Raw genomic sequence first — 57,671 nt, forward strand, 5'->3', positions numbered from 1 at the left:
CTAATTGGCGCGACGACCCGGGCCGGCTCGCTGACTTCACCGCTGCGGGATCGTTTCGGGATCACCCAGCGTCTGGAGTATTACAAGGTGGACGATCTGAAAGATATCGTCAATCGGAGTGCCAACTGTCTGGGCCTGTCGATGGAAGAAGCCGGGGCGATGGAAGTGGCGATGCGTGCGCGGGGCACCCCGCGGATTGCCAACCGCCTGCTGCGTCGGGTTCGGGATTACGCCGAAGTTAAAGGGGACGGCCATATCTCACCGGATATCGCGGCAAAAGCCCTGGATATGCTGGACGTCGACAGCAGCGGATTCGATTATATGGACCGCAAGTTGCTGATGGCGATTATCGACAAGTTTATGGGCGGGCCGGTTGGTCTGGACAACCTGGCCGCGGCGATTGGCGAAGAAAAAGATACCATTGAAGATGTACTGGAGCCGTATCTGATCCAGCAGGGTTATTTGCAGCGCACCCCGCGGGGCCGGATTGCGACCCATCGCGCCTATCTCCACTTTGGGCTTGATCTGCCGGAATCCTGACAAAGCCGCCGCGAATGCCGTGCGGTGGGGGCATGAATTATCTACCCCGTACCGAAAATACGAAATTTAAAAACGCCCGGAGCGATGATCGCCCCGGGCGTTTTGTTTGGGTCGGTGGCTGTTTTAGTTTCCGTGTTCGTTGCCGTTGCAGGTTGCCACACGAGGTAGCCGCACTTAGAACTCGGGAGGTATGTCTGGATCCGGGCGGGGCACATCAAAGGAAAACACCACGGTGCTGATCATCCGGTACATGCCGCAGGCCACCACCAGATCCAGTAAACCTTCTACGCCGATGTTATGGATCAGGGCATCCTGGGTTTTGTGGGCAATGCTGCGCTGGTGGACTACATCTTGCGCAACTTGCCAAGTATAGCGGTAGCGCGGCGCCATGTCGGCGGTTGCGAGATCGCCGGTCAGTACCTGTTCGACCACCGATGCGGGCAGGCCCGCCCGTTCGGCCGGGCGCAGGTGCTTTTCCCAGATAAACGGTGCGCCCAACTCGCGGGCGGTAGCGAGAATCCCCAGCTCTCTCAGGTCGCCGGCAAGGCGGCTTTCGTAGCGGACATAGGTGCCCAGTTGGCCGACATGCTGGGCCAGAATGGGGTGGTTCATCAGGGTGCGGTACATGCCGGACAATCCGTCGCGCGGGCCGATTAAGGTGTCGTAGATCTGCTGGCCCTGAGCATCCAGATCGCTGCGTTCAATTAACGGAAGACTTGCCATGATGGATTCCTTGTCGTGATTCAAAGGGGCATCGGCCCGGATTAATCTTCAGCCCAGTTCGGGTGTTCGATTTCTGTGCGCCACGGGTTAATCGGGGTCGGGAAAGACGGATCACACCGGGCATCAATCACAAAAGGGCCTTTGGCGGCAAAGGCGCGATCCAGCGCCGGGCCCAGATCGGCCGGATCATCGACTACGACACCGTCGCCCCCCAGGGCGCGGGCAAACTCGGCCCAGTTGTGGGTGGTGAGTGTGGTCAGTGTTTTGGCGATCGGGGTCTGGGCCCGGAGAAAGACATTGCCGAGGGCGCTGTTGTTGATCACCACCACAATCAGCGGGAGCTGGTGGCGGGCAGCAGTTTGGATCTCGATGCCGTTCATCAGCATGCATCCGTCGCCGGTCACGATCACGCAGGGACTGTCGGGATTCGCAACTTTGGCGCCGATCCCGGCCGGAATGGCCCAGCCCATCGGTGCCAGTGCGGTGGCGGTTAAATACTGGCGCGGCCCCTGGCTCTGCCAGTAATGGCCGAGAAACGCCCGGTGCGCGCCGGAATCGCCGATCACCACGGTTTCAGGTGGGGCGATTTGCTGTAACTCACGGATCACCCGGGCCGGATGCATGGGTGAGGCATCGCTTCGCCGGTTGGCCTCGTCATAAAACCGCGGCTGCCGGGTGATGCTGTCGAGCCAGGCTTGCCGGTTGGCATTGGAGGCCAGCAAGGGGGTGAGCTGCTGTTGTTGACCGGTGGCCAGGAGCCACTCCAGCACAGTGGTGATATCGCCGTTGATGGCCACTTCGATTGGATAGTTGCGTGAAAACGCGGTCGGTTCTATATCGACCTGCACAATGCCGCATTTCGGCGTCAGGTGACCATCCCAGCGCATGGTGTCGCGCTGATTGAGACTGGAGCCGAGTACCAGCAACAGGTGGTTGTCGGCAATGGCCTGATCCGGCGCGGTTGCTTCATCCGGCGCATCGTTGAGCAGGGCCAGGGTGGCGTGGCGGGTGCCGGCATAGCCGAAGACGCCGAGCGAGAGCGGGTGGTTTTCCGGAAAAACGCCTTTGGCTTTCAGCGTGGTCGCAACCGGGATCTGATACCGCTCAGCAAAGCGGATTAGTGACTGCGTCGCGCCGGAGCGCAGGGCGCCGCTACCGGCCAGGATTGTGACATGCGGAGCTCCTTGTTCGCAGGCCTGTACCAAGCGTTGGCATAAGCTTTGTGTGGCCCCGGGATCCAGGGTTCGTGGACACTGGGTTGATACCAGTGATTGTGGTTGATGGAACCTGGGTTGCGAGTTGACGGTCACGGGCTGGGTCTGAATTTGTTTCGGCAGGCTGAGACTGACCGGACGCGGGGTGCGGCCGAGCATGGTACGCAGGGACATATCCAGCAGGTGGGGCACCATCCGGGCTTCGGGAATGGTTTGGGCTGAGGCGGTGACCGATGCGAGAAATCCGATATCGTTGATCCCGGCCGCGCTGGCATCCTGGAAGCCGCCTCTGCCCATCCATTCGGTGGGGATTTCACCGGCCAGTACCAGCAGCGGGGACTCATCGCTGTAGGCCGCGGCCAGCGGGCCGACCATGTTGGCGATGCCGGGGCCGCCAATCCCCATACACACGCCGAACTTACCGCTGGCCCGGGCATAGCCGTCTGCCATATAGGCGGCTCCGGCTTCATTGGCTGCGACGATGGCTTTCATTTGTTGCTCATCTTCACCGAATTCGTCGAGAAACGGATCGACAACGCCACCCGGTACCATAAACAGATGCGCAACGCCGTGCCGGAGCAGGGTATCGAGGATGTAGCGGGCCGCTGTCGGACCGGATTGATGCTCAGGTTGGATGGTCATATCACGCTCCTTGCGGGGGGGCGAGCTGGCGCAGGAAATCCAGGCTCGGCATAAAGAAGTATTCACCGCCGCGATTTCTGACAAAGCCGGCGAATGAGAACTCGGTGGTATCGGCGTTCGGATTGCTCCACTTGGCGCGCCATTGCTGGGGCGCAGGTGCGGTATCGGCCGGGGACTGGCCGACCAGCGGGTCGATGCCGGTTCCCTGGCGGACGAATCCGGCATTGTTACACCAGGTGTGCTGCATAAAGATAAACTGATCGACAATGCTGGCTTGCAGGCACAGGAACAGCAGGCCGGCATCGGTCCATTCCTGCGTCGGATTGAGCTCGGTATCGCCGTAGCTGATCCCGCGCCGGACAATCCGGCGGCTGCGCTCAATGGTGGGCGGCGAGTTAAACTGGCGTACGGTGTCGCCGCGCGGGTTGGTTTTGCGGGTGTGGGCGTGGAGCGGGCAGCGCAGGCCATCGACGTCCTCGTCGTAGTTGAAGTTGTTAAACAGGTTGCTCCAGCCATCATTACCCTGCTCGGAAATCGGGGTACCGTCTTTGAAGCGGCCGACACACAGGGCGCCGGCATATTCGGCGTCCACTTGAGTCGGGCTGGTTTCTGATAGGTGATTAGCCAGCAGGGTCAGGTGATCCCAGAATCCCTTGATGTTCTGTTGCAGCTTGCGGTAGACCACATAGCTGCCGTAGCTGTCGGCATCGCCCCCCGGATCTTTGGTCAGCACCAGGTTCAGCGGCGCACTGGGATCATTGCGGCTGTAGCCGCCGTTGCGAAATTCTTCGTTGAGATCACTGAACAGGAACTTCGGGTTGCTGACACCGTCCACAAATCCGAAATGTTCAATCACCTGGCCTTTGTCGTTGCGCATCACATGGCCCCGCTGGATCAGCACGATGTCCAGCGTGTCGCCACAGGTGTGTTGTAACGCTTGGATTTCTGCCTCCAGCACCTGTTCGGCATGCTCGGCATCCACGCCACCGAGCGCTAGCAGGAGCATCCCGTCGATACGGCCCTGAAAGCCGGTTTCCCACTGGCGGATATCGTCATTGAGCGGATTGGCTGTCGGCGTGTGATCGCCGCGAGGCAAGGTATCGAACGGGGTTTGCAGATCTTTCATCCCGGCCCGGAAAGCCGGATCGTCCGGCCAGTCTTGTGGGTCAATATCTAACTGCTGGTAACCGCCGGCGCTGAGCATCAGGTTGACAAACAGGTGGGCCTGGCCGGTTTGTTTGAATGACATTTGTTGCTGGTGCTGATCCAGGGCCGAGGTGACTTTCTCCGCCAGTTGGCGGATCGCTTGCCGGTTCTGGCGGGCGTCGCCCCGGAGCGCAAAAAACAGATGGCGCGAATGCTCCCGGCCATGGCCTTTGAGAATGTTGCCTTGCAGGTTGTGAAACACGGCCCGGAAGTTGGGGTCATCAATTTCAATATTGGTTTGATTGAGGTTGGCCGACATTGCGTGTCTCCTGATGAATTTTTTGTGTTGGCAAACAGGTGAAGCATGGGTTCGGATGGTCCCGGATTCGCCGGTGCCCGGCACCGGCGATACGGATCACTCCGTCAGGGTCCGGTTGCTGGGGGAAGCGTGGCGATCCGGTTCCGGCAGATGCGGCCGGTTTGCCGGGGCGGCCAGCTCGGCAGCGTTCAAGATGCATGACACCATGGCGTAATAGCCAGCCAGGGCAACAATGTCGGTGATCTCGCGGGCGCTAAAATCTGCCGTCAGTGCGCGGTAGCTGGCATCGCTGATCCGTTTCTGCTCAATCAGTTCCCGAATGCTGTGGATCAGGACCGCGGCATTGACTCCGGCAAGCTGCCCCGGGGCGATCGGCGCTTTGGCTTTGATCTGCTCAATCAGTGAGACGGGGATCCCGGCAGTTCGGGCTGCTGTTTCGTGGGCTGCCCATTCAAACTGGCACAGGTGTTCGCGCAGCGTGGTCAGGATCACCAGCTCTTTGACGGGTGGGGGTAACTGAGTTTCAAAGCGTAAGTAGCCGCCCAGCTGCGCCGTATATTCAGCCAACGATGGGCTGTTGAGCAGCAGGGCAAAAACGCCGACCACATGGCCGCGGCTCTGGTGGATCTGGTCGTAGACCCGGCAGCCTTCTGGGTCAAGTCCTTCGGGCTGGTCGAAATAGGGTAAGCGTGGGCTCATGCGTTCACCCCCGGGGTCAGTGTCGGGAGCGGATCTTCATTGACCAGCAGCGCGGCATTGACCGCTGATTCAATAGCACCTTCAATCCAGGCGTGTTTCAGCGAGGCATGTTCGCCGGCAAAGTGCAGGATTGGGCGCTGAGTCTGGGGATCGGCCCATTCGGAACGGATGATGGCGTGGTGCAGGAGTTCCAGTTGTCCCGGATAGAAGATGGCGGCTTCGCCGAAGGCATGGGGGTTGTTCATCCAGCTAACGGTCGCGGCGCCGACAATCCGGTCCTGATCATGGCGATAGCGCTCGGGCTGAAAGACACAGAGATCCCGGATTTTCTGCTGGGCTTTGCGCCGGGTGGCGTAATCGGCATCCGGCTCATGAATGGCGTGGGTGATGGCGACATTTTCCAGTGCATAGCAGAAGCGTTCGTACTCTGTCATGGAATCCCATTTCCGGGCATCGTCGGCCCAGGAGTAGCTGGCCAGCATTACGCCACCTTTGCCGGAGCCCATGCGCTCACTCGGGTAGTACATGAATCGGTTCGGCAGATCCGTGACTGAACCGCCGCCGTAAATCTGGTTTTCTGTTTCCCAGAAACGCTCGCGAAACTCTAGCAGCACTTTGGTCGCAGCATCATAGTGCAGCTCCCGGATCGCCTTGTGCTTTTCCTGGCTCATTTGCGGCCAGATGTGCACCATCCGCAAACTGGAAAACGGGATCGTCACAATGGCTTCATCCCAGCTGCGGTTTGCCAGCATTTTCGCGATTTCTTGATCGCGCGTGGTTTGCTCGTTCACTTCCGAAGATACTTCGGTCGTAATTTTGACCTTGCCGGTTTGCTCGCAGCGATAAAGGTTGGTCAGGGTCTGGTTGAGAAAGGTGATGTCGTCCAGACGGTGTTTTTCAAAGTAGGCCTGGGTGAATTTGTCCGTCCCACCCTTAATGAGCCAGAAGGGGGTATCGGGGGTAATGATGGCCAGCTCGATAAAGCTCTGAATGAAGGAGTAGGACATCCGTGATTCGAGGTTCTCCAGCACCCCGATCATCTCAATGGCATTTTCCGAAAGATCCGGCAGTTTCTCTTTCAGGAAGCGGCGCATGGAATACTCGCCATAGCGCTGGATAATTCTCGGCCAGGCCGATTTGGGGTCTTCGGCCACTTCCCGACGCAGCTCGCCGATCGCGGCCTCCAGTAATTGGCTGGCTTGCCGGTTTTCCTCGTCCTTGAGTGCGTAGTTCAGCAGTTGGCTGACATCTTCGCTGTGCTCGTACTCGGCCCGGGTGGTATGGGCGTAGTTGACATGAATGAGGTTATTGCCGGTCGCCGGCAGGTTGCTTAAATCGACATTGCCGTCGTTGTCACGCAGCGGATGGGTGAGTTTGTCTGAGGTGGCATCGATTTTGGATATGGCGCGATTGAGAAACAGCTGCTTGTCGACGCCGGTATCTTCTATCAGAAATTGCACCAGTTTGTGCATATCCGGAATGCGCATGGCGCCGGCTTCACCCGTCAGGTTGTCATCCTCAAAGTAGCGTTTTTCCGGCGTATTGCGGAAGGTTTTGATCCGTCCGCCGACGCGGTTGGCTGCTTCGACAATGGTGACGTTGTGTCCGGCCTGTTTCAGTAGCGTGGCGGACACCATGCCGGCGATGCCGCATCCGACGATCAGGATATTTTTCGGCACCACCTGGGTGCCGGGTAAGCCATGTTGCAAGTAGTGCATGTAGGCCTGGCTGATCTCATCCTGTTCATAGGGGAGCAGGCCGTGGAGTTCATCTGCAAGGGAAGTGACGTCAGTCATAGGAAGTCCTTTTATCGATCTCGGTCATTGCGACTGACGCTCGGGCAAGGCCGGGTGGTGCTGTTGGATATCGGCCGGAAACCAAAGCAACAGCCACGGAAAAGACGGCTGAACACAACGCACGTATGGTTTGTAGTGTTACGGAGCGAATGTCCGTCAAACTAGACTTTGGTGACGGACTTGACTCTTCATTGACCCTAGAACAGATGTCGGGTGCGACAAGCCGGGGTGCTGGTTTATCACGCCGGACTTAAAAAACTTGGAACCGAGGTTAGATAAATATGTAATTGAGGTGAAGAAAAGTTACGGCAGGGCGTGGCATGGTCGCGGTGATGGCGGCCAAACAGGAAAGATTGCCCGGGCGGTGACGGACCCGGGCGTTTGGCGTTTTTTGGCTCGCTGAGGTTAGAGCGGCAAACCGATCAGCTTTTGAGCATCTGCCAGTATTTCTGGTAGATCTGGATGGCATCACCGACTTCGTTGGTGAATTCCCCTTTATTGATGTCTTCCTCGGGTGGGAAAATCGTCGGGTTGTCCTGCACAGCCTGCGGCAGGAATTGCTTGGCTTTTTTGTTCGGGGCCGGGAAGCCGTACTCTTCGACGAGTTTTGCTTGATTTTCAGGCTGATAGATAAAGTTGATGAACTCGTGTGCCAGATCCTGATTCTCGCTGCCGGCCGGAATGATGAAATTGTCCATCCACAGGATCGAACCCTCGGTCGGATAGATAAACTCCAGTTCCGGCATTTCCTGCTTGGCGAGATAGGCGTTGCCGTTCCACTGCATGCCGACGTTGGCTTCGCCGGTCACGTAAGGGACATGCGGGGCATCGGAGTTGTAGACGATAATGTTCGGGCGTAGTTGCAGCAGGGACTCGTAGGCTTGCTTAATTTCTGACTCGTCACGGGTATTGATGCTGTGCCCCTGGGCTTTCAGCGCCATGCCGAAGACATCCCGGACGTCATCGAGCAGCATCACCTGCAGGGCAAAGTCCTTGGCCCACAAATCACGCCAGCCTTTCACTTGGCCGGCTTTGACCATGTCGGTGTTATACGCAATGCCCGTCACGCCCCAGACATACGGCAGGGAATAGTCATTGCTTGGGTCAAATTCCTGTTTCAGCAGGCCGGGGTAGACATCCGCCAGGTTCGGGATCTTGGATTTGTCGATTGTTGCCAGCATCCCTTCGCGGGCCATTTTTTCAATAAAATAGGTCGACGCGAACACCACATCATAGCCTTTGTTATCCAGCAACTTCAGCTTGGTGTACATCCCTTCGTTGTTTTCAAAGGTCGAATAGTTCACGGTGACCTGGTATTGCTTCTCGAATGCTTCCAACACCTCGGTCGGCATATACTCCGCCCAGTTGTAAACGTTCAGCACCTTATCTGCGGCCGAGAGAGGAAATGCGGATAATGCAAGTGTAAGTGCGGTCACCCCTTTGAGATAATTTGTCATGGTTGGTCATCCTGTGACGGGTAGTCAGAAATGGATTGCGGATCATAGGAAAGGGCGGGTCGCTGTCAAAACAATCATTTCATAAATTTGACTCGAGTCTCGATAATAAATTGCTTGTCTCCGATATGCACCCGTGACAACATTCGCGCGTTTTTTTTCAGGTTATTGGTAAGAGCAACTCGGCATGTTCAAAGACAGTGATTATATCCAGAGCTATTATCAGGCGACGGTGAACCCGTTTCCCGAGCAACCTTCGCTTGATCAGAGCGTTGAAGCGGATGTGTGTATTATCGGCGGTGGCATGACCGGCCTGAGTGCGGCGATTGAATTGCGTCAGAAAGGGTATTCGGTAGTGGTGCTGGAGTCCCGCCGTCTGGCCTGGGGCGGCTCGGGCCGCAATGGCGGGCAGTGCCTGGTCGGCTATTGCCTGGGGCTGCGTGAGGTGGATGAGACCTACGGCCCGGCGTGGGGCAAGCAGTTGTGGGATCTGTCCTGTGAAGCGGTGGATATTGCCCGCGAGCGGATAGAACGTTTCAATATTGATTGTGATTTCCGCCAAGGCTATATCGAGCTGGCGCTGAACTCTGGCCAGGAAACCGAGCTTCAATCCTGGCTCGAGTTGAAACAGAGTCGTTATGACTATCCGAGTGCCAGTTGGTGGGATCAGTCAAAAATTCATCAAGTGGCGCACACCGAACGCTATCTGGGCGGGTTGTACGATGCCAACAGTGCTCATTTGCATCCGCTGAACTACACGCTGGGACTGGCGCAGGCCGCGAAAGACCTCGGGGCCTCGCTTTATGAGCACAGCGCGGCGGTCAAGATTGAACAAGGCCAGCCCCATGTGGTCCATACCGCCAAGGGGCAAGTGAAAGCCCGGCAGGTCCTGCTGGCGTGTAATGCTTATCTCGACGGTCTGGATCGCAAAGCGCAGAGTGTGGTGTTGCCGGTGGCTTCTTATATTGCGGTGACTGAGCCGCTGGGTGAGCGCCAGCCGATCAGCAATCAGATGGCGATGTCGGACTTGAATAACTGTCTGGACTATTACCGCCCGACGGCGGATGGCCGTATTCTGTTTGGCGGGGTAAATCATCCGTTTAACGGCGAATATGCAGACTCGATGGAGCGCTTGCGCCAACGGTTGATCACTGTGTTCCCGCAGTTGTCGGATGTCAAAATGGACTATCACTGGGGCGGCCTGTTTGCCGTGACCCGCTCTTACATGCCGCACATTGCGCATCTGGGGAAAGATATCTACGTTGCACACGGCTATACCGGGCATGGCGTCGGGCTGACCAATATTGCCGGGAAAGTTGTGGCGGAAGCGATGGCGGGTCAGTCAGAGCGCTTTGATGTATTTGCTCGGATCAAGCAAGGTTGGATCCCAACCCCGCAAGTGCTGCGGACACCGGCGTTGGCGCTGGCGATCTGGAAAGCCAAACTGGAAGATGCGCTGGGCTGAATGGCCCCCTGCATTGATAGGATGAAAAACGGGTCTGACCGAAAGGGCAGACCCGTTTTGTTTTTTGGTGCGCCGTCAGCAGCAAGTTTTTTAGGCTTTGCGACCGCCAACGGCTGGAATCCATTCACAATTTGTTGACAAATTACACAGGCTTAGCCGGGTTCATGCCGGGCATCTGAAACCGGACGAACCGCGTTTGAACACAAAATAACCGTGTTTCAGCAGTTATTTTTTGCCAGTTCGGCAAAAGCAGGTTGGTAAATTGCAATTATTTTTTTCAGCAAACGGCTCATTGCGGGTGACTCACTCATTTTGGAACGGAAACAGAAAATTCATCGAAAGTGTGAGTTTTACCGACTCGGCGTCTCACTCAACTTTTCGGGTGAATTATAGATAATCTTTGTCATGGATGAAGCGATATAAATTGTCAGTTCGGATTAGTTTTACTAATCAGATTTCGGTCGGGTGACATTATTTTGGCAGGGATTTCATCCGGGCAGCAGTGAGTTGGGGACTATCAACCCTATTCCCATCATGGGCAAGCAAACGGGTTTTTCTAACGCAAGAGACAACACCATGTTCAAAAGAAAAACAACATTCCGTGATGGGGGAATGAGTCAATAAAATGCATTGAGACAGTGTTTTTTTTAGCTTTTTCGGCGGGAATCACGAATTTCGTTAAATTTGATCTATGTCAACCCAAAAGCGGCTGATTAAAAAATGAGCAGGGTTTGTTGATATTTATCAAGGCAAATTGTGCGATAAATCGATTGAGCACGGCGAATATTATCAGTAATATTAGCAATGACTTTATTAGCTGTAGCTTAACAATAAGTTAACCGGATTGGTACACAACTGCAACATGAAGAACGCCATTGATTATAAAAATAAATGGCTGCCAGGACGGTGACTGAATTTGCGGTTTTGTTGGCTACGATTTGCTAAGCCCAACCATCGGTACACTGTGTCGTACTGTCGTCAGTCAGCCTGGCGAAAAAAGGAGTTCTCAATGTTCACTGATATCGTCGAACTATCGCGGTTACAGTTCGCATTAACTGCGATGTATCACTTTTTGTTCGTCCCATTGACTCTGGGGATGGCGTTCCTGCTTGCCATCATGGAGTCGGTCTATGTTATGACCGGAAAGCAAATCTACAAGGACATGACCAAGTTCTGGGGTAAGCTTTTTGCCATTAACTTTGCTCTGGGTGTGGCCACCGGCCTGACCATGGAGTTCCAGTTTGGTACAAACTGGGCATACTATTCCCACTATGTCGGGGATATCTTCGGCGCGCCGCTGGCGATCGAAGCCCTGGTTGCCTTCTTCCTTGAATCCACTCTGGTCGGCCTGTTCTTCTTTGGCTGGGACCGCCTGTCTAAACGTCAGCACCTTGCGGTGACTTGGCTGGTGGCGCTTGGCTCTAACTTCTCGGCCTTGTGGATCCTGATCGCGAATGGTTGGATGCAAAACCCGGTGGGCGCAGAGTTCAACTTTGAAACCATGCGTATGGAAATGGTGAGCTTTGCCGAAGTGGTCTTCAACCCGGTTGCCCAGGTGAAATTCGTTCACACCGTGGCTTCCGGTTATGTGTGTGGCGCGATGTTCATCATGGGGATCAGTGCTTACTACATGCTGAAAGGTCGTGATATCCCGTTTGCCCGCCGCTCTTTCGCGATTGCGGCATCTTTCGGGATGGCCTCGATCCTGTCTGTGATCGTGCTGGGTGACGAATCTGGCTACGAGCTGGGCGACGTGCAGAAAGCCAAACTGGCGGCGATTGAAGCTGAGTGGCACACCGAAGAAGCGCCGGCGGCATTTACCCTGTTTGGCCTGCCAAACCAGGAAGCCATGCACACCGATTACGCGATTAAGATCCCATACGTGATGGGGATTATTGCGACGCGTTCTTTCGATACCGAAGTGACCGGCCTGCGCGATCTGAAAGCGGAGCACGAAGTGCGTATCCGCAACGGGATGGTCGCTTACGGCCTGCTGGAAAAATTGCGTGCCGGTGAGAAAACGCCGGAAAACATCGCAGCCTTCGACGCGGTGAAGAAAGATCTGGGTTACGGCCTGTTGGTGAAGCCTTATGCTGATAACGTGGTTGATGCAACAGAAGCCGATATTGCTCAGGCTGCGGATGACTCAATCCCAACGGTTTGGCCGCTGTTCTGGAGCTTCCGGATCATGGTCGCCTGTGGCTTCCTGATGCTGGGTATTTTTGCTGCGGCGTTCGTCCAGACCTGCCGTCACAAAATCACCGAGAAGCCATGGGTTCTCAAAGCAGCGCTGTACGGTATTCCACTGCCTTGGATCGCGATCGAATCTGGTTGGTTTGTTGCCGAGTACGGCCGTCAGCCATGGGCTGTGGGTGAGATCCTGCCGGTATCTATGGCGGCATCGAATCTGGCTGCGTCTGACATCATTACCTCAATGGTGGCGATTATTGCACTGTACACCGTTTTCCTGATTGCTGAGCTGTACCTGATGATCAAATTCGCTCGTCTGGGTCCAAGCAGCCTGAAAACCGGCCGCTACCACTTTGAAACCACTGATGCCCCACACAATGTGGTGACGCGTCAGGTCGAAGCATAAATCAGGGAGATTACGGCAATGTTTGAATATGAAGTATTGCGATTCATCTGGTGGTTACTGATCGGTGTGCTTTGCATCGGTTTCGCCATCACCGATGGATTTGATATGGGTGTGGGTGTGCTGTCTAAAATTATTGGTAAGACAGATACCGAGCGCCGCGTGATGATTAACTCGATCGCCCCGCACTGGGACGGGAACCAGGTATGGCTGATCACCGCCGGTGGTGCCCTGTTTGCAGCCTGGCCGCTGGTATACGCGACAGCGTTCTCCGGCTTCTACCTGGCGATGATTGTGACCCTGGCTGCGCTGTGGCTGCGTCCGATCGGTTTTGACTACCGCTCAAAAATTGAAAACCCGCAGTGGCGTGAAATGTGGGACAAAGCGATCTTTGTCGGCAGTTTTGTACCACCGGTGATCTTCGGGGTAGCCTTCGGTAACCTGCTGCAAGGCGTGCCGTTTGAACTGAGCGATCTGTTGATCCCGACCTATAAAGGCACCTTCTTCGGTCTGCTGAACCCGTTTGCCCTGCTGTGTGGCGTGATCAGCCTGCTGATGATTGTGACCCAAGGCGCCGCGTACCTGCAGATGAAAACGACGGCTGAGATCCGTGGGCGTGCGCGTCGCGTGGCGATGCTGACCTCGCTGGCGATGGCGGCCTGTTTCGTGGTGGCTGGTTTCATGGCGCAAAGCATCGAGGGGTACATCATTACTTCTGAGATCGTGACCAATGCACCGTCGAACCCACTGACCAAAGAAGTGATGCGTCAGACCGGGGCACTGTTTGCCAACTATGATGCGTACCCGCTGCTGTGGATTGCCCCGGCACTGGCTGTGTTCATGCCGCTGCTGACGGTACTGGCGTCTCGTGCCAACCGAGGCGCGCTGGCATTCATTACTTCCAGCCTGACCATGGCGGGTGTGGTGCTGACCTTCGGTTTCGCACTGTTCCCGTTCATCATGCCGTCAAGCCTGGTGCCAAACCACAGCCTGACCATGTGGGATGCGACGTCTTCTGAGCTGACGCTGAATATTATGACAGCGGTTGCGGCCGTGATGGTGCCCATTATCCTGGCGTACACCTCCTGGTGTTATTACAAGATGTTTGGTCGCCTGGATACGCAATACATCGAAGACAACAAGAACTCACTGTACTAAGGAGACAGACTATGTGGTATTTCGCTTGGATCCTGGGTGTGCTGCTGGCCTGCTCATTCGGCATCATCAATGCGCTGTGGTTGGAAACAACCGAAAACATGGATGCCGACAGTGAGTAATCTCGATCACTGGGTGAAGCTGGTGCACCGGCCGTTGAATTTCAGCGTGTTGCGGATGCTCGGGCTGTTGATGTCGGTTGTCACTGCGGCGTTGGTCGTGTGGGAGCCGACACTGTTCGCCCAGGCGATTGGCGGGTTCGGGCCGGTTATTTCACCGGCCCTGATTTGGGCAACGTGCGCTGCCATGGTTTACGGTGTCGGCTTTGTGCCGGTCCGTTGGTACTGGCAGCTGTTCTTCACTCCATATGCCGCACTGCCGATATTGGCTTATATCCTCTGGCTCCGGTTGCTCTGATCTGACAGAGCCTATCGAGCGCCTGGCGCGAAGCGCTGAATCTCACAGCCCGTTACTTCGGTAACGGGCTGTTTTTTATGGTCCGTTTTTTGAATTGGCAAAAAAATCTGACGATTTGTGACGGTTGGTAAATGCGCCATTTCATAATGACAGGCAACTTAGGTATAGTAAGCGACTAGTGAAACGAGGTCAGGACAGACACTGGCCGAGGTGTGATTGCATGGGATACCGATGACAGAAGAAAATGCCTTTGAATGGCCAATCACCATTTATTACGAAGATACCGATCTGGGTGGCATCGTTTACCACGCCAATTACTTAAAATTCTTTGAACGTGCCCGCACGGAACTCTTCCGGAGCCACGATGTCAGTTTACAGGCATTGTTTGCGCAGCAAATCAGCTTCGTGGTACGCCATATGGACATTGATTTTCATAAAGGTGCCCGGCTGGACGATCGTCTGGTTGTCCGGACCTGGCCGGTTAAAATCCGCCGCGCCTCCATCGAATTCTGTCAGGTTTTAGTAAACAATACTGGTGAAACCTTGTGTAAAGCATTGGTTCAGGTAGCCTGTGTCCATCCTGAAACGATGAAGCCAACCCAGATCCCAGAATATATTAAGTCGGAGATATCGAAGTGACTGCTGAACTGTCCATTTTAGATCTTTTTTTACAGGCGAGCCTGCTGGTAAAGATCGTGATGCTTATTTTGCTGGGTATGTCGATCGTCTCCTGGGCGATGATCGTGAAGCGCTCCCAGGTGCTGTCCCATGCGGCAGCCAAAGCAGAACGCTTTGAAGATCGCTTCTGGTCGGGTATTGATCTGTCTCAGTTATACCAGGAAGTACAGGCGAGAAAAGACAACCTGACCGGCTCTGAACAGATTTTTTACGCCGGCTTTAAAGAGTTTGCCCGCCTGCACCGTAGCAACGGCAAAGTGCCGGATGCGGTGATGGAAGGGACCGGCCGTGCCATGCGCGTTGCGCTGTCCCGCGAAGTCGATGAAATGGAAACCAACCTGCCGTTTCTGGCCACAGTGGGCTCGATCAGCCCTTACATCGGCCTGTTCGGCACGGTCTGGGGGATCATGCACGCCTTTATCGCCCTGGGGGCGGTGAAGCAAGCGACACTGGCGATGGTTGCCCCGGGGATTGCGGAAGCGCTGGTCGCGACGGCGATGGGTCTGTTTGCCGCGATTCCGGCGGTGATGTTCTACAACCGCTTGACCAACAAGGTGACCAAGCTCGAACATACCTACGCCACCTTTATGGAAGAGTTTTCCAGCATTTTGCACCGCCAGGCTTTTGCTGCACATCAGGAGTAATAAGCCATGGCTTATCAACCAAAAAAGCGCAAAATGACCGCGGAAATCAACGTGGTGCCATATATTGACGTCATGCTGGTACTGCTGATCATCTTCATGGTCACGGCACCATTCGTGACGCAGGGCGTAGATGTCGAATTGCCGGCCACCCAGAGTGCGAAAACTGCAGCGGAGCTGATGGGCGATGACAACAGCGGCTCGCCGATCATTGTCGAGGTAGACCGTGACGGCAATCTGGGCCTGAGTGTCAACAATACCGATATGGTGCGTGGTTTACCGCTCAACGATCTGCTGACCCGGATCCGGGCTGAGCTACAGCTGAATCCGGGCTCACCGGTGCTGGTCGGCGGGGATGGCCGTGTGCCGTATTCGTTTATCGTCGAGACCCTGGATGCCCTGAATCAGGCCGGGGTCGGTTCGGTGGGTCTGATGACGGAACCTTTGGAGCAGTAGGCGAGCAGGATGAAAGATAACAATTACAGTGCTGCCGTCATTATTTCGTTACTTCTTCATGGTTTACTGATAGCGGCGCTGTTATGGGGAACGGATTTCTCCATGAGCAAGCCCCAGCCGCAAGGCAACACGATTAAGGCGGTGGTGGTGGACCCGGCGTTGGTCAACCAGCAGGCGCAGCAGATTCGTCAGCAGCGTGAAGCGGCCAAGAAAGCTGAACAAGATCGTCTGAAGCGACTGGAGCAACAGGCGGAAGCTCTGGAGCAGCAGCGACTGGCGGAAGAAAAGCGTCTGCGTGAGCTCAAAGCTAATAAGCTGAAAGCGGAAAAAGCGGCCCGTGAAGCGGAGGCCGAGCAGAAGCGGATCGCCGAAGCCAAGCGTCAGGCAGAGCAGGAAAAGCGTCGTGCCCAAGAAGAAGCCCGCCAGGCAGAGCAGGAACGACAAGCCAAGCTGGCAGCCAAGCGTCAGGCTGAAGAAGAAGCGCGTCAGGCCGAGGTTGCCCGTCAGGCAAAACTGGCCGAGAAGCGTAAAGCCGAAGAAGAAGCCCGCAAGGCCGAACAAGAACGTCAGGCGAAGCTGGCAGCGAAACGCAAAGCGGAAGAAGAAGCACGTTTGGCGGAAGAGCAACGCAAGGCTGAGCTGGCGGCGAAGAAAAAGGCCGAACAAGAGCGGCGTAAAGCAGAAGCGGCCCGAAAGGAAGCGGAGCGTAAAGCGGCGGAAGCCCGCGAACTTCAGCGCCAGCAGGAAGCGGCACTCAATGATATGTTTGCCGGCCTGGAAGCGGAAACCGAGCAGCGTGGTGGGGCCCGCGGTCAGTTTATCGAGGATGAAACCCAGCGTTACGCCATGATTTTCCAGGATCTGATCCAGCAGAAGCTCTTGGTGGATGAGAGCTTTTTCGGCAAAGAGTGTGTGATCCGGATGCGACTCGCTGCGAACGGATTACTGCTGGATGCTTCGGAAGTTGGTGGTGACGGCGCTCTGTGCCGGGCGTCAAAAGCTGCGGTGGTGAAAGTCAGCCAGTTCCCGATGCCGGAAGATGCGGCAGTGGTTGAGAAACTGCGTAATATTAGATTAACCGTAAGCCCGCAATGATTGAGGAGTAGTAATGAAACGTTGGATCATGGGCTTGTGTATTGCTCTGTTGAGTTTTAGCCAAATCGCACAAGCTGAATTAGAGCTGGTGATCACTGAAGGGGTTGATTCTGCTCGCCCGATTGGCGTGGTACCGTTCAAGTGGGAAGGCGAGGGCCGGATGCCGACCGATCTGGCGGCGGTGATTGCCTCCGATTTGCGCCGCAGTGGCAAGTTCAGCCCGGTGGCGACCAGCAAGATGCCGCAAACGCCGTACAGCGATGAAGAAGTGGATTACACCGCCTGGACTTCGCTCGGGGTGGATGCCCTGGTGACCGGTCAGGTGACCCTGAATGCCGATGGTAACTATGTCATCAAATACCAATTGGTGGATGTGGTTCGCGGCCAGCTGACCAGCGGCGAAAGCCGGGGGCTGGATAACGGCAAGTTGGTCCTGACCAAAGATCACGTGCTGTTTACCCGCACGGCGACGGTGAAAAAGAGCCGTCTGCGTCAGTACGCGCACCGGATCTCCGATATCGTCTACGAGACGCTCACCGGCGAGAAAGGGGCCTTCCTGACCCGGATTGCGTATGTGGTGATTGACGACAAAGCCAAATATCCGTACCAGCTCCGCATTGCTGATTATGACGGCTACAACGAACAGCTGGTGCTGAAGTCGCAGCAGCCGTTGATGTCACCATCCTGGTCTCCGGATGGCAGCAAGCTCGCTTATGTCAGCTTTGAAAATAAGCAAGCCCAAGTTTTTGTGATGGACATTTACCAGGGCACCCGCGAAATGGTCGCGTCGTTCCCGCGGCATAATGGTTCACCACGTTTTTCACCTGATGGTAAAAAACTTGCATTAGTGCTCTCGAAAAGCGGCAGTTTACAGATTTATGTACTGGATCTGGAAACGAAGAAACTCGCCCAAGTTACGGACGGTCGTGCGAATAACACCGAGGCATTTTGGGATCCAGATGGTCAGTCTATGATCTTTACCTCAGACAGAGGTGGTAAACCCCAGATATATCGAGTAAATTTAGCAGACGGTTCGACTAAGCGTCTTACTTGGCAAGGAAGTCAGAACCTGGGTGGTCAATTGACGCCTGATGGACGGTTCTTGGTAATGGTACACAGATCAGCCTCTGGGTATAACATTGCTAAACAAGATCTGAAAACCGGTGCGGTTCAGATATTGACGAAGACGTTTTTGGATGAGTCGCCAAGTATTGCACCCAACGGCGGCATGGTGATTTACAGCTCGGTGAATGATAAATCGAATGAGTTGTCGCTTGTGTCGATTGACGGGCGCTTTAAAGCACGATTACCTGCGACGAACGGGCGGGTTCGCGCTCCATCCTGGGGGCCGTTCTTATAACGTTCACCTAAAAAAATAGCGATATAAAAGGAAAATAAAATGCAACTGAATAAAGTTTTAAAGGGTTTGGCAATTGCGCTGCCAATGATCACGCTGGCTGCTTGTAGCTCGAACGAAAGTACTGACAGCGCTGCGGCATCAGAAACGACCAATGCCGGTGCGGGCACAGCAGTGACAACACCTGCGGATCAAACTACAGTTGCAACGCCAGTAGAAGCAGGCGATGCAGCCCTGTCTGAGCAAGAAGTGCGTAACCAGCAGCTGCGCCAGGAGCAGACTGTTTACTTCAAGTTTGATAACGCTGAAATTCAGCTGGATTACCAGGATATGCTGACAGCACACGCACAATACCTGCGTGATAACGGTGCGGTGAAAGTGATTGTTGAAGGTCACGCGGATGAGCGTGGTACGCCAGAGTACAACATTGCACTGGGTGAGCGTCGTGCCAATGCGGTTGCGAAATACCTGCAGGCGCTGGGTGTTTCTGCAAGCCAAATCTCGATTGTGAGCTACGGTGAAGAGAAACCACTGGTTCTGGGCCACAGCGATTCAGATTACGCCAAGAACCGTCGTTCGGTTCTGGTTTACTAATCTGTAGGAAACGACTATGAACAGTAACACGATGCGTCGCCTCGCATTTACGTTGCTGGTTGGTGCGGCGACCCAAGTGGTCGCCGCACCTGCACCTGTTACCGAGCTGAATAGCGCTGGTAGCAACAGCCAGCAGCGTGATGACAGCTTGACCCGCCTGGAGCGGATGATTGAGGCGCGAAATCAAATTCAGCTGGAGATGCAGCGCCAGTTGGATCAACTGGGCTCTGAGGTCAGCGAGCTGCGCGGTGCCGTAGAGCGCAATACCTATGAGCTCAACCAGATGCTGGAGCGCCAGCGTGAGCTCTACCGGGAGCTGGATACGCTGAGCCGTCAGCCGCAAGCGCAAGCCAAACCTGAGTCTGATGAGCCAGCCTCTTCGGAGACGTACAGCACCAACGTCAGTGAAAACGATGCCTACGAGAAAGCCGTCAATCTGATCCTCAAAGAGAAGGATTACAACGGGGCCGTGGCAGCGTTTCAATCCTTCCTGAGCACTTACCCGGAATCGGTTTATCTGCCGAACGCCCATTACTGGCTGGGACAGTTGTACTTCACCCAGAATCAACTGCCGAAAGCCACTGAGCAGTTTAAAGCGGTCACCAGCTACAAAGATTCCAACAAACGGGCAGATGCGATGCTGAAGCTGGGTGTGATCGCCGAGCGCAGCAAGCAAGTGGATGAGGCGAAAAAGCTGTATCAGCAAGTGATGGAACTCTATCCGGACTCGACCAGCTCCAGCCAGGCCGAGCGGCAATTGAAAAAGCTTGCCAAGTAAAAAGAAGTTTCGCTAAAGGTCAGTTTTTACTGGCCTTTTTGCTATCTGAGATCCGGGCCTTGTTACAGACTTGTCAGAACTTTGTGGGGCTGTGTATAAATTCAGCGGCGGCGGTGTATAATGCCCGGACGAGTAAGGACGAGCTGATAGAGCAATTCGAAACATGAGCCTGACATTTGATCCCTCTGAAATGGTTTACCCGTTTCCCCCGAAGCCGACGCCGTTGACTGTCGACGAGCAGCTGGCATACAAAGAAAAAATCAAAGCCCTGCTGAAGGAAAAAGATGCGGTTTTGGTTGCCCACTACTACACCGACCCTGAAATTCAGGCCCTGGCAGAAGAGACCGGCGGTTTCGTCGGCGATTCTCTGGAAATGGCCAAGTTCGGGAACCAGCACCCGGCCAAGACCCTGGTGATCTGCGGGGTGCGCTTTATGGGGGAATCAGCCAAAATCCTGACCCCGGAGAAGCGGGTGTTGATGCCGACGCTGGAGGCAGAGTGTTCGTTGGATCTGGGCTGTCCGGCTGATAAATTCTCCGAGTTTTGCGATGCCTATCCGGATCATACCGTGGTGGTGTATGCCAATACCTCGGCGGCGGTGAAAGCGCGTGCCGACTGGGTGGTGACCTCTAGTATCGCGCTGGAAATTGTCGAGCACCTGGATGCGGAAGACAAGCCGATCATCTGGGGGCCGGATCGCCATCTGGGCGCGTATATCCAGAAGCAAACCGGCGCTGACATGCTGCTGTGGCAAGGTGAGTGCGTGGTGCACGATGAGTTCTCGGCCAAAGCCCTGCGGGAGATGAAGCATCTCTACCCGGACGCCGCCGTGCTCGTCCACCCGGAGTCACCGGCCAGCGTGGTCGCGCTGGCCGATGCTGTGGGCTCGACCAGTCAGCTGATCAAGGCCGCGAAAACCTTGCCGCATCAGAAGCTGATTGTCGCGACGGATAAGGGCATCTTCTTTAAGATGCAGCAAATGGTGCCGGAAAAAGAGTTGGTGGAAGCGCCGACCGCCGGGGCCGGCGCAACGTGCCGTAGCTGTGCCCATTGTCCGTGGATGGCAATGAATGGCCTGAAGGCCATCGAAGAAGGTCTACGCGAAGGGGGCGCGCAGCATGAGATTTTCGTCGACCCGGACCTGCGTGAGAAATCGCTGATCCCGCTGAACCGGATGCTCGATTTTGCCGCAGCGCTGCAATTGAAAGTGAAAGGCAACGCCTGACGCACAAGTGCTTTATCGCCGCGATACGCAGGCATCATAAACAAATGGCGGCCATTGGCCGCCATTGTTGTTTCGTTCACTAGCCGTTGCTGCGTTATTGCTGCGCGTCGACCAGCGCCTGGGCGCGTAGTGTGAGGCCGCAGACCATGGTCGGCACGGAGTGAAAGATCTCTTCAAATTGCGCCAGGTTGTCAGCGCCTTCCTGAGACAGGGCTTCCATCGCATTTTCCGGATCGTACAGCAGGCTGAAGCACAGCAGTACGCCGCCAAGCAGGGCATTGTCTTCACTGTCTTCCGGCATCAGGGTTTCCCAATCGTCACGCGCCAGTTGCCAGCCTTGCAACATCCCTTCGGAAAACTCACGGGTCGCTTCGCTGACCAACTCTTTATCGTCCAGGGCGCAATCTTCCGGCCACTGCCAGGTCCCTGTCAGCAGGGCTTCGCGAGTTTGGTTCCAAATCTCAACAATCGCATTGGCATACGTTTCCAGCTCTTCATGGCTGGCAAAAGGTGATGTTTCTTCGCCGCCCCACATAAAGGCCAACCATTCGGACGGGTTGATTAGATGTGGCGCCGCCGCCATGGCGGTGATAAAACCACGAGTTTGTGATTCAGACAGTAGTTGCTCGGCCAGCTGGCGATCTTGCAGTAACTCACTTAGTGGGGATGACATAATACAATCTCGTTGAACAGGATATGTGTACGTCATGGCTGCCGGATGGGTCCGCCGGGCCGCATGACGTCTGTATAAAGTAAAAGTATAAAGCTTGCATTGTAGCAGCCAGGGCCGGGCAACACAGTAGCAACAGGGCCGGATCTATGGTTTTGATTCCGGAACTGCTGCAATATTAAGCATGCACGCCGATTTTTTTTGTTTTTTATTGACCTTGCAGAGAGCGGACACTATAGTTACGCCCCGTTGAGACGACAACCATAAACCGTTGTTGCCAACAACAATCTGATTGGTGAGGTGTCCGAGTGGCTGAAGGAGCACGCCTGGAAAGTGTGTATACGGCAACGTATCGAGGGTTCGAATCCCTCCCTCACCGCCATCTTCCCGAAAAGACCGCCTACAGGGCGGTCTTTTCGTTTCTGCTACCTCTTTCACACCTTTCTATCCATTGCCAGATCTTTCTCGCCAATACAAAAGATTTGCTGTTGTGTTTCGGGACCGGTCGTCTGCGGTGTCTGCAAACCCATGCGCTTGCGTTTGTTCATGGCTTTGCAATCAAACTTGCTGTCGTGACTTAATAGTCATTAACTCTGGTGTAAATAGCTGGTATCGTAAAGAAAAATTGGTTTATTTGGCGCCTTGTCAGGTGTCGATATCGCCTGCCACCATACTGAGTGTCTATAGTTTTCTGTACTCATGCGCGGTGATACCATTTTTCTTTTTGTGTCGTGCCGTGAGAATGACGGGCCATTGATAATGATTCAACCACTGTCATGCCAAGGCTTTCTTGGGCTTTATCTTGAGTTCTCAGAGAATCGGTAGCAAACAGCTCAGAAGACAGCAAACCTATACCGTAGAAATGATTATGAGCCACCTAGAACGTATAAATATCCTCATCATTGAAGATGACTTAAAGCTCGCTGGATTGATACAGAATTATTTGGAACAGCAGGGGTTTACAGTCAGGCATGCTGAAACTGGCCAGCAAGGCTTGCAGATTGCAAGAGAAATGACCCCGCAGTTAATCATCTTGGATCTGATGTTACCCGTGATGAATGGACTGGCGGTGTGTCGTGAGCTTAAATCCTGGTACAAGGAATTGATCTTGGTGCTAACCGCCAGTGATGATGATATGGACCAGGTCGCGTTATTAGAGATGGGGGCGGATGATTTTGTGCATAAGCCTATCCATCCGCGGGTGCTACTGGCTCGCGTCCGGGCCTTACTCCGGCGTTATGAACATCAGCCAGCTTCAGCCACTAACGAGAGAGCAGAACAGTTAAACTTTGGACAATTAACCCTCCATCTCGGCCGACGTCTGGTCCAACTCAACGACAAGCCGGTTAATTTAACCGAGATGGAATTTGAACTCTTATGGTTATTGGCCAGTAACCCCGAAAAGCCGCTCTCTCGGGATGATATCAGCTTGGCTCTGCGGGGGATTGAACATGATGGTCTGGACCGCTCGATTGATAACCGGATCGTGTCGTTACGCCGGAAGCTTGGCGATCATTCGGGTGTGCCACGACGCATTATCACCGTGCGTGGAAAAGGCTATTTATTTGTGACCGATCGGTGGTAAGGCCTGAGATTTTCAATGACAAAAAATGGACAAAATTAAGCTATGAACCGAGCCGCTTTCGCAGCCACACTGACCCGACGTTGGCAAAGGATTTTGAGTCAAGGCATGTTGAAACAAGTTGTGAGCTTAGTTTTGGTGTTAACCACAGTCTATATATTGTATACAAGGGTGGTGGTGCCTTCCATTGGCGTTCTTTATTATCAGGAAGTGGCAGAAGACAAAGCCCGTGATTGGCGCGGTACCTACTTGCTCTTGCAGCGGTTGTACCCAACTCAGACGGCACCACAGTGGCAAGCGTTACTGGAGCAAGTCCGCCAAACATCCAATATTCCGATTGAAGCTCGTCCTTTGGCACAGTGGCAGCTGCCGGAACAGGGGGTCAACATACTGCTAAAAGGTGAGATTTGGGTCGCCGACTGGCAAGAAGATATCACTTATCAGCTCATTGGCGGGGATGTTGTGGCACGTATTGGTCCCATCGGAACCACAGATAGTGCCATGATGATTTATGCTTTCGCGACAAAGTACTTACCCCTGCTGTTCATCGTCACGATCACGCTCGGCTGGGCCCTGTGGTTGCAATATAGATTACAGCGTTTGGAACAGATTTCTGTCTCCTTTAGTCAAGGTGATTTTCATACCCGGGCCCCGGAAGGTGCGCTGGCGTTAGGAGATTTAAACCGTGCCTTTAATCGGATGGCCGAGCGGTTAAAGCGTCTTTTCCTTAGTCAGAAACATCTGACGAATGCTGTGTCTCATGAGCTGCGCTCCCCGATTGCCCGGCTAAGATTTCAACTGGAAATGCTGATCGATGAAAAAGATGAGGCCGCGATACAAAGCTATATTGCCGGCATGTCAGAAGATTTAGATGACATGGACGAGATGATCGATGAAATGTTGACCTATGCCAAGATGGAGCGTACCGAACCTTTGGTCCAGCTTGAGCGGATTGCTATCTGTCAGTGGTTACAGTCCCAGCAGCAGTATTTACTCGGTGAGATAGATATGGCGATGCGCCTCAAGTTACCCACTGCTGAGGTGCAAGTCGCCGCAGATCCGGCACTGTTAAGTCGTTTGTTACGCAACTTGGTGTCGAATGCCGGACATTACGCGGTAGAAACCTTGGTTGTGGGCATCGATGTTACCGATGACAGCTGCTGTTTATGGGTTGACGATGATGGGCCGGGGATCCCGCAAGAACAACGCCAGCAGCTCTTTGAACCTTTTACTCGGCTCGATTCAAGCCGTAATAAAAATAGTGGCGGCTATGGTTTGGGGCTTGCCATTGTCGCGCAAATCGCCCGTTGTCACCGTGGGCAGGTAGAAATACAAGAAAGCGCGTATGGTGGCACACGCATGCTCTTTCGCTGGCCACTGAAATAAAGCATCAGCTATGGCCCATGCCTTCGTCAGAGCGCTGTCCCGCTCCTGGGAGGCTGAAAGTCTAAATCAGGAGATGTATCTCATCACTCAGCGCCGGGATCGGCGCTCACTTCTATTGTTCCCGCTCCCGTAACCGCCATTTCGACATAAAACAGGTGTGAAAGCTGCCGCTTGAGGGGCATACCGGATCGCTGTAACGAATGTCATCAGGCCTGACAAACGACGACAAAGTACGACAAATGTCGACAGGGTTACCACTGAATCACGACATCTCTTGGGGATATTTTCGGGCATATTTTTGGGGTCCGTAATAACCGTCTAGAGAGAAAAAAATGTCCCGTTCATACGTTTTGTTGGTCATGCCCCAGGAGATCGCTAAGTCATGATGGATTTAGTATTCCGTTGGAAAAATAAATTGACCCAAACCACCATGAGTTCGACTCGGCTTACGTTACTGCTCTCGGTGAGCTTGGTCTTGTTTTATAACCTTCCGTTGTGGCAGGAAATATTAAGTTTGCACTATGAGATGAATTTTCGGAATTTGGTGTTCTTTATCTCATTGTTTGTATTTCTTGTCAGTTGTTTTAATGTTGTGTTATTGCTGATTGCTTTGCCATATATTCAAAAGCCGCTGACGATACTCATTTGTATTTCGGCAGCTTTTGCAGCTTATTTTATGGATGCATACGGGATCATGATTGATCGCACGATGATCCAAAATACGCTGGAAACAGATCCCGGCGAAGTTTTCGAATTACTCAGTCTCAAAATGCTGCTCTATTTTCTGGTTTTTGGTTTGATCCCTGCGGTAGTGATTTATTGCCTCAATATTCAAAAGCAGAGCCTCGGCAAAGAAGTTGTGAGTCGACTTGTTAGCGGGACAAGCAGTTTTATCGTGGTAGGTTTGATAGCCTTTACATTTTATCAGGATTACGCATCCTTGTTTCGCAATAATCGTCATTTACGTTATTTGCTTAATCCGTCGAACTATATTTATGCCTCGGTCACTTACCTCTCCAACGTATTGGATTCCGGGAAGATCACGATACAACCGATCGCCCTGGATGCCAGGCGTGAGTCGAGAGTGACATCGGATAGAAAAAGCCTGACCATCCTGGTGGTTGGAGAGACCGCAAGGGCGGCAAACTTTTCATTCAATGGGTATGATAAAAACACCAATCCACAACTGAGCCAGCAGGACATTATTAATTTCAGCAATGTCTCCTCATGTGGTACGTCTACAGCTGTATCATTGCCCTGCATGTTCTCTCATTTTGACCGGACGGACTATAGCCGCTCTGAAGCCAAGCAATATGAAGGGTTGCTGGATGTACTGGCCCGGGTTGGTGTGGATGTGTTATGGCGAGAAAATAATTCCGGCTGTAAAGGGGTCTGTGATCGGGTTTTTACAGAAGAGTTAAGCCAGCAGGCGGTCAGCGAATTTTGTCGGGATCAAGAATGCTTAGATGAGATCTTGCTTCATCGCTTGGAAGAATACATCGACAATTTGACCCATGATGCTTTTATCGTGTTGCACCAAAAGGGAAGTCACGGGCCTGCCTATTATCGAAGATACCCACAAGGTTTCGAAAAATTTATACCTGTGTGTCGAACCAATCAACTGCAGGACTGTACTCGACAGGAAATTACCAATGCGTATGACAACAGTATTTTGTATACGGATCATTTTTTAAATAAGGTTATCGAGTTTCTAAAACAGCGCTCGAAACATTATGATACAGCGATGATCTACTTGTCGGATCACGGGGAATCACTCGGTGAAAACAATATGTATCTGCATGGAACCGGCTTTGTTGACTAAATCGGCGTGAACTTTTCTTGCAGTCAGTGATCTGATCTTGTGACGTTTACTGACAGGCCACCCTCATGGGAAAAAGCACTTACCGAACAGATAACTGGAAAGAGTACAACCAATCACTGATTAACCGCGGCTCGCTGACATTCTGGATCGACGAAGAAGCGATAAGCGGCTGGTTATGCTCTGAACATCACGGTAACCGTGGACGCGGCTATCAATATTCAGACACTGCGATCATGACTGCTCTCATGGTGAAGCGACTATTCAACCTGTCACTTCGTGCTGTTCAAGGTTTCATGAACTCGGTGTTTTCTCTGATGAAAGTACCACTAACATGCCCGAACTACAGCAGCATCAGCAAGCGAGCGAAAACGGTCGATATCCCTATCAAAATGCCTGCTCGGGGTGAAATTCGTCATCTAGCTATTGACGCAACTGGCCTGAAAGTATTCGGCGAAGGTGAGTGGAAAATGAAAAAGCATGGCAAAGAACAACGTCGTGTCTGGCGAAAGCTCCATCTTGCTGTTGATGCTGATACCCACCAAATTATCTGCGCAGAACTCTCGTTATCAACCGTCACCGATGGTGAGGTCATGCCAACATTACTTAACCAAACTTATCGTAAGATCAAATCGATATCAGGTGACGGCGCTTATGATACCAGGCTGTGCTATCAAGCGATTCAACGGAAGAAAGCACAGCCCCTTATCCCTCCCAGAACTGGAGCAGCATACTGGGAGCACGGTCACCCCAGAAATGTTGCGGTTGCAAACCAGCGTATTCACGGTAGCAATGAACACTGGAAAAAGACCAGTGGTTACCACAGTCGCTCAATCTCGGAAACGGCGATGTCGAGATATAAGCGACTGCTTGGTTCAGCTTTAAGCCTGCGTGATTACAACGCTCAGGTCGGAGAAGCGCTTGCTGCCGTCCGTGCGTTGAACAAGTTAACAGGGCTCGGCATGCCCGTAACTCGTAAAGTTAGCTAAAACATGGCTTAAATTGGGTCGATCTGTTGTTTTCCTGATTTGATCAACAAAGCCCATGGAACCCCATATCTGTTTGCACCCCGGGAGCAGAAGCATGTGCCTTTGATGATGTGGCTGTCCGAGAAATACCGTGTTCACCACAGCATCGACCAGGAGTGTTTAAACGACAAGCGGGCGGATGAAATATCGCAAGATTACCTTTTCCACTCGGTACTGGGCTTAATGTCAGTGAAAACGGATATCTACCGTGAAGAGTTAGATCTTTTTGCCAGCTGCCGCAGTCAGAATACAGACGCATAGCCGGTGGCACTTGTTGTAACCCGGGTCAGTGATGACCAACACTCCCGGGTTTTTTATAACCAGGACAGGGGATTCGCGATGACAGAAGTATTGAATAAACCAAATGGTAAAGGTCTGATGCGTTTGCTTAAAGCAATGCGATGTTCAATTGCTGGTTTTAAAGCGGTCTATCGCTACGAGGCAGCCTTTCGGCAGGAGTTATTCTTAGCTGGGTTGTTATTGCCGTGCAGCCTGATACTCGCCGATGACTGGCTGCAATTGATTTTATTGGTTTTCGGAGTTTTGTTGATTTTACTTGTGGAGATCATTAATTCAGCACTGGAGGCTGTTGTGGACCGTATTGGTCTGGAGCAACATGAACTTTCCGGACGGGCCAAGGATATGGGATCCGCTGCGGTTTTTGTTGCATTGCTTATATACATATTGATCTGGGGAAGTGTGATATTCCATAACTTGACCAATATATTTAATCAACTGACTAAATCGATCCTGGTCGGGTAAAATAATCTCGTCATTTATTCTATTTTGTTACCAAATATTTAGGAATATAAAAATGGTTTATAAAATAAGCTACACATTGGTTATCTTATCACTGCTATATTCTGATTTATCGATAGCAGAACTGGCAGAAAATAAAGGTATAAGTGGTGAAGTGTCGATAAACACGGCTTACCTGTCATATAAGTCTAATTTCAATACGGAAGGGAACCGTGTCAAATCAGATGATTTAAACACAGCAGGCAGTTCAGACAATCAAGTGACATTGACGCCTTTAGGAAATTTACAATATACATTTGGTTCCGGGTTAAATAAACAGATCTTCATTGGTACTTCGCGTGAGGATATTTTAGTGGGTGACTTTGCGCTTGAGGTTGGTTATCGCCAAGCGTTTGCAGACGGGACGGTTGTCAGTGTTGCCTATCTTCCCAGTGTCGAATCGGGTGAGACCTGGGCCGATCCATATTTAACAAACGCGGAAAGAAAAACAACGGATACATCGGGTGACACTTACCGTTTCACGCTCAGTACGATTGCGGGGTCTGGTCTATCGATTGATTTGGCTTTTGCGACAACAGAGATTAAGGATGAAAAATCAGGTGCTGATCTTTCCGTCGCTGAGCAGAAATTGCTTGATCGAAACGGGAGCAGTTTTTATATCAGTACCGAGTATCAAGTTGATATTGATCAGACATCAGCATTCGTACCCTCTATTACCTATATTGCTCATGATGCTGATGGAGAGGTTATGGCCTTTTCTTCCTATGCCGGAGAGCTGACCTACTACAAAGCATTAGGTCATCATTTTTTAGCGATCACTATGGGATACGGGGTCAGCGATTATGATAAAGCGAATCCACTGTTTAACAAAACGCGCTCCGATGACAGTTACAGTTTATTTGCCGCCTATGAATATGACTCAGTCTTTGGTCTGAATCATTGGTCCCTCATGTCATTCGCAGGATACAGCAGTAGTTCATCGAATATCGAATTCTATGATGAGAGTGGCTATATGGTCTCAATGGGTTTGAACTACAAATTTTAGTATCCGCACAATAGTTGAACAGAAAATAACGATTAGATTTTCAGAGCGCGATCAATCACGAGCGCGGTCTGATTATTTCTGTGTCCGTGAGGATCAGCAAGGCGCACTCATGCAGCCCTTACTCGATCATTATGTCAAAGGAGTTGTTCATGTCTATGCGACATCGGCTGTCGACCCAGTTGGCTGCTAAGCCCTATGTCATTTCAGTTGTTCTGGTATTACTACTCTTTGCTTGGATGGCGTCAGGGCAATTATCTCAGCCTGACCAAACCCAGCCGATGCTAACTGACTGGTCGACCGGATCACTGCCCAGCGTGAGGACGAAAGCATTCAAGGCTGAGTTGGTTACCCGTTCTGTACACTTGTATGGTCGTACAGAGCCTGATCGCACGGCGACGGTTGCTGCCGAAGTGTCCGGACAAGTCATTGAAGTGATAGCCCGACGCGGTAGCGTCTTGAAAGAGGGGGATCTGATTGCCCGGATCGAGACAAACAACCTTCCTGAGCAAATTGCCTATGCAAAGGCGCGCTTTAAGCAGAGAGAGGTGGAATTTGACGGTATTCAGAAACTGAATGCGAACGGCTTTCAGGGAAAGGTTCGGCTGGCGGAAGCCGTCGCGTCCCTGAGTCAGGCACAAGCTGATTTGGCAGCGCTTAACCGTATGCTCAGTAAAACAGAAATCAGAGCATCTCAATCAGGAATACTCAACGAGCGTTATATCGAAGCAGGCGACTTTGTTTCGGTCGGGGCGGCAGTGGCTGAAATTACGGATATCAACCCTTTGGTCGTCAGGGCTGATGTGACCGAGAAAGACGTCCATGCCATTCATTTAGGTCAGAAGGCAGTCGTTAGTTTACGCAACGCACAGCAGGTTGAAGGTGAACTGCGCTATATTTCTCGCGTTTCAAATAAGGAAACGAACACCTTTAAAGTTGAAGTCAGCATTCCCAACGCCGATTTGAAGCTCTGGGCGGGGGAGAGTGCCGAACTTACGCTTTCGCTGGAAGAAACTCGAGCCATTAAGCTCCCGCCTTCATACCTGGCGTTGGATGATGCCGGTCAAGTCGGTGTGAAAACGGTCACTGATGGTGTGGTCGGTTTTCATCCGGTTGATTTAGTCAAAACGGATGTAGACGGCGCCTGGTTAGGTGGTTTTGATGCGGCGGCTGAAATCATTATTCTCGGCCAAGGTTTTGTCAATGTTGGTGATCGCGTCAGCACCACCAGAGTGGGAAATTAACGCATGGTCCGCGTGATTGATGCCGCATTATCCAGAAGCCGAACAACGGTTGTTTTACTCCTGCTGCTGTTGACTGTGGGTTCGTTCAGTTATTTCTCAATCCCAAAAGAATCTGATCCGGATATCCCGATTCCCTATGTCTCTGTTGAAATAGAGCATGACGGTATTTCGCCAGAAGATGCAGAGAGAATGCTGTTACGTCCGATGGAACAAGCGCTCCAGGGACTCGATGGACTGAAGGAGATGCGGGGCATTGCGGCTGAAGGGTATGCCTCGCTCTCCCTTGAGTTTCAGTTAGATATCGATCAGAAACAAGCGCTCGCCGATGTTCGCGATAAGGTCGATTTAGCGAAAGCAAAGCTTCCTGCAGGGACTGAAGATCCCATGGTTCACGAAATTACTCTGGCGGCCTGGGATCCGGTCGTGACGATCGTCTTGTCCGGCGCTGCACCTGAGCGAGCGTTGATCCTGCTGGCACGGCAGCTTCGGGACAAACTGCAAAACCTGAAAGAGGTTTTGGAGGTTGAAATTGGCGGTGACCGGGATGAAGTCGTCGAAGTTTCCGTGAACCCGCTGCTGATGGAAAGTTACGGCCTTGAGCCAGAGTCTATCTTTACCTTGTTGTCGCGCAGTAACCGTCTGGTTGCTGCCGGGGTCATGGATAACGGTAAAGGGCGCTTCCCAATCAAAGTGCCTTCGGTGTTTGAGAGCATGACCGATATCCTGACATTGCCGGTGAAGGTCGATGGCGACCGAGTGATCACCTTGGGGGATATCGCGCAGATACGCCGTACCTTTACGGATCCCACTTCATTTACCCGGTTAAATGGCAAACCTGCCATTACGTTAGAGGTGAAAAAGCGAGCGGGAGAAAATGCGATTGAGACGGTCAATAAAGTGCGTGATATCGTGACCGAAGCGGCAACCATGTGGCCTGTCAACGTGCAGGTGGATCTGACGGGGGATGCCTCAGAAGAGATTAAGGACATGTTGACCGATCTCCAGAATAATGTCGCTTCGGCTGTGGTACTGGTGGTGATCGTGATTATCGCGATTTTAGGGATCCGCAGTGCTGCCTTGGTGGGCATTGCGATTCCTGGGTCTTTTTTAACCGGGATATGGGTGCTGTCAGCCTGTGGCATGACCATGAATACGGTGGTGCTTTTTGGGTTGATCATGGCCGTTGGGATGTTGGTTGACGGCGCGATAGTTGTGACTGAGTTTGCCGATCGGGAGATGAGTGAAGGGATGCACAGAAAAGCAGCTTATCAGCTCGCAGCCAACCGGATGGCATGGCCGATTATTGTCTCTACCGCCACGACATTAGCAGCGTTTGCGCCTTTGCTTTTTTGGCCCGGCATGATGGGCGAGTATATGAAGTACCTGCCGCTCACGCTGATATTTACCCTCAGCGCCTCTTTGGTGATGGCCTTGATTTTCGTTCCCACCCTCGGGACTTTGTTCGGCAAGCCGAGACCCGTCACACCGGTATCGAAAGCCCAGTTTATCGAAGCAGAGCAAGGAGAGATGACCAAGCTGAAAGGGTTGACCGGCTTATATGTTCGCGCTCTGAAGCGTGCTATCCACCGTCCCTGGTTCAGCCTTGTGACGGCCTTGGTTTTCTCCGTTGTGGTCTTGGCCGGCTATGGTGTGTTTGGCAAGGGGCTCGAGTTTTTCCCGGATATCGACACCGGATCCTTTGAGATTACCGTGCGTTCGCAGGGTAATCTTTCCATCTTGGAAAAAGATGCCGTGATGAAAGAAGTCGAGATGCAGTTACTGGGGATGGAAGGGGTGCAAACGCTCTATGCCAAGACGGGAGGTGAAGATGAGGTTGGCTATATCCGGGGTAATCTGACGGACTGGCAGGGGCGTCGTCATGTGGATGAGCTCATTGCCGAGGTTTTACAACGGACTGATCACCTGGCGGGGATCGAATTGGAAGTACGTCAGGATGACAGCGGCCCAGCATCAGGTAAAGCGGTACAGTATGAGATCAGTTCACGTGATTCAGCGTTGTTGCAACAGGCGCTAGCAAAAGTCAGAGCAGCGTTTGAGCAGCATCCGGCATTGACCAATGTCAGTGATAATCACAATAAACCGGGGATGGAATGGCAGATCGAGGTCAACCGGGAGAAAGCTGCACGCTTTGGTGCTGATACGACCTTGGTGGGGGAAAGTGTACAGCTTGTGACGACAGGACTCGAGATTGGCAGTTATCGACCTGATGAGAGTGATGACGAGATTGAGATTAAAGTTCGTTTTCCTGAAGCGTACCGTCATATAGACAGCTTGCAGCAACTCAGGTTGAAAACATCGAACGGTCAGGTACCGATGAGTAATTTCACCGAGCTGAAAGCAACCCGCAAACAGGGGGTGATCAATAAGGTCGATAGCCGGCGGGTGATCACGTTAGCAGCGGACTTAGCGCCGGGTTATCGCCTGAATGATGTCTTGCCCGATATGATGGCGAGAATTACGGCATTAGGCTTGGATCCCAGAGTCGAACTCACGCTTCGAGGTGAGAATGAAGAGCAAGAAGAGTCTGAGATCTTTCTGCTGCAGGCTTTTGCCGTGGCCCTGGCTGTCATGACTCTGATTCTGATCACTCAGTTTAATTCCTTTTACCAGGCTTTCTTGATCCTCAGCGCGGTGCTCTTTTCAACGGTTGGCGTCTTCCTGGGATTACTCGTGACGCAACAAGCCTTTGGTGTTGTGATGGGCGGCTTGGGGGCTATTTCTTTGGCTGGCATTGTCGTGAACAACAATATCGTTCTTATCGATACCTTTAATAGCTTGTGTCGGGCAGGGGTTGCACCGATGGAAGCGATTTTACGAACCGGGGCTCAGCGCCTACGCCCGGTACTGATGACGACAATGACGACGATATTAGGCTTGATGCCAATGGTGCTGGAGATGAACCTCGACTTCTTTCATCGCAATATCGAGTTCGGAGCACCCGTCTCGAAGCTTTGGGTGCAGTTGGCGTCGGCTGTGGTCGGGGGACTCAGCTTCGCCACATTACTCACGCTGATATTGACGCCATGCATGTTGGCACTGCGTATCAACAGAAAAGATCGACCATCTCAATCACCGGTTGCGCTGGTGGCTCAAGCAGCAGAGCCCGGGGTTGTGTCTCATCTTGGCGTTGGAAAGTAGAACCGACCTTCAGCCTGAGACTGTGAGCTTGGCCGGGAGTCGTATGGCTTCCGGGAAGGCGACCCTCAGGCCATGTCCCCACGACTGAGCGGTTAGGTCAAAATGGCTTGTAAGAAAATTTCATTCATTTGGGCCAGGCGCTGCCCATTCCATTTTTGACGTCAGACGACACTCAAGTCAAAAGTATCATGAAATCCCACTTTACCCCTGAATTATTTGTTTCAAATGATTTTAGGCCATCAAATGCTGCTGAGTCCTTGTAAAACTCATCTATCTGACCGTTGGCTGAACTTATTGTCATTGCTTAAGTTGTTGTGAAAAATTTTTCTCATTTCTTCGAATATTCTTGAGATTGTATTTCTTATATAAAACAGTAATTTATGATTTTATGTTTATACTCGTCTCAATTTGTATCTGTCATCGGTGTAAATTTTTAGCCATTGGGGTTTAGTCGGGTTGAAGCTGGTTAAAATGACCGGATAACTGCTCGATGCATGGTTGTATTTGCCATGAAAACTGAAAATGTGAGCTGTCTCAACATCCGTTGCAGCACGGCAGTACCGCAATCGTGGTGAATTATCTCAACATCAGTGCAAAATTTGGTTGTAAATTAACTACCAAATTAAAAATTTGGTGATTAATTTTGATAGAAACCTGTTCTAATACACAAATCAACTGGTTTTATCGGTTTAATCCAGTTGATTTAATGATTAACTGGTTTTTTGGCCTTATTTTATATTATGGGGATTTGCGATATGTCGGTGAAAGGTCAATTTTGTGTGCGTAATGCAGCAGCAGATACATTTGCCATGGTTGTGTTTAGTTTTTTCACCGGCATGATGATCGAAATATTCATCTCAGGGATGACGTTTGAGCAATCCCTGGCTTCGCGAACGTTATCAATTCCGGTTAATATCGCCATTGCCTGGCCCTATGGCGTGTTTCGTGATTATATCTTGCGCAGCGGTTACCGACTGTCGCCGAGCAGCTGGATGAAAGGGCTGTCTGATATGGTTGCTTATGTCCTGTTCCAGTCACCGGTCTACGCCGGTATCTTGTGGGTGGTCGGGGCCGATGTCGATCAGATTGTGACTGCGGTGACCAGTAATGCTTTTGTCTCCGGCCTGCTGGGTGTGGTTTACGGCGTGTTTCTGGACATCTGCCGTCGCGCGTTTCGTGTCCCGGGTGTGACGGGCACGATAAGCTGATATTTATGCCATAAAAACTGTTATAGCCCACTTTATCGTTGTCATTTTACAGCGATGAGGTGGGCAGTGTCCCCTGCTCCCCCTGAATAGCCATCAGTAATACCAATCAAAGTAAGTAAGCAGAAATAGCGCAGGAAAAATGGTTGAGAACAAGGCTGAGTTTTTAAATCAGTAGTTATTCTACAATCAAAAATTCTAACGCAGTTATCGAGCATTTGAACAAGCTAGGATGACCCCTTATTGACTGCGATTGGTATAATCTATTGTGGTACATCGAAAAAGCCCCATCAAAAGATGAGGCTGTACCGTGATGGTTTCTGTCAGACTGTAAATGTTTCTAATACTTCAGTTTGCTGCCGAACGCTGTGAACCTGCCTCTCCGTTGCTTGATTAGACGCTTGCGCATCGTTCGAGACTTTCTCGCTCAGCGCTTTGATTTTCAGGGTGTTGGTATTAATTTCTTCAGCCACCAGGCTTTGCTCTTCAGCCGCAGAAGAAATCTGCAGGTTCATCAGATTAATGTGTTGAATCTTTTCATAAATCTCATGAAGCGTCTGTTCGAGTTTCTGTGCATTTTCAACGGTGCTCGTTGAGGATGCCTGGCTTTCGTCCATCACTTTGACCACTGCGCGTGCGCGGGACTGAAGCTGCTCAATGATACTTTGTATTTCTGTGGTTGAGTCTTGTGTCCTGCTTGCCAGAGAGCGAACTTCATCGGCGACCACCGCAAAACCTCGACCATGTTCACCGGCTCTCGCGGCTTCAATCGCAGCATTCAGGGCCAGCAGGTTGGTTTGCTCAGCAATGTCATTAATCACTTGCAGGACTTTGTCGATGTTATTCGTCGATGTCTCCAGTTCTTTGACTTCGATACCCGCTTGGTTAATTTTTTCAGATAACGCGACAATGCTTACCCTGGTGTCAGAAACAAGATCAGTCCCCGTTTGCGCTGCCGTTTCAGCTTGATCTGCAGCGCTGGCAGCTTCTTGTGCATTCCCGGCGACATCGCCGGATGTCGTCGACATTTCGTGCATCGCTGTGGCGAGCTGCTCGAGCTCGCTGAGCTGCATGGCCATTGCCTCGGCAGTCGCTGAAGCGCCTTGGCTGACATGGTCAGCGCCTTGGTGGATGTCCTTAGCCAGCATTTTGAGGTGCTTGATCTTCTCCTGGAGCGATCCGGTGAACTGGTTGAAGCTGTTCGATAACGTTGCAAATTCATCATCCACGTCCGTATCCAGACGTTGCGTCAGGTCACCATGGCCCGAGGCGACATTTCCCATCCCGGTATTGAGCTTGTCCAGTGGCGCCATCAGCTTTGAGATGAAGAAAGACAGCAGTGCCGTCGCAACGACAACGGCGATGAGGCTGAAAATGACAGCCTTGTTGCGAAGGGTGGTCACGCTACTGAATGCCATCTCCCCGTCAATCACAGCCCCGATATACCAATCATAGCCGTTGACCTTCTCGAACGTGATGATCCGCGATTCACCGCTATTGAGCTCGGCAACCTGCTCGACACCCGGTTGGAGCGAAATGTTTGGTAAGAACTCTCTCATGAACTTGCCGTTCAGCGTTCTGTCCGGGTGCGCCAGGACGACATTATCACGGGTGACGATGAACAGATAACCGGAATCCAGGCGAACGTCATTAACAAGATCGGATAAACCTTTGAGGCTCATATCGAAGAACAAAGCGCCTTTGAACTGACCCTGATCATGGAGCGGTGTTGCAATGGAAATGAGCATTTCTTTCGTAGCGGAGTCTGCATACGGGTCGGTCACAATGAGCGTGTTCTGAGTTTTTGTATCGATGTACCAGGGGCGTTTCCTGGCATCCCAGTTTTCACCGGGATTCCAGCTAGCCACACCGGCAATAGGCTTACCGTCAGTTTCTAATCCGCCGCCAACCAACTGAAAGGTGTCATGCAAACTTGCGTTTTGAATTACATCGGTGATGGCGGAATGATCGATATTTTTTTCGGCCAAAGAGGTCACGTACCTGGCTAAAGCTTCATGCTCATGCATCTCGGTATAAACGGTGCGACTCACACCCTGCAGCGCATCCGTGACTGACTCACTGATTTGGCTTTGTACCTCTTCTCCAATCGTGACGTACTGACTAAAGCTCAACAAACCAATGGCTGATAAAAGCAGCGCGGATGATGCGGACACTATCTTGTGGCTAAACTTCATACTTCGACTCCCTGAAATAATCTGCCCATGAAAAGCACATCAACGCGGAGCGATGCCGCATGAGTCTTTCACTTCAACTTTTACAATGCCTCAAAGTTTCGATGGAGACCACCCGTATGTTAAATAAATGTAATGTATTGTCAGTGGTATAGTTGTTTGTGGTGTTTTCGTCACGATTCACAAAGCTCAGCCCCAATCGACTCGACGCTGGCTCACTCGCCTATGCCCTTTATGTCCTTCCCTGGGCGGGGCTGTTTTTATTTGCCGCCCGGGTGGCCTTGCCTGTTTTTGACCGTGACTTCCAGTTGCGGCGAAGCAATCGTGATGTTGTGCTCGATGAATTTTCGTTTAATGCGGCTGTGCATGTCATGGGTCAGAACCAGCCGGTGGGCGGTTTCGGCGGCATAGGCGCGCACTTCGTAGTTCTGGCTATCGGCACTCAGGCTGAGAAAGAAGACTTCCGGAGCCGGGTTGTCCAGCACCAGCTCACACTCCTCCGCGGCTTCGAACAGCAGTTGGGTGACTAACTCCGTATCATCCAGGTATTTGACGCTGATCACCAGCGTCACGCGGGTGATGGGATCGGACAGTGACCAGTTGATAAACTGCTCGGTTACAAACGCCTTGTTCGGGACGATCACCTCTTTGCGATCCCAATCCACAATTGTGGTGGCCCGCGTCTTGATTTTGGCGATCACCCCTGTCAGTTCGCGGATCGTCACGGTATCCCCAATCCGGATGGGCTTTTCAAACAGGATGATCAGGCCGGAAATAAAGTTGGCGAAAATTTCCTGCAAGCCAAAGCCTAAACCGACCCCGAGCGCCGCGATTAGCCATTGCATTTTTGACCAGTCAAAGCCGATCAGCCCGGAGCCGATGATGATCCCGAGGAAAATGGCGGTGTAACGGGTGAGGGAAGTGATGGCATAACCGGTCCCCGGGGAGAGATCCAGATGCTGCAGGATCAACAGCTCCATGGCCCCCGGTAAGTCCCGGGTAATGATGGCCGTGAGCCAGAAGGCCAGGCCGGCAAGCAGGACACTTTTGAGCGAAATCGCGCTGAGTTCATCAATTCCGTCGATCGTGGTTGAAACATCCCACAGGGTGATGTCTTCCAGGAAGGTGATTGCCTGATAAAAATCGGACCAGACCACGGCGACCATGGTCAGATAGATCAGCAACAGCAGTGAGCGCAGCAACCGCAACGACTGGGCGCTGATTCTTTCCAGATCGATTTCCGGCTCTTCGATCTCAATGTGCATTTCGCTGCTGGTAAAGCTTTCTTCTTTGTCTCCCTGCACTTCTGCCAGCCGTTGTGCCAGAATTTCCTGGCGCTTGGCCTTGGCCCGTTCAAAGGCCAGTCGCCTTTTCTGGATCAGCATCAGCCGCTTGATCAGGTAATACACCAGTAGGGTAATGACCCCCATCACCGCGGAGATTTCCAACTTGGTCATCACCGATTGCGAAGAAGTCAGGTAGCCGCTGAGGGCAGTGTAGTTGAGCACCTGTGGGATCAGGATCAACGTCCACCAGAACAGGTTGTGGCCAATATGCGCTTTTCCGGCGGGCAAATCACGATAGGTCATGGGGATTTTTTCATGATACAGGCGCCAGAGGAAAAAGCTGACCGCCAGGTTGCTGATCAGAAACGCCAGTCGTCCCAGCGTTGCATTGACATCAATGTCGCTGTACAGGTTGGCAAAGTTTTGCACAATCGCCAGCGGGAGGTAGATCCAAATTAACCGGCGATAATGGGCAAAACAGCGTTGGACCAGCGCTTGATCCCAGTCGAAGTGGCTGATGAAGATCCCTTCATCCCGAACTAACTCCCGCATAAAGCAGTACACCGCCAGTGAGGCCGGAATCGAGAGCGCCTGGCCGAGGTGATGGATGAAGGGATATTGCCAGGCGTCGCTGAGTAAATAGCCCAATAAACCGACCGCAAACGGGAACGGCCAGGCCAGCAGGAATGCAATGCAGACGTTATAAATGCTGAAGCGGAATTTATCCTGGGTGACTTTGCCGATCTTTTGGCTGGTGGCCTTCAGATATTTCTTCCAGCGCTTTCTGAACCGGCTTAAGCCCAGAAGTAGTATGACGATTGTTGTGAAGACAAAAATCTGGGTGGCCTTGTCGACGGTTGTCGGGATCTTCAATAAATTCACCCACTGGAACGGCGAAAAGAACCACTTCAATTTTTCCCAGGTCCCAATGATCACATTCAGGCTGAGCGGGTTGGTATCCGGTGCCCAGAACAGGCGCTTAATGGCTTGTGCTTTGAGCTCGTTTAAATTGGTATTGAGGTTTTCATAGGCGACTTTGAGGGTCGCTTGTTGATAGATCAGGGTGTCTGAGGTGTTGAGCAGTTGCTCCAGCAGCGCGATGTTGCTCTCCAGCAAGCTTTGGGCTTGTTGCTGCTGCGCCGGGGTCAGGCTGCCGGACCTTGGCCGGGTGATTTCGTTGTTGAGCAGGTCCAGCTGTTGGCGGTATTCATACTTCTGAATTTGGTTGCGGGCGATATCACGATCCAGCGTTTCGATGGGGGGATTGTCCGGCAGTCGGTTGATCCGCGACCGCAGGTTCTCACTGAAAGCCGGGCTTAACTTCAGCCATTCCGCCATGGCTTCGAGATCTGATGCCGTTTGATTGACCACTTCTTCCTGCTCGGCGGCGGTTTGTTGTTGTTGCCGGACCTGGTCAATTTCGTTGACCAGCGTTTCCAGGGCTTTGCCGTAGCGTTCGTTTTGCGCTTGTCGTGTCTGCAAAGCCTGGGGGAGGGGCTCTGATTCGGGCTGAGGTGGTTCCTGCTCCTCGGTTTGTTCATCGATCTCTGCGCGTTGCAGGCGGGTGAGCCGGCGTTCCAGATTATTGCGGTACGCCTGACGGGCTTCGATTTCAGCGTTGCTCAGTTGGATCCGTTGCTTGGCCAGGGTACGTCGGTTCCCGGCACTGAGCTGTTTGGCTTCGAGAGCATAGAGTTGGCTGACATAGTATTCGTGTGCGATTTCCAGTGGCAGCACTAGCTCCGGTGCCGCTTCTTGCTGGCGTTCATGTTTAAGTTGCTTTTCGGTTCGTTTGATCTTTTCGCGCAGCAGTTCCGACTGATAGGAGAAGTCATCAATGCCCTGTTCAATGGCCTGGAGATCATTCTTGTCATCGTTCCGGCTTTGCTCCAGTTGCTCCAGGCGACTATCCTGCTCGGCAACCTCCAGAGTCAGCTGCTCCTGATCCCACGTGTCAAAGTCCGGAAATTGGGTGGCAGAAAAGGCGTTGATCTGCTCTTCGAGTGCCTGGGTCTGTTGATCGAAATTGGTGATTAAATCACGGTATTGCTGGGTCTGACGTTTGAACTCGGCCGTTTTTTCCAGTTGGCGTTTGGCTTGGGTCAGGGTGTCCAGCGCTTTGATGACTTCCGGGGTATTATCCTGCTTCTCCAACGCGTCAATTTGCTGCGTCAGCTGCTGCAGACGATTCTTCGCTTCTTCGGAGTCGGCAAGGCCCGGAAAAGAAGACAGAAGAAGCAACAAAAACGGTATCAATGAAGCCCATTTGATCATGGTGGATTCCTGGTTGTGGTGCAGCAGCAGTGCTGTGTTGAAGTGTAGCAGTGAATAAAAACAAGCGATTGGACTGTATCATAGGCAATTTGCACTATTCCTCAACACTCGTGGCGATTTTCAAGAAAAGCGCTTGACCCTGGTGCGCTAAGCCATTAAATTAGCCGCCGTTAAGACGCAAAGCGTCCAGCAACAATTTGGTGAGGTGTCCGAGTGGCTGAAGGAGCACGCCTGGAAAGTGTGTATACGGCAACGTATCGAGGGTTCGAATCCCTCCCTCACCGCCATATTTCGGAGAGATGGCTGAGTGGTTGAAAGCACCGGTCTTGAAAACCGGCATACGTTTATAGCGTATCTAGGGTTCAAATCCCTATCTCTCCGCCACATTCGAAAAGCCCTGTCGTTAGACAGGGCTTTTTCGTTTTAGCCAATGGGACAGAGGTCCGGAATTTGAAAATCCCCCTATACCCGAAGCGCTCCGCCACATTGAAAAAGCCAGCTTAATTGCTGGCTTTTTTACATCGATTGCTTGGCAAAGAAAGAGATAGGGTGCGAACCCTAGAGTTGGGTTCAGCCGAGCGAAGCAAGACAACGTTGCCAGCCGAAGGCGATTTCAGGCAACGGCCCGAAGGGCGAAGTACATCCGCCATACCCAGAGCGATCTGCCGCATTTTAAAAACGCTGAATGCTCAGCAGTTATTTGTGCCTGAAATCTGAGATGATGTTAATTCTATAATCAAAATAAGCGCATTGTCAGTGTGAATAATCCTGTCAAAATGCATGTGATTTTCGAAAATCACATCCTGATGATTTTCTGGTTCAGCAATCAACGACCCATTAAACACGGCGGACGGCTCTTTATCCTTCACCGCCGAAATAATAAATAAAGATATTTATATATGGAGGTGTTTGATCTTAAAACATGAGAGATATTATATTGTGTGAATTATTAATTATAGCGTGGTGATTTGTTTTTATCGGCTACAATTCTTACACGATGAGGCGTTCATATGGCAGGGAAGGTAAATGTTTACTGAACAGTGGTTGGTGCCGATATTAGAAGTGGCGCTATTGATATTCATTGTGTTGTCTCTGTTTTTATTTATATCCTGGTATTACCAAAGAAGTACATTAAAAACACTTCGGGAGCGAACCCGGGCAAATCAGCGATTGAATATGGCGACTTCAGTGGCTGGTCTTGGTGTTTGGGAATGGGATCTTAAAACAAATAAACTGTTTTGGAATCCATGTTTATTTCATATCTATCAAATCCCTCAGGTGAAACAGTTAACCCTGTCTGAGTGGAAATCCAAGCTCAAAAAATCTGATGGTGATCAGCTGGAAACGCTAAAAAAACTGGCCGGTCAGGATCAACTGCATATGGTCAAGCTGACGTTGGTGGCGACGCCGGATGGCAAACCGCGGGTGATTGAGCTGGTTGCCAGCGGATTGGCTGGTGATAAGGGGCGGCTGATTGGTACCCAACGGGATGTCTCGGACTCGATTGCGATGCAACGTTCGATGAGACAGGCTGCGTTTCAGGATCAACTGACGGGTCTGTTTAATGCCCGGGCACTGGAACAAACCCTGGAAAAAGCGGTGGTGTTATCGGAGGGGACAATCCGGCCATTTGGCTTGCTGTTTATAGACTTAGATGGTTTCAAACAGGTGAACGATACGTTGGGGCATGATGCAGGCGACCTGTTGTTGAAGTATGCCGCCAGGCGGATGCGTTGCTGCCTGCGACTTGAGGATGAAGTGTTTCGTCTGGGTGGGGATGAGTTTGTTGTTTGGACCCCAGCCCATGCGCAGGGTACGGAAAAGCAGGCTCTGATGAAGCAGCTCGCCACCGTCGCGGAGAAGCTGAAAACCGCGTTAACCAAAGTGTTTAAGATCCATGATCAGGAATGTCATATCTCTGCCAGTATCGGTGGCGCTTGTTTTCCTTATGATGCGACTTCTGCCAAGGCTGTGATGAAGTGTGCGGATCAGGCGATGTATCAGGCGAAGGAGAGTGGCAAAAATCAGTTTGTTCAGCATGTTATGGCAGAGGCCCGGCCAGGGAACCCGGTCTTTGATTCTTCCATTCTGGTTGCAGGTGAAAAAAGTTCGGACATTTGAATAAATTTATTTAGACAAAATTGATCTCTGTTCTAATCTTTAAAAAAGCAAGAAGATTTCTCAGGAATGAGTTTGACAAAGTCGTAATTTTGTATATGTGGTGTTGAGGTGTGTCATGGATGTTTCAAACGCTATTTTAAAATCTTTCTGTAAAATATGTTCCCGTCTGTATCGTGAAGAAAAAGGTGCTTCAGCGATTGAGTATGTATTGATCGCTGCTGTGGTTGTAGGACTGTTGAGCACTGTATCAGATCAATTGAGTTCTTCGATTGGTGCTGTTAATACTAAACTTTCCTCCGCAGTTTCAACAATTAACTCTGGTGGTTAACAATAAGTAATTCTAGTCGGGTGTGTTGATGATTTCCCTTATGTTTTTATTGTTATCTTGTTTTTCCATTTTGGATTTAACCCAATCAAAAGTCGATAATAGAGCCGTTTTTCTGTTTTTGATTTTATCTGTTTATATGTTAATTATTGGGGAAGGGATAACAGGTGAAGGGCATGAACTATCATTATTCGCTGTTACTTTAGTATTGTTAGTATCTATTCCTGGATTTGTTTTTAATGTCTTTGGTGCTGCTGATGTGAAAATATTATTGATTATTTCTTTAATCTCGCCCTTTTCACTGATGCTGGATATTCTGCTTTATACCTTTATTGCATTTATGCTGTATTGGTTGATTGCGGTTCGGGATACCAAGGTGCATGCCCCCTTTATTCCGAGCTTGTTGGTCGGAATGGGAATTGCGGTATGGCTGGTTTGAAAAAGCGTCAGGGTCGTCAACGCGGAGCGGCAGCGTTGGAGGTTGTGTTACTCACTCCGGCGGTGTTACTACTGATGTATACCATTGCCCAGTACAGCCTGATGTTTGTCGCAACCCAATTATTTACTTATACGGCAGAAGAAGCATTGCGTCGCAGCATCTCTTTTGTCGACCGTAACTGTTACTACGGCGGGGAGTGTACAGAAAGTGGACTGCTTGCCAAGATTGAATCTAATGGCGCTATTGCCATTGAAGGCATAGCCGGTGAACCGCCGATGTTGTTTGGCAAGAGTTTATCAAATGTTGAGCTGTTTATGATCAAGGCTTCTACTTACGAAACGCTTTCATCTGAAGATGATGTGTGCTGTAAGGTAACGGTCACGTACCAGTACAGCCAGGCGCCGTTTCTGCCCAGTATGGGCTTGCCTATCCCGGAAACGTTAACCGGGACAGCCATGCTTACCATGTAGTATCGATGAACAAGACCTAGATTGATTGCTAGCCAAGTTGATGAATTGGAAGAAGGCGGTAGGTATGCAGGGAAAAAGTTTAAAAATCGCTGCTGCAGTGTTGTTTGGACTGGCAATCTTGGTCGGCCTGTACGGCGCTCGTCTCAGTCAGTCACCCCCTTCGGCTGCGGTACAAGTGCAAGCGCCGCCGACTGTCACGATACCTCATTTCGCCGCCGATCTGCCGGTGGGTACGGTATTGCGGGCGGAGATGATTCAGCCGATGCCGGTGGCTCAGCCTTTGGTGAAAGACATTCGCGATCCTGCAGCGTATTACGGCCGTCGATTAATTCAGCCCGTAGTGGCCGGCAGCCGGCTGCGAGATACCATGTTCTCCCGCCCCCGGCCTTTAATGGATGAACTGAAACCGGGTTTTCGGGCCATTGCGCTGCAAGCCAATGCTCTGACCGTGGTGGGTGGGCATCTGCAAAGCGGAGACTGGGTCGATGTGCTTTATCTGCTACGGGCGAATAAAGAGTCGGGCAGTCACAGTACGGCGCGACGGCTATTGAGTCGGATTCAGGTGCTGGCGGTCGGTCTGGAAACCATTGGTCAGGCGGAGCCCTCCAGTCAAAGCGGCAAAGGGAATCGCGACAGTGCACGGACCATTGTGCTGGCGATCCCGGAAGCCGAAACCCCGCAGTTGCTGCTGGCTGAAAGTACCGGTCAGTTGCGCCTGACGCTGGTCAGCCCGGAGGAACTCCTGCATCCGTCGCTTGCTGTTCAGGCTGTGGCCGCTGAAACGCCGGTTTCCGATCTCTTGAAGACAGATGCGGCCGACTCAATCGTGCCGAGTAAAACGGCAAGCGTGCAAAGCGCAGGGAAGACCCAAGCCGTCACAGCCATGACTCCCGTTACAGCCATTACACAGCATGCAACACCGACCCAGGTCTCAAACCTCACCGGAGGACAACTCGCGACGCAGCGACCAAGCACCGACCCTGAAACGCAAGAAGATAGTTATGTGATCTCGTTGAAAACCCTGGGGGGTTATCAGGAAGTGGATGTGCCTGCGGCAAAACCGCCCCCGGTGAAGTACCGCTATGTTGCCCCAAGTGTTGAAGTGTATCAGGGGGAATCCCGCGCCTTAGTGCAGACCCGGTTTTAACAGGAAGAAACGTATGTCACATCAGGATGTGTTACGGCAATTAATAGCGTCCCAAACCGGTGGAGATGGGGTGTGGTATCACACAGCTTGGTTCCGGCGGGGCGGTTGGTTTCAGCGGGGTGGGTGGGTGCGCCGCCGGGTGGTTGGCCTCTGGTTCCCCTGGTTCTTGCGTCGCCCTGCTACGTTCACGTTTTTTTTGTTTTGGCTGCTGACTGTGTTGCCGTTTCCGACACTGGCGGCCAATTATCAGTTAGCCTCCGGTCAGCAACATACCGTTCGGGCGGAGAGCCGGATTGTACGGGCTGCGATTGGTGAGCCGGCCATCGCCGGGCTCAAGGTGCTCAGCAGCAAAGAACTACTGATCACCGGCAAGCAGGCTGGTGTCACAACATTGCTGGTCTGGTTGTCCGGCCTGGATGAGCCGGTGCGTCACCGCATATCGGTGATGCCCGATGCAATCGCCACGACCAACATTCAGGTCCAGACCGATATCAAAGTGATCGAAATCAGTCGCCATGCCTTAAAGGAAGCCGGATTTTTCTTTGGCAAGCAAGGCAATTCCTTTTTCGGAATCGGCAACAGCGGTGCATTGTCGGGGGCTGATTTCGACGGCAACCTGCTCACCAACAACAACTTTTTGCCGGGATCCGGCTCATTTAACCTGGTTGCCGGTAATGTGGTGGACGGACTGCTGGGCACCATCAGTGCCCTGAGTCGTAACGGCTTTGCCTATACGCTGGCCGAGCCTAGCTTGGTGACTATGTCCGGCCATACTGCAACGTTTCTGGCCGGTGGCGAGTTTCCTTATCCGGTCAGCAGCGGGGATGGTGACATCAGCATTGATTTCAAAGAGTTCGGCGTTCGCTTGAATCTGACGCCGACGGTGGTTCCGGATGATCGGATCATGCTGAAAGTCGCACCCGAGGTCAGTGAACTGAACTACGCCCAGGGGATCAGCTCAGCCGGGATCCTGGTGCCGGGGCTGTCGGTGAGGCGCACCGACACCACGGTACAGCTGGGGAACGGTGAAAGTTTTGTTATCAGCGGGCTGGTCAGCCGCAATACCCTGAAAAACGCCGACCGGTTTCCCGGTCTTGGCGACATTCCGATTCTGGGCGCTTTTTTCCGCTCCACCCGTTTTGACAGCAGTGATAAGGAAATCATGATGGTGGTGACGCCCCATCTGATTAAGCCGTTTTCCCGCAATACCCCATTGCCGCCACTGCCGGGGGAAATGTACCGCAATTTTGAACCAAATTTTTTCGAGTTGATTTTTCTCGACAAAGAGCCGCGGCCACTGCCTGCCGGTATGGGATTCTCTCAGGAGGGATAGCATGAATTTAGTGGCTTACGATGTGAGCGGGCAGCACAAGCAACAGATTGTCGATGCCACGCCGTCAGGGGCAACCCTGAGCTGGCTGGAATCGCCGGAATGTCTGACGTCTCTGGCAGCCTGGCGGCAGGCGCAGGTGTTGGTGATTGCGGCGGCGAGTTGGCCGGACAGAAGCGTTGAGTATCTGATTGAGACATTTTCCCCCCGTCATGTGGTGCTGGTGGACCTGACGCCAGAGTGTCATTGGTACGGCACCAAGCATCACAACAACCTGCACTTATGCGAAGGCGAGCGGCTTGCCGAACTCCTCAACAGTCTGATCGCGATGGAGGTCGTGTCGGCTTCCACCCACCTGGCATTGCTGTCGGCGCGCAATGACTTTGACAGTGCATTACTGGCCATCTCCCTGGCCTGGCAAATGGCGGTGAGTGATCAGCAGGCCGTATTGATCCTGGATTTGGGGCAACCCAGCAGCGACATTGCCAACTACTTAAACAAACCGGCCGGGATTGACTTTATCAGCCTGCAGGAGAAAAAAGCCTGTATCAGTAAACCCTGGCTGCTGGCGCAAGGGGTCGCGCTCCACCCGATGATCCATGTCATCGGCATGCCGGACAACGAACAGTTTGATGCCGTCACCAAAGAGGTGTTACTGGCGGTGATGGAAAAACTGGAAGCGGCCTATGACAGTATCATCATTAATCTGGCTGGGATCCCCCCATGCCCGCTGGTGTTCTTTCTTGCCAAGTACTGCCAGCAACACTGGCTGTTGTCCGATCAGAAAAATGTCAGCCTGGCCAATACCCGCCGGTTGGCGGAATCGCTGTTTCAAGTCGGGGTCAGGCCCGGTGGGGTCAATGTGGTGCTTGCCCCGTTTCTCCCGCAAGTGTTACCGGGAAAGACCATGATTGCCAGTCAACTGGCATTGCCGATCCGGGGCGAACTGCCATGCGCACACACACTGACCACGGATATTAATGCCGGGACCTTGTTGCCGCCGACCGGCCAGTTCAAAGAGTTCTTGCAGCAAGTTGAAAAGCTGTTGTCGTTGAAACCGGAAAAACCGCACTGGTTGATGAAATTCGGATGGCGATACAGCGCAGGGAGTGAAACATGAGCGATATGACGGACGCTATCGTCTGGCCCCACCGGGAGCTGGCGATACAGGAAGATGAATCCCGCCTGGAACTCAAAGCAGAACTGCACCGGTTTGTGATTGAGCGCCTGGAAGATGACGGCCTGATGTACGAGATGGAGCGTCAGGAGCTGCAGGGGTATGTCCATGATTACGCCCGGATTTATTTCAAGCAGCACCAAGGCGCTCATTTTCCTCAGGATATGAACGCCCTGGTCAATGAACTTCTGGATGAAATCGTCGGGTTCGGGCCATTACAGAACCTGCTCGACGATCCGGATGTGGACGACATTCTGATCAACGGGCCGAAGCTAATCTATGTTGAGCGGCAAGGACAACTGACCAAGGTGCCGTTTCGGTTCATGAACGATCAGCATGTGTTGCGGGTGATCCGCCGGATGCTCGCGCCGCTCGGTCGGCGGATTGATGAGGCCAACCCGATGGTGGATGCCCGTCTGCCCAACGGCAGCCGGATCAATGCGGTGATCCCGCCGCTGGCAATCGACGGCCCTTGTTTATCAGTGCGTAAGTTCAAAGCAGAGTCGATTGATATCGATACCCTGTTGCAAAACGGCGCCATGAGCGTCGCTATGCACCAACTCCTGATGAGGTGTGCCCGGTCGCGGTGCAATGTGTTGATCAGCGGCTCAACCGGCTCGGGGAAAACCACGTTGCTCAATGTGCTCAGCCAATACATCAATGCCGGCGAGCGGGTGGTGACCATTGAAGATGCGGCCGAGTTGCAACTGAGAAATGGCCATGTGGTCCGCCTGGAAACCCGGCCGCCGAACTCGGAAGGCCAGGGGGAAGTGACCCCGCGGGATCTGCTCAAGAATGCCCTGCGGATGCGGCCGGATCGGATCATTCTCGGTGAAAGCCGGGGTGGGGAAGTGCTGGATATGCTCCAGGCAATGAATACCGGGCATCAGGGCTCCATGAGTACCCTGCATGCCAACTCGCCCCAGGATGCCTTGCTGCGGTTGGAGATGATGGTCACCATGACCGGTTTTTCGTCAACCGAAGTGCTGATTAAGCAAATGATCGCGACAGCCCTGGATCTGGTGATCCAGGTGGCGCGTCTGCCCAGTGGCCGCCGGGTGATCACCCATATTGTCGAGATCCAGGATGTCGCAGACGGGCAGATTCGTACCCAGGTGTTATATGCCTATCAGCCGGCTGGCGAAGATTTCAGAGCGGTGGACGGGATGTCTGCCGCGCTCCGGGAAAAAGTGGGGGATGATCGTGAATAGCCTCTTCATTATCGCCGGGATTTTATTGTTGGCCGGTGCCGGCCTGCTGTTGTTTGCGGCGCGCGCCCAGGCCTCTGTTGCTTCTGAAGCGCCAGAAGAGGCACAGTCTCATGAGCATGAACGACCCGTACGGTCGCGGACCGGGCAAGAGGTTGCGGTGGAGATTTGGCAACAGCTCGGTCTGAGTACCTCGGTTGGGTTGACTGTGCTGTATTTCATGCTCCAGCTAGGGCTGATCTACGTGGCGCAGCGGCTGGCCGGACTTTCCGGGATCGGCGTCAGTTGTGGGCTCGCCGTGACCGGGTTGCTGCTCATGGGCCAGCTGCGAAAAAGCCGGATTCGCCGGAGGATCATCCGTCAGCTGCCCGGTTTTATTGAGCAATTGAACCGGCGGGTCAAAGTCGGGCTGTCGTTGAACCAGGCGCTGATCCGCACCGTGCCGACGATCGAAGCCCCGTTGCAATCTGTGGTGGAGCGGGTGATCCGTCGGGGGGAGTTGGGGACTGAGCTGTATGTGTCGTTCAGCAAAGAATCCCGGTTAACCGGCGTGAAAGAGTTTCAGCTGCTCGGCCTGGTATTTAAGGTCAACCACCAGTTTGGCGGCAGTGTCAGTCAGGCACTGGATAACCTGGTTGAGTTGCTGCAGCAAGATGATCGCAGCCAGCGTGAGCTGAAATCTCTGACCGGGGAAACCCGGGTGACGGCCTGGGTGATGGGAGTGACGCCATCGTTGATGGCGGTGTTCATGCTGGCCAACGATCCGCACTCGCTTCAGGCGATGTGGGCGGATGAACAGGGAAAACTGGCACTGCAGCTCGCGCTGGGCTCGCAGTTGTTCGGGGTGGTGTTGCTCTGGCGGATGCTACGGGCGTTGTAATGCGTTGTTTTAGCTTGAGCTCTGGCAGCTTGAGTCATTGTCGTTTGGGTTTTATGTCGCTTGGGTTATGTGTTGCTTGGGTTTTATGTCGTTTGAGTTATTTGTAGTGATAGCAGTTGTCCCTGCAGTAAGGGGCCTCGAGAGGTTGTGATGGCGATATCCATGAGTTTGTCCACGTATTGGCTTCTGGCTGGTGTTTTTCTGCTGGCCAGCGCCGTGAGTTTGATTGTGCTGTCCCTCAGAATGCAACGTGCCCGGAGTGTCGAGCAGAATCTGGCGCGAACCATGGCTCAGGTCACCCGACGAGAAGCCATGTTCCAGCAAAGCCAGGCGATTTGGCGACAAACTAAATACCTGCGTTTCTCCTCGGTGTCAGATATTCAACTGCTGCTGCGCAAAGCCGGGTATCTCACCAATCGCGAGCAAACGTCTTGTTTGCTGAAAGTGATGCTGGTTTGGGCGGCGATGCAGGGGATCGTCATCACGGCAATGCTTGAGCGTCAGGTGGCTTCAGGGCAGGCCATGAGCCTTTTGGTGTTAAGTACCGCGGGAGGCGCCTATCTGGCTTTGCAGTGGCTGAAAAAGAAAGTGGCAGCACGCGCTAAATTGATTGATGAAGAACTGATCATGGGGTTGCAGATGATGAAAACCCTGTGGGACGTCGGGTTGTCACTTGAGAGTATGCTTCGTGCGTATACGGCGGAACTGAAAGAGATGACCCCGGAAATGAACAAAGAGCTGCTGCTGGCGCTGAGCAAGATTGAAGCGGGGCAGGAGCGGGCCTGGGTGTTTGCGGAAGTCGCCCGGGTCAATGAGTCCATGGGCATGCAGGATTTACTGAATATGTTCGCTCAGGTCTCTGATTCCGGCGGCAGTATGTCGGACTCGCTGGCCCAGTTCACTGTCTTGCTTCGGGATCGTCGGCGAACACAGCTGCAGGAAAAGGTCAGCAAGCTCTCGGGCCGGATGTCAATTGTCATGATGCTGTTTCTGTTCCCGCCCCTGTTTGTGGTGTTAGCCGGACCGGGCATGATGGCGCTGGGGTGGGCGCTCGGCAATTAAATATCATTCACAGGACAGCGCGGCAGTCATACCGGAAAACGAACAGATCAGAAGATAAGAAGACAAGGAGTGTCTGATGACAGATTTCATCAATCCATGGAATCAACGGTGTCACAATCGACACCTAAGGATCGCTTGGATCGTCGTGCTGAGTATCGGGATGTTCCTGGTCCTGAGCGGGTGTTCGAGTTCTCCGTCGTCGCAGGCAGCAGCGTCGGCATCGAGCGGAGTCTGTGGCGAGTCGTTGTCTGCCGAACAAGGTGTGAAGTTGTCGCTGATCCGCCAGCAATTGCGACAGGCCCAGTATTACTCTGCTCTGGCCGAACTGGAGATGTTGCCGGAACGTTCACTCAGCACCGATTTGCTGCGAGCCTACAGCTATCGAAAACTGGGTAAGTGGTCGCTAGCGGCGGAAATTTATCATGATCTACAAACCACGTGTCTGGCCGGGCAGGCTTATCACGGGCTCGGCTTGATTGCGGCCTATCAGGACGATCTGGATCAGGCCATGCACTGGCTGAGCCTGGCCGCGAAAGCTTCCCCGATCACGGCGGATATTCGAAATGACTTGGGATTTTTGCTGCTGATCACCGGGCAGGATGCGTTGGCGCGCGATGAATTACTGACCGCGTTGGAGCTCAATCCTGAACATCAAAATGCAGCGAAAAATTTATGGTTTGTGTTGCTGAAAAATCAACAGTATCGGATGGCTGAACAGCTTGCGAGTCGGTTTCAATGGCAATCCGGTGAGCGACAAGAGGTTCTGAATGCGATTGCGGTATTCAGGCCGCTGTCGCTCGGCCAGTCCCCGGTTCAGGGTCAGCTTCCCGAGCCGATGTCTGCGCGTTCGTCGACCATGGAGGTTGTGCAATGAGAGTGCATATCGTTGAGTTGAAGCGAGTGGGGGTGGTCTTATTGGTCGCCAGTTTGTTCAGTGCGCCGGCACAGGCGCTGAAAGGCCCGCGGACGACCGCTGCACTGGCACCGCCGGCCAAACCGATTCCGATGCCGCCAAGGCAATCGACGACGGCGTATCAGTCTGCCTCTGTACCGCAGACGACCCTGAAGACCAAGGGGAGTGTGGGCTATCCCGGTAAAAAGAGTGAAACCCGGGTGTGGCTGAACCTGCAGGCGGGCGGCATGTTGGCCACAGATTATGATGACGCCTTATCGCCGGAAGCGGCGGACAAGGCCCAGCAGCGAATGCTGCAAAGTTTCAGCAACCCGATCCCGGCGAGGTTTATCGCCGATTCTCTCGGGGGAGGCTGAGTCATGTGCCGGTGCTCGCATGCTGGTCGGTCTCGGCGCCAGCACGGGGCGGCGGGGATCAGCCTGATGACTCTGACGGTGGCGATGGCGGCGTTTCTGGCCCTGGCCATCGATACCGGGCGGCTGTTTATGGAAAAACGGCGCCTGCAGCAGCAGGCGGATCTGGCCGCGTTAAGCCTGGGACGGTACGGGTGTTATATCGATGGTGCCAATGATCAGGCGGCTCTTATTGCTCGGGTGAAAGAAAACCTGGCGGCGAATGGTTTTGATCCCGATGAGAATGATTACGAGCTGACCTTCGGGACCGCTGCGATTAATGCAGAGGAAAACCAATGGGAATTTTCCGTCGATGAATTAGAGAGCCAAACTCAAAGTGCGGCTAAGGTGAGGATCAACAAAACGGTCCCAGCCAGCCTGCTTTCAACCGGAGAGACGGTGACACTGGGAGCAGCGGCAAACGTTTTTAAACGCACCCGGGTTGAATTTGGGGTGGGGACAACATTGGTTGATGTTAACTTGCTTGATTTGATGCTGGAGGATATTGCTGGGGTCGAGCTAACGGCGGCTTCATATCAAGCACTGGTTGATGCTCGCATTGGGTTGGGGGGGATCATTCAAGGCTTTGAGAAGGTGGCACCGCTCGAGGGTGAAGCTGTGAGTACGCAACTCGATACGGTTATCTCGATTGATGATCTGATCTCCGTCCTGAATTTGGTTTTTGGTTTTACGTCACCTGTGACGAATGTTCTTGACCCGTTGAAAATTAGTGCCGGGGCGTTGGAATTTATGCTTTCAGATTTCCTCAAAGTTTCTGATGAGCTGGATGAGACGCAGGTGTTGGCGACGAAAGTATCTGCTTATGATTTGTTATCTGCCGCCTTACTGGCAGTTGTTCAAAGAGAAGATCAACGTGTAGGGGTCAACTCGGTGATCGCTGAATTAGGCAGTCTAGATGTCTTGTCGTTGGTGACTTTAGATGCTTCATTAAAAGTTGTCGAGCCGCCACAATTTGAATTCGGGGAATTACCTGCGGCACATGGCGGAGATCTTGTACCTACGGTAAGAACAGCGCAAACGGAGTTGCTGGTACAAATTGAACTGTTAGGGGGAGCATGGCAGACTTTACTTAAAACGCTTGGGCTTGGGCTAATAAATATTGAACTGGATGGAATAGGGATCCAGGTAGCTGCAGCCGAAGCTGAGACTCAGCTTCTGGATGTTACTGGTTGTAACTGGAATAACGGCGAAGCGGTTTCGTTTGAATTTGCTTCTAAACCGTCCTTGGCAACGGTAAAGATTGGCGATAAAGAGGATATTTCTCAGCCATTTGGTTTGGGCGTGAAGTTATTGCTCATTCCAATTACTCAGGTCGATATATCGGCAAATTTATCGCCAGCATCTTGTTCTGACTTTATTTCTCATAGTGGTCAATTAGATTCTGAAGCTGATTTACCTCAGCTAGTAAGTCAGGTGACGTTAGGTACGGATTGTCAGTTGTCAGGCATTCAAAGTGATGACTTGACCATATCTCCATTAGGAGGCGTGAGTGAGGTCCTGCTTGGAAGTTTAGTTGCAGATATATTGAATCCAGTGTTGCAACTGGTTATTGGCCCAGTGCTGACGAATCTTGGAATTGTGACTGGCCAAGCCGATGTTTTCGTCTCCTCGTTTGAAATCGAAGGCGGTAATTTGATGAAATAAAGCGTGGCGAAAGCGCGCCTTTCGCCACGCCTTAATCATGAGCAACGACTGACCACGTTTGTCATTGACGTGTCTCCTCCTGAACAGTCTCAATCAACAGCTGGATCTCTCCCGTACAACTGCCGCAGCCGGTGCCGGCCTGGGTGCAGGCACTCACTTCAGCCACTGAGGTCAGTTGTTGCGCCCGGATCGCCGTACAGAGAGTATTTTTCCCAACCTGTTTACAGGCACACACTGTTTTGCCGCCCGCCAGTTTGCCTTCGAGCTGACCGGAAATCAGCGCACGTTCAATGCTGTCATCCAGCGGCTCGCTGAGCAGCGGATAGAGCCATTCTATGTCGTGTTGTCGCAGGTTGTCCGCGACCAGCACATAAGATTCCAATTGGCGTTGCGCAATCAACGCGTGTCGGTAGAGGCCGTTGGCGCTGCTGAAACTCAGCTGTCGGCCCGGATGGTTTGTAGTGTGCGTGAGCCGGGCGAACAAGGCATCCGGCTGCGCTTCACTGGCAAGGCGATAGAGGTAGCCCTGGTTGACCGTCTGACGGCTCCAGTAGGCACAGTCGTTCAACAGCTCCGGTGGTAGCGGGCGGCCGGTCAGTACAACGGCTTCACTGCTATAGGCAAGGGGCGCAACCGCGACCGGAGTAAATTTGAATTCCGGTTGGCCAGACAGCGAATCGGTTTGCGGGCCAATCAGTTGGCAGACCTTCCCGGCACTGGCGGTGGTCTGGTTCCAGTGGATCGGGACAAACACGTCACCGGCCCGAACGCTGCGACTGAGGCTCACCCGGGCGGTGACTTCGCCGTAGCGGCTGGTGATCCGGGCCAGTTGTCCGGAGGTGAGGGGGTGACAGGTCGCATCGTCAGGATGGAGCGTCACACAGGGCTCCGGCGTATGTTCGCCCAGCCGTGGGGAGAGGCCGGTCCGGGTCATGGTGTGCCATTGATCGCGGATCCGCCCTGAGTTGAGCACCAGCGGGTAGGCCAGGCTGATTTGGTTTCGCGGCGGCTGGTATTTGACCGCGATAAACTGCGCCTTGCCGGATGGTGTGGCAAACAGCCCATCGGCAAACAGGCGCTTGGAAATCGGCGTCTCCGACGTTGAGGCTGGTTGATCGAGAACCGGCCATTGCTGAGGCGCGAGTTGGTGGTACTGTTCGGACGTCAGGTTGGTCAAGCCGGACAAATTGAGTAGCCGCCGCGCCGGGCTGGCGGCTGTGGTGTTGCCTAGCGTAGTCATGCGGCTGTACTCGCGGAAAATATCGGCTTCATGGCGATAATCAAACGCGTGGCCGAATCCCATTCTTTTCGCGACCTCGCTGATGATCCACCAGTCGGGTTTGCCGTCGCCCGGCGTCGGCAGCAGGCGGCGCTGGCGGGAAATTCGTCGCTCTGAGTTGGTGACGGTGCCGGATTTTTCGCTCCAGCCTTGAGCCGGGAGCAAGACATCAGCCAGCCGGGTGGTATCGGTGTCGGCGATGCAATCAGACACCACCACGAACGGACACTTCGCCAGTGCCCGTTGGATGGTCTCGCTATCGGGCAGGCTGACCGCCGGGTTCGTCGCCATGATCCACACCGCTTTCACGCGGCCGCTGTCGATGGCATCGAACAGGTCGATGGCCTTGAGGCCGGGTGATCGCGCCAGCGTGTCCGTCTGCCAGAAGTCACGAACCAGCTGAGCCTGGGTCTCGTTGCCAAACTCCATATGTGCCGCCAGCGTGTTGGCCAGCCCGCCGACTTCACGGCCGCCCATGGCGTTGGGCTGACCGGTGACTGAGAAAGGCCCGCAGCCGGGCTTGCCGAACCGGCCGGTCGCCAGATGGCAGTTGAGCAAACTGTTCACCTTGTCGGTACCCTGGCTGGATTGATTCACCCCTTGCGAATAGACCGTGACCACCTTGTCGGTTTCGGCAAACCACTTGAAGAAGGTGGTGAGCTGTTGGCGGTCGATCCCGGTGATCGTCGCCAGGGTGCGAAGATCTTCGGCGTCTCGGCGGGCACTGGCCAACGCCATCTCAAAGCCTTCGGTGTGATCAGCGATAAAGGCTGGATCCAGGTGCTGATGTTGAGCCAAGTAAGCCAGCAGCCCATTGAACAACGCCACATCACTGCCCGGTTGAAGTGCCAGGTGCAGATCGGCGATTTCACAACTGGGAGTGGCGCGGGGATCGATGACGATCACCTTCAGCTCAGGCCGCACTGTTTTTGCGGCTTTCAAGCGTTGATAAAGCACCGGGTGGCACCAGGCGAGGTTCGAGCCGGTCAGGATCACCAAATCCGCCAGCTCCAGATCCGCATAGCAGCCGGGCACGCAGTCGGCACCAAAGGCGCGCTTATGGCCGGCGACGCTGGAGGACATACAGAGCCGGGAGTTGGTGTCGATATTCCCACTGCCGATAAACCCTTTCATCAGCTTATTGGCGACGTAATAGTCTTCGGTCAGCAGCTGTCCTGAGACATAGAACGCCACCGATTCCGGCCCGTGTTGCGCGATCGCCTCGCGGAACCGGCTGGCAACCGTATCCAGTGCCTGCGCCCAGTCACATTGTGCTCCCGCAATCGATGGGTGCAGCAGTCGTCCCTGGTGACCGACGGTCTCGCCGAGTGCCAGACCTTTGGAGCACAGCCGACCAAAGTTGGCGGGATGGCTCTGATCGCCCCGGATCTCCAGCGCGCCGTCGCGTGTCGGTCGGGCTTCTATGCCACAGCCCACACCACAGTAGGCGCAGGTCGTTTTCGTCCATGTATTTTGTGTTGTCGTGCTCAATGTCTCCCTCCTGAGCCGAAAACAGCTCTCAGTGGCTCGCCGCCATCACGGTATGAATGGCAGAGAATGTGCGAATGACGGAGCAGACTTCATCCGAAGCCATTTCCCGGCGAGCAAAATGTATGTTGAGAAACAACACAGCAATAAGTAAGCCAAATCTTCGGGTGTGCGCCGTGCCACAGAAAACGCCAGGGATCCCTGAATCCAGGATAAAAGGCTGCTGCAGGTGGCATGTCTGCCGGATAGAAGTAGTGAATTTAACTATTCATACCTCTAAGGTGGTATGCTTGGTGGTGTTTGATGTTATAAAAATGAATAAATCCGTGCATTATTCTGGTGTGCTGTGCACCAAGAGAGGGAGTTGTCTTGGCTGAGCCGGATCAGGTGACACGGTGACGAACACATGTGAATACAGGAAAATATTCTTTTTAATCAATTGCTTAATTTTATTATTGTTGGCTGTTCTATCAGTTGGCACTCTCCTTGCTCCGACAGCTTCAAATGTCTACAGCACGTACAGGGACCGTACGTAAGGATGAACGATGCCACACACATCTACGCCAGCGCCAGCGCCAGTATCAGCAACATCTACATCTGCAACTGCAACAGCAACCGCAAGTGCGTCAGAAATCGTGCGCCTGAACGCAGCCAATGCCCGAACGCCTGCCGGGCGGGTGAGTCTGGTCGGTGCCGGGCCGGGAGATCCGGATCTGCTGACTGTGAAAGCGCTGCGCACCATGCAGCAAGCCGATGTGATTGTTTATGACCGGCTGGTCAGCCCGGCCATCCGGGCCCTGTTTCCGATCGGCACCCCCACCATTTATGTCGGCAAAGCCAAGCATCAGCACAGCGTGCCGCAACAGGAGATCAATGCCTTGTTGATTGCCAAAGCCCGGCAGGGGCTCGATATCTGCCGGCTCAAAGGCGGGGATGCCTTTGTCTTCGGCCGCGGTGGGGAAGAGATGCTTGAGCTGCATCAGGCGGGGATTGAGACCTGCCTGGTGCCGGGGATCACCGCCGCTTCGGGCTGTACCAGTTATGCCGGGATCCCGCTCACCCACCGCGGTCTGGCGCAGGGCTGTACCTTTGTTACCGCCCATGCGGAGAAAGAGCTCGACCTCAACTGGACCGCGCTTGCC

Annotated in this window: 47 protein-coding genes and 3 tRNA genes (2 of these 50 cut by a window edge); 40 read left to right on the forward strand and 10 right to left on the reverse strand. The window is 52.9% G+C overall.

Going from position 1 to position 57,671, the window contains the following annotated elements:
* A protein-coding gene (ruvB, locus tag NH461_RS05055) for a Holliday junction branch migration DNA helicase RuvB (RefSeq protein ID WP_261602165.1) crosses the window boundary here: on the forward strand, nucleotides 1-540 show its 3' portion. 474 nt of this gene lie to the left of the window's left edge; only the last 540 of its 1,014 coding nucleotides appear in the window; its start codon lies off the left edge, out of view; it ends in the stop codon at nucleotides 538-540.
* 174 nt (nucleotides 541-714) lie between these two features.
* Here ruvB and NH461_RS05060 read toward each other — a convergent pair whose 3' ends face one another.
* The 6 genes from NH461_RS05060 to NH461_RS05085 form a co-directional block, all read right to left on the reverse strand.
* On the reverse strand, nucleotides 715-1,263 hold the full coding sequence (locus tag NH461_RS05060) for a carboxymuconolactone decarboxylase family protein (RefSeq protein WP_261602166.1): 549 nt from the start codon (nucleotides 1,261-1,263) through the stop codon (nucleotides 715-717).
* Nucleotides 1,264-1,304: 41 nt separating this feature from the next.
* The gene (locus tag NH461_RS05065; RefSeq protein ID WP_261602167.1) at nucleotides 1,305-3,119 is read right to left on the reverse strand and encodes a thiamine pyrophosphate-binding protein; all 1,815 of its coding nucleotides are present in this window, start codon (nucleotides 3,117-3,119) and stop codon (nucleotides 1,305-1,307) included.
* A gap of 1 nt (nucleotide 3,120) precedes the next feature.
* Nucleotides 3,121-4,584 carry a Dyp-type peroxidase gene (locus NH461_RS05070; protein WP_261602168.1) on the reverse strand — a complete coding sequence of 488 codons (1,464 nt, stop codon included), beginning with the start codon at nucleotides 4,582-4,584 and terminating at the stop codon, nucleotides 3,121-3,123.
* Between the two features lie 96 nt (nucleotides 4,585-4,680).
* A complete protein-coding gene (locus tag NH461_RS05075) occupies nucleotides 4,681-5,283 on the reverse strand; it encodes a carboxymuconolactone decarboxylase family protein (RefSeq protein ID WP_261602169.1) in 603 nt (200 codons plus the stop codon).
* Nucleotides 5,280-7,079 (reverse strand): flavin monoamine oxidase family protein, encoded by a 1,800-nt coding sequence (locus NH461_RS05080; protein WP_261602170.1) that lies wholly within the window; start codon nucleotides 7,077-7,079, stop codon nucleotides 5,280-5,282. Before NH461_RS05080 ends, NH461_RS05075 begins: the two co-directional genes overlap by 4 nt.
* 422 nt (nucleotides 7,080-7,501) lie before the next feature.
* Nucleotides 7,502-8,536, reverse strand: a complete 1,035-nt coding sequence (locus NH461_RS05085; protein ID WP_261602171.1) for a PotD/PotF family extracellular solute-binding protein — start codon at nucleotides 8,534-8,536, stop codon at nucleotides 7,502-7,504.
* Between the two features lie 184 nt (nucleotides 8,537-8,720).
* Between NH461_RS05085 and NH461_RS05090 the strand changes: the two genes are divergently transcribed.
* The 13 genes from NH461_RS05090 (at nucleotide 8,721) to nadA (ending at nucleotide 20,987) form a co-directional block, all read left to right on the forward strand.
* The gene (locus NH461_RS05090) at nucleotides 8,721-9,998 is read left to right on the forward strand and encodes an NAD(P)/FAD-dependent oxidoreductase (protein ID WP_261602172.1); all 1,278 of its coding nucleotides are present in this window, start codon (nucleotides 8,721-8,723) and stop codon (nucleotides 9,996-9,998) included.
* Between the two features lie 1,009 nt (nucleotides 9,999-11,007).
* Entirely contained in the window at nucleotides 11,008-12,594 is a 1,587-nt protein-coding gene (cydA, locus tag NH461_RS05095) for a cytochrome ubiquinol oxidase subunit I (protein WP_261602173.1), read from the forward strand.
* 18 nt (nucleotides 12,595-12,612) lie between these two features.
* The gene (cydB, locus tag NH461_RS05100; protein ID WP_261602174.1) at nucleotides 12,613-13,749 is read left to right on the forward strand and encodes a cytochrome d ubiquinol oxidase subunit II; all 1,137 of its coding nucleotides are present in this window, start codon (nucleotides 12,613-12,615) and stop codon (nucleotides 13,747-13,749) included.
* Between the two features lie 11 nt (nucleotides 13,750-13,760).
* Nucleotides 13,761-13,868, forward strand: a complete 108-nt coding sequence (gene cydX, locus NH461_RS05105; protein WP_261602175.1) for a cytochrome bd-I oxidase subunit CydX — start codon at nucleotides 13,761-13,763, stop codon at nucleotides 13,866-13,868.
* A complete protein-coding gene (locus NH461_RS05110; RefSeq protein WP_261602176.1) occupies nucleotides 13,861-14,163 on the forward strand; it encodes a cyd operon YbgE family protein in 303 nt (100 codons plus the stop codon). The genes cydX and NH461_RS05110 overlap by 8 nt, the downstream gene beginning before the upstream one ends.
* A gap of 231 nt (nucleotides 14,164-14,394) precedes the next feature.
* On the forward strand, nucleotides 14,395-14,802 hold the full coding sequence (gene ybgC / locus NH461_RS05115; RefSeq protein ID WP_261602177.1) for a tol-pal system-associated acyl-CoA thioesterase: 408 nt from the start codon (nucleotides 14,395-14,397) through the stop codon (nucleotides 14,800-14,802).
* Nucleotides 14,799-15,485 carry a protein TolQ gene (gene tolQ / locus NH461_RS05120; RefSeq protein ID WP_261602178.1) on the forward strand — a complete coding sequence of 229 codons (687 nt, stop codon included), beginning with the start codon at nucleotides 14,799-14,801 and terminating at the stop codon, nucleotides 15,483-15,485. The genes ybgC and tolQ overlap by 4 nt, the downstream gene beginning before the upstream one ends.
* Nucleotides 15,486-15,491: 6 nt before the next feature.
* Nucleotides 15,492-15,938: a protein TolR gene (gene tolR / locus NH461_RS05125; protein ID WP_261602179.1), complete on the forward strand. Its 447-nt coding sequence runs from the start codon at nucleotides 15,492-15,494 to the stop codon at nucleotides 15,936-15,938.
* 9 nt (nucleotides 15,939-15,947) lie between these two features.
* Nucleotides 15,948-17,033, forward strand: a complete 1,086-nt coding sequence (gene tolA / locus NH461_RS05130; protein ID WP_261602180.1) for a cell envelope integrity protein TolA — start codon at nucleotides 15,948-15,950, stop codon at nucleotides 17,031-17,033.
* A 13-nt stretch (nucleotides 17,034-17,046) separates the two neighbouring features.
* Nucleotides 17,047-18,393 (forward strand): Tol-Pal system beta propeller repeat protein TolB, encoded by a 1,347-nt coding sequence (tolB, locus tag NH461_RS05135; protein WP_261602181.1) that lies wholly within the window; start codon nucleotides 17,047-17,049, stop codon nucleotides 18,391-18,393.
* 39 nt (nucleotides 18,394-18,432) lie between these two features.
* The gene (gene pal / locus NH461_RS05140; protein WP_261602182.1) at nucleotides 18,433-18,984 is read left to right on the forward strand and encodes a peptidoglycan-associated lipoprotein Pal; all 552 of its coding nucleotides are present in this window, start codon (nucleotides 18,433-18,435) and stop codon (nucleotides 18,982-18,984) included.
* A gap of 16 nt (nucleotides 18,985-19,000) precedes the next feature.
* Nucleotides 19,001-19,762 carry a tol-pal system protein YbgF gene (gene ybgF, locus NH461_RS05145; protein ID WP_261602183.1) on the forward strand — a complete coding sequence of 254 codons (762 nt, stop codon included), beginning with the start codon at nucleotides 19,001-19,003 and terminating at the stop codon, nucleotides 19,760-19,762.
* Nucleotides 19,763-19,925: 163 nt separating this feature from the next.
* On the forward strand, nucleotides 19,926-20,987 hold the full coding sequence (gene nadA / locus NH461_RS05150) for a quinolinate synthase NadA (RefSeq protein WP_261602184.1): 1,062 nt from the start codon (nucleotides 19,926-19,928) through the stop codon (nucleotides 20,985-20,987).
* A 94-nt stretch (nucleotides 20,988-21,081) separates the two neighbouring features.
* Here the strand turns inward: nadA and NH461_RS05155 are convergent, their stop codons facing one another.
* Nucleotides 21,082-21,660, reverse strand: a complete 579-nt coding sequence (locus NH461_RS05155; RefSeq protein ID WP_261602185.1) for a UPF0149 family protein — start codon at nucleotides 21,658-21,660, stop codon at nucleotides 21,082-21,084.
* A 291-nt stretch (nucleotides 21,661-21,951) separates the two neighbouring features.
* Between NH461_RS05155 and NH461_RS05160 the strand changes: the two genes are divergently transcribed.
* The 10 genes from NH461_RS05160 (at nucleotide 21,952) to NH461_RS05205 (ending at nucleotide 34,884) form a co-directional block, all read left to right on the forward strand.
* Nucleotides 21,952-22,039 (forward strand) — tRNA-Ser (locus tag NH461_RS05160).
* A gap of 486 nt (nucleotides 22,040-22,525) precedes the next feature.
* Entirely contained in the window at nucleotides 22,526-23,242 is a 717-nt protein-coding gene (locus NH461_RS05165; protein ID WP_261602186.1) for a response regulator transcription factor, read from the forward strand.
* A 105-nt stretch (nucleotides 23,243-23,347) separates the two neighbouring features.
* A complete protein-coding gene (locus NH461_RS05170) occupies nucleotides 23,348-24,625 on the forward strand; it encodes an ATP-binding protein (protein ID WP_261602187.1) in 1,278 nt (425 codons plus the stop codon).
* A 382-nt stretch (nucleotides 24,626-25,007) separates the two neighbouring features.
* Nucleotides 25,008-26,447 (forward strand): phosphoethanolamine transferase, encoded by a 1,440-nt coding sequence (locus tag NH461_RS05175; RefSeq protein ID WP_261602188.1) that lies wholly within the window; start codon nucleotides 25,008-25,010, stop codon nucleotides 26,445-26,447.
* 65 nt (nucleotides 26,448-26,512) lie between these two features.
* Nucleotides 26,513-27,433, forward strand: coding sequence for an IS5 family transposase (locus NH461_RS05180; protein ID WP_261600582.1), 921 nt, complete (start codon nucleotides 26,513-26,515; stop codon nucleotides 27,431-27,433).
* A gap of 378 nt (nucleotides 27,434-27,811) precedes the next feature.
* A complete protein-coding gene (locus tag NH461_RS05185) occupies nucleotides 27,812-28,234 on the forward strand; it encodes a diacylglycerol kinase (RefSeq protein ID WP_261602189.1) in 423 nt (140 codons plus the stop codon).
* A gap of 52 nt (nucleotides 28,235-28,286) precedes the next feature.
* Complete coding sequence (locus NH461_RS05190) at nucleotides 28,287-29,276, forward strand: DUF2860 domain-containing protein (RefSeq protein WP_261602190.1); 990 nt, start codon at nucleotides 28,287-28,289, stop codon at nucleotides 29,274-29,276.
* A gap of 149 nt (nucleotides 29,277-29,425) precedes the next feature.
* Nucleotides 29,426-30,517, forward strand: a complete 1,092-nt coding sequence (locus tag NH461_RS05195) for an efflux RND transporter periplasmic adaptor subunit (RefSeq protein WP_261602191.1) — start codon at nucleotides 29,426-29,428, stop codon at nucleotides 30,515-30,517.
* Nucleotides 30,518-30,520: 3 nt separating this feature from the next.
* Complete coding sequence (locus NH461_RS05200) at nucleotides 30,521-33,676, forward strand: efflux RND transporter permease subunit (protein ID WP_261602192.1); 3,156 nt, start codon at nucleotides 30,521-30,523, stop codon at nucleotides 33,674-33,676.
* Nucleotides 33,677-34,431: 755 nt separating this feature from the next.
* Nucleotides 34,432-34,884 carry an L-alanine exporter AlaE gene (locus tag NH461_RS05205; protein ID WP_261602193.1) on the forward strand — a complete coding sequence of 151 codons (453 nt, stop codon included), beginning with the start codon at nucleotides 34,432-34,434 and terminating at the stop codon, nucleotides 34,882-34,884.
* 320 nt (nucleotides 34,885-35,204) lie between these two features.
* Here NH461_RS05205 and NH461_RS05210 read toward each other — a convergent pair whose 3' ends face one another.
* Nucleotides 35,205-37,076, reverse strand: a complete 1,872-nt coding sequence (locus tag NH461_RS05210) for a methyl-accepting chemotaxis protein (RefSeq protein WP_261602194.1) — start codon at nucleotides 37,074-37,076, stop codon at nucleotides 35,205-35,207.
* Between the two features lie 257 nt (nucleotides 37,077-37,333).
* On the reverse strand, nucleotides 37,334-40,633 hold the full coding sequence (gene mscM, locus NH461_RS05215; RefSeq protein WP_261602195.1) for a miniconductance mechanosensitive channel MscM: 3,300 nt from the start codon (nucleotides 40,631-40,633) through the stop codon (nucleotides 37,334-37,336).
* 199 nt (nucleotides 40,634-40,832) lie between these two features.
* Here mscM and NH461_RS05220 point away from each other — a divergent pair.
* From NH461_RS05220 to NH461_RS05290, 15 genes are all read left to right on the forward strand, one after another.
* Nucleotides 40,833-40,920: transfer RNA gene (locus NH461_RS05220), tRNA-Ser, on the forward strand.
* Nucleotides 40,921-40,926: 6 nt separating this feature from the next.
* A tRNA-Ser gene (locus NH461_RS05225) sits at nucleotides 40,927-41,017 on the forward strand.
* A gap of 894 nt (nucleotides 41,018-41,911) precedes the next feature.
* The gene (locus tag NH461_RS05230; RefSeq protein WP_261602196.1) at nucleotides 41,912-42,754 is read left to right on the forward strand and encodes a GGDEF domain-containing protein; all 843 of its coding nucleotides are present in this window, start codon (nucleotides 41,912-41,914) and stop codon (nucleotides 42,752-42,754) included.
* A 115-nt stretch (nucleotides 42,755-42,869) separates the two neighbouring features.
* Nucleotides 42,870-43,082: a Flp family type IVb pilin gene (locus NH461_RS05235; RefSeq protein WP_261602197.1), complete on the forward strand. Its 213-nt coding sequence runs from the start codon at nucleotides 42,870-42,872 to the stop codon at nucleotides 43,080-43,082.
* Between the two features lie 40 nt (nucleotides 43,083-43,122).
* Nucleotides 43,123-43,518, forward strand: coding sequence for a prepilin peptidase (locus NH461_RS05240; RefSeq protein ID WP_261602198.1), 396 nt, complete (start codon nucleotides 43,123-43,125; stop codon nucleotides 43,516-43,518).
* Nucleotides 43,506-43,988, forward strand: a complete 483-nt coding sequence (locus NH461_RS05245) for a TadE family protein (protein WP_261602199.1) — start codon at nucleotides 43,506-43,508, stop codon at nucleotides 43,986-43,988. Before NH461_RS05240 ends, NH461_RS05245 begins: the two co-directional genes overlap by 13 nt.
* A gap of 64 nt (nucleotides 43,989-44,052) precedes the next feature.
* Nucleotides 44,053-45,135: a Flp pilus assembly protein CpaB gene (gene cpaB, locus NH461_RS05250; protein WP_261602200.1), complete on the forward strand. Its 1,083-nt coding sequence runs from the start codon at nucleotides 44,053-44,055 to the stop codon at nucleotides 45,133-45,135.
* 70 nt (nucleotides 45,136-45,205) lie between these two features.
* Nucleotides 45,206-46,468 (forward strand): type II and III secretion system protein family protein, encoded by a 1,263-nt coding sequence (locus NH461_RS05255; protein ID WP_261602201.1) that lies wholly within the window; start codon nucleotides 45,206-45,208, stop codon nucleotides 46,466-46,468.
* Nucleotide 46,469: 1 nt separating this feature from the next.
* Nucleotides 46,470-47,585, forward strand: coding sequence for a hypothetical protein (locus NH461_RS05260; RefSeq protein ID WP_261602202.1), 1,116 nt, complete (start codon nucleotides 46,470-46,472; stop codon nucleotides 47,583-47,585).
* The gene (locus NH461_RS05265; RefSeq protein ID WP_261602203.1) at nucleotides 47,582-48,853 is read left to right on the forward strand and encodes a CpaF family protein; all 1,272 of its coding nucleotides are present in this window, start codon (nucleotides 47,582-47,584) and stop codon (nucleotides 48,851-48,853) included. The genes NH461_RS05260 and NH461_RS05265 overlap by 4 nt, the downstream gene beginning before the upstream one ends.
* The gene (locus NH461_RS05270; RefSeq protein ID WP_261602204.1) at nucleotides 48,846-49,730 is read left to right on the forward strand and encodes a type II secretion system F family protein; all 885 of its coding nucleotides are present in this window, start codon (nucleotides 48,846-48,848) and stop codon (nucleotides 49,728-49,730) included. The genes NH461_RS05265 and NH461_RS05270 overlap by 8 nt, the downstream gene beginning before the upstream one ends.
* 162 nt (nucleotides 49,731-49,892) lie before the next feature.
* The gene (locus NH461_RS05275) at nucleotides 49,893-50,792 is read left to right on the forward strand and encodes a type II secretion system F family protein (protein WP_261602205.1); all 900 of its coding nucleotides are present in this window, start codon (nucleotides 49,893-49,895) and stop codon (nucleotides 50,790-50,792) included.
* Between the two features lie 76 nt (nucleotides 50,793-50,868).
* Nucleotides 50,869-51,666, forward strand: a complete 798-nt coding sequence (locus tag NH461_RS05280; RefSeq protein WP_261602206.1) for a hypothetical protein — start codon at nucleotides 50,869-50,871, stop codon at nucleotides 51,664-51,666.
* Nucleotides 51,663-52,061, forward strand: coding sequence for a DUF3613 domain-containing protein (locus NH461_RS05285; RefSeq protein WP_261602207.1), 399 nt, complete (start codon nucleotides 51,663-51,665; stop codon nucleotides 52,059-52,061). Before NH461_RS05280 ends, NH461_RS05285 begins: the two co-directional genes overlap by 4 nt.
* Before the next feature lie 3 nt (nucleotides 52,062-52,064).
* Nucleotides 52,065-53,762, forward strand: coding sequence for a pilus assembly protein TadG-related protein (locus NH461_RS05290; protein WP_261602208.1), 1,698 nt, complete (start codon nucleotides 52,065-52,067; stop codon nucleotides 53,760-53,762).
* 61 nt (nucleotides 53,763-53,823) lie between these two features.
* Here NH461_RS05290 and NH461_RS05295 read toward each other — a convergent pair whose 3' ends face one another.
* Nucleotides 53,824-56,532 (reverse strand): nitrate reductase, encoded by a 2,709-nt coding sequence (locus NH461_RS05295; protein WP_261602209.1) that lies wholly within the window; start codon nucleotides 56,530-56,532, stop codon nucleotides 53,824-53,826.
* Between the two features lie 542 nt (nucleotides 56,533-57,074).
* Here NH461_RS05295 and cobA point away from each other — a divergent pair.
* Nucleotides 57,075-57,671: the 5' portion of a uroporphyrinogen-III C-methyltransferase gene (gene cobA / locus NH461_RS05300; RefSeq protein ID WP_261602210.1), read on the forward strand. 384 nt of this gene lie beyond the right edge of the window; only the first 597 of its 981 coding nucleotides appear in the window; the start codon lies at nucleotides 57,075-57,077; the stop codon falls past the right edge of the window.

The sequence above is a fragment of the Photobacterium sp. TY1-4 genome (genome assembly GCF_025398175.1).
GTDB lineage: Bacteria > Pseudomonadota > Gammaproteobacteria > Enterobacterales > Vibrionaceae > Photobacterium.

What these genes read in the sequence shown, in the direction of transcription:
- NH461_RS05155 (WP_261602185.1), bottom strand. Translation starts at nt 21,660, where the DNA reads ATGTCATCCCCACTAAGTGAGTTACTGCAAGATCGCCAGCTGGCCGAG.
- cydX (WP_261602175.1), top strand. Translation starts at nt 13,761, where the DNA reads ATGTGGTATTTCGCTTGGATCCTGGGTGTGCTGCTGGCCTGCTCATTC.
- cpaB (WP_261602200.1), top strand. Translation starts at nt 44,053, where the DNA reads ATGCAGGGAAAAAGTTTAAAAATCGCTGCTGCAGTGTTGTTTGGACTG.
- tolA (WP_261602180.1), top strand. Translation starts at nt 15,948, where the DNA reads ATGAAAGATAACAATTACAGTGCTGCCGTCATTATTTCGTTACTTCTT.
- NH461_RS05165 (WP_261602186.1), top strand. Translation starts at nt 22,526, where the DNA reads ATGAGCCACCTAGAACGTATAAATATCCTCATCATTGAAGATGACTTA.
- nadA (WP_261602184.1), top strand. Translation starts at nt 19,926, where the DNA reads ATGAGCCTGACATTTGATCCCTCTGAAATGGTTTACCCGTTTCCCCCG.
- NH461_RS05070 (WP_261602168.1), bottom strand. Translation starts at nt 4,584, where the DNA reads ATGTCGGCCAACCTCAATCAAACCAATATTGAAATTGATGACCCCAAC.
- NH461_RS05275 (WP_261602205.1), top strand. Translation starts at nt 49,893, where the DNA reads ATGAGTTTGTCCACGTATTGGCTTCTGGCTGGTGTTTTTCTGCTGGCC.
- NH461_RS05195 (WP_261602191.1), top strand. Translation starts at nt 29,426, where the DNA reads ATGTCTATGCGACATCGGCTGTCGACCCAGTTGGCTGCTAAGCCCTAT.
- NH461_RS05080 (WP_261602170.1), bottom strand. Translation starts at nt 7,079, where the DNA reads ATGACTGACGTCACTTCCCTTGCAGATGAACTCCACGGCCTGCTCCCC.
- tolB (WP_261602181.1), top strand. Translation starts at nt 17,047, where the DNA reads ATGAAACGTTGGATCATGGGCTTGTGTATTGCTCTGTTGAGTTTTAGC.
- NH461_RS05065 (WP_261602167.1), bottom strand. Translation starts at nt 3,119, where the DNA reads ATGACCATCCAACCTGAGCATCAATCCGGTCCGACAGCGGCCCGCTAC.
- tolR (WP_261602179.1), top strand. Translation starts at nt 15,492, where the DNA reads ATGGCTTATCAACCAAAAAAGCGCAAAATGACCGCGGAAATCAACGTG.
- NH461_RS05280 (WP_261602206.1), top strand. Translation starts at nt 50,869, where the DNA reads ATGACAGATTTCATCAATCCATGGAATCAACGGTGTCACAATCGACAC.
- ybgC (WP_261602177.1), top strand. Translation starts at nt 14,395, where the DNA reads ATGACAGAAGAAAATGCCTTTGAATGGCCAATCACCATTTATTACGAA.
- NH461_RS05185 (WP_261602189.1), top strand. Translation starts at nt 27,812, where the DNA reads ATGACAGAAGTATTGAATAAACCAAATGGTAAAGGTCTGATGCGTTTG.
- NH461_RS05240 (WP_261602198.1), top strand. Translation starts at nt 43,123, where the DNA reads ATGTTTTTATTGTTATCTTGTTTTTCCATTTTGGATTTAACCCAATCA.
- NH461_RS05265 (WP_261602203.1), top strand. Translation starts at nt 47,582, where the DNA reads ATGAGCGATATGACGGACGCTATCGTCTGGCCCCACCGGGAGCTGGCG.
- cydA (WP_261602173.1), top strand. Translation starts at nt 11,008, where the DNA reads ATGTTCACTGATATCGTCGAACTATCGCGGTTACAGTTCGCATTAACT.
- NH461_RS05285 (WP_261602207.1), top strand. Translation starts at nt 51,663, where the DNA reads ATGAGAGTGCATATCGTTGAGTTGAAGCGAGTGGGGGTGGTCTTATTG.
- NH461_RS05200 (WP_261602192.1), top strand. Translation starts at nt 30,521, where the DNA reads ATGGTCCGCGTGATTGATGCCGCATTATCCAGAAGCCGAACAACGGTT.
- NH461_RS05235 (WP_261602197.1), top strand. Translation starts at nt 42,870, where the DNA reads ATGGATGTTTCAAACGCTATTTTAAAATCTTTCTGTAAAATATGTTCC.
- NH461_RS05090 (WP_261602172.1), top strand. Translation starts at nt 8,721, where the DNA reads ATGTTCAAAGACAGTGATTATATCCAGAGCTATTATCAGGCGACGGTG.
- cydB (WP_261602174.1), top strand. Translation starts at nt 12,613, where the DNA reads ATGTTTGAATATGAAGTATTGCGATTCATCTGGTGGTTACTGATCGGT.
- NH461_RS05190 (WP_261602190.1), top strand. Translation starts at nt 28,287, where the DNA reads ATGGTTTATAAAATAAGCTACACATTGGTTATCTTATCACTGCTATAT.
- ybgF (WP_261602183.1), top strand. Translation starts at nt 19,001, where the DNA reads ATGAACAGTAACACGATGCGTCGCCTCGCATTTACGTTGCTGGTTGGT.
- NH461_RS05075 (WP_261602169.1), bottom strand. Translation starts at nt 5,283, where the DNA reads ATGAGCCCACGCTTACCCTATTTCGACCAGCCCGAAGGACTTGACCCA.
- NH461_RS05175 (WP_261602188.1), top strand. Translation starts at nt 25,008, where the DNA reads ATGATGGATTTAGTATTCCGTTGGAAAAATAAATTGACCCAAACCACC.
- NH461_RS05060 (WP_261602166.1), bottom strand. Translation starts at nt 1,263, where the DNA reads ATGGCAAGTCTTCCGTTAATTGAACGCAGCGATCTGGATGCTCAGGGC.
- NH461_RS05210 (WP_261602194.1), bottom strand. Translation starts at nt 37,076, where the DNA reads ATGAAGTTTAGCCACAAGATAGTGTCCGCATCATCCGCGCTGCTTTTA.
- pal (WP_261602182.1), top strand. Translation starts at nt 18,433, where the DNA reads ATGCAACTGAATAAAGTTTTAAAGGGTTTGGCAATTGCGCTGCCAATG.
- NH461_RS05290 (WP_261602208.1), top strand. Translation starts at nt 52,065, where the DNA reads ATGTGCCGGTGCTCGCATGCTGGTCGGTCTCGGCGCCAGCACGGGGCG.
- NH461_RS05180 (WP_261600582.1), top strand. Translation starts at nt 26,513, where the DNA reads ATGGGAAAAAGCACTTACCGAACAGATAACTGGAAAGAGTACAACCAA.
- NH461_RS05085 (WP_261602171.1), bottom strand. Translation starts at nt 8,536, where the DNA reads ATGACAAATTATCTCAAAGGGGTGACCGCACTTACACTTGCATTATCC.
- NH461_RS05205 (WP_261602193.1), top strand. Translation starts at nt 34,432, where the DNA reads ATGTCGGTGAAAGGTCAATTTTGTGTGCGTAATGCAGCAGCAGATACA.
- NH461_RS05245 (WP_261602199.1), top strand. Translation starts at nt 43,506, where the DNA reads ATGGCTGGTTTGAAAAAGCGTCAGGGTCGTCAACGCGGAGCGGCAGCG.
- NH461_RS05170 (WP_261602187.1), top strand. Translation starts at nt 23,348, where the DNA reads ATGTTGAAACAAGTTGTGAGCTTAGTTTTGGTGTTAACCACAGTCTAT.
- mscM (WP_261602195.1), bottom strand. Translation starts at nt 40,633, where the DNA reads ATGATCAAATGGGCTTCATTGATACCGTTTTTGTTGCTTCTTCTGTCT.
- NH461_RS05260 (WP_261602202.1), top strand. Translation starts at nt 46,470, where the DNA reads ATGAATTTAGTGGCTTACGATGTGAGCGGGCAGCACAAGCAACAGATT.